Raw genomic sequence first — 57,671 nt, 5'->3', positions numbered from 1 at the left:
GCGGGGAAAGACCAAGTCGTTCCGGCTCGGCTTCGGATTCCTGCTGGAGGGACAGGCAGTGAAGCTCCTTCCGCCGGCGCCACGCGCAGCGGCCGCAAAGGGCGCGGCGCAAGCAGGCAGGACGGCATCGGGATCCGTCCGCGTGGCCCGTCAGCGCGCCCAAGTCGCGAAGGCGAGCCGGATCTGGGTGGAAGGCAAGCACGACGCAGAACTTGTGGAAAAGGTCTGGGGAGATGATCTCCGGGTGGAGGGCATCGTCGTCGAGCCCTTGCACGGCGTGGACGATCTCAAGGCTGCCATTGCCGCGTTCTCCCCCGGCCCGGGCCGCCGGCTCGGAATCCTCGTGGACCACTTGGTACCGGATTCGAAGGAGTCGCGGATTGCTGCCGACGCCATGACGCTGCAGGGTGCCGCGGGAAACGTCCTGATCGTAGGACATCCCTATGTGGACGTCTGGCAGGCAATCCGGCCCAAGGTGTTGGGGATCGAGCAATGGCCGACCATCGCGCGTGGCACGGATTGGAAGACCGGCATCCTGAGGTCGTTCGGCTGGCCGCATGAGACGGCCGAAGACGTCGGACTGGGTTGGCAAAAGCTTCTGGGCGCCGTCCACAGCTACGCCGATCTGGAGCCCTCGTTGCTGGGTCGCGTGGAAGAAGTGATCGATTTCCTGACCGTGCCCTGACTTGCGATCAAGGAGTTGGTCGGCTGATCGCGTGCCGAGCAAGTATTCTGGGACAGCAACACTGCACCGATAGACACTCGAAGGAAGAAACTGTGGCAGACAACGCTCCTGACGATCGGGACGGCACTTCGGGCCAGTCCCAGTACCACGGCGTTCCTGCCAACGCGCTGCCTTTGACCGCCTCGGAAGACCGGCAGTGGGCAACACTGGCGCACTTCGGCGGGATCCTTGGCTGCGTTCCTTCGCTCTTGATCTACCTGATCTTCCGCGAGCGTGGCCCCTTCACGGCACAGGAATCCAAGGAAGCGCTCAACTTCACCTTGCCTCCGACGATTGCCGCAGTGCTCGCCAACGTCCTTGTGTTGCTCCCGGTGGTGGGAAACCTGTTCGCTGTCCTTGCCACGGCAATCTGGGTCGCAGTGACCTGCTTCTCGGTGTCAGCCGGAATCCGCGTCAACCACGGACAGCCGCACCGCTACCGCCTCAACCTGCGCTGGATCAAGTAGCCGGTCTTCGCGGGTGCCTGTGCCGGTTCCCGCGCCGGGCGCCCGCGTCGGGCGCTAGTCCGGAAGGATCCGGCGGACCACGGCATCCGCGAGTAGCCGGCCTTTGAGTGTCAGGATCAACTGTCCTTGGAAGGCCGCTCCAGGCTCAACCAGGCCGTCGGCAATGAGGCCTGCGACGGCGTGGCGGCCCACCTTGTCGAGCGCGTCGACCTGAAGCCCGGTGCCGAGGCGCGCCTCCAGCATGATGCGTTCCACTTCCCGGGTTCCGGCGTCGAGCGTTTCACGGCCAGCGGCCGGCGACACCCCGCCACCGAGCCTGTTGGCATAGGCGGTGGGGTGTTTGACGTTCCACCAGCGGACGCCGCCCATGTGGGAATGCGCACCGGGTCCGATGCCCCACCAATCGTCCCCCCGCCAGTAGGCAAGGTTGTGTTTGCACGCCTGTTCGGGTGTGCGGGACCAATTGCTGACCTCGTACCAGTCCAGCCCGGCGGCGCTGATCAGCTGATCGGCGAGTTCGTATTTGGCGGCGTGGTCGTCGTCGTCGATCCCGGGAACTTCTCCGCGCCGGATCTGTGCCGCCAGCTTGGTGCCTTCTTCCACGATCAGCGCATAGGCGCTGATGTGGTCCGGACTATAGGACAAAGCAGTCTCCAGGGAGGTCTGCCAATCAGCCATGGACTCGCCGGGAGTGCCGTAGATGAGGTCGAGGCTCACGGCAAGTCCGGCGTCGCGCGCCCACTGGACCACCAAGGGGACCCGGCTGGGAGTGTGCGTACGGTCCAGGACCTTGAGCACGTGAGGGACCGCCGACTGCATGCCAAAGGAAATCCGCGTAAAGCCGGCGTCTGCGAGCAGCTGGAGGGACTCCGGCGTCACAGAGTCCGGGTTCGCTTCAGTGGTGACTTCGGCTCCCGCTTCCAGGCCCCAGTGCCCGACGGCGGCCGTCAGGATGCGTGCGAGATCTTCAGCAGGTAGCAGAGTCGGCGTGCCGCCGCCGAAGAACACCGTGCTGAGGGGCCGCTGCTGCAGCCCGGACGCTTCCATGGCCCGGACGGCGAACTCCACTTCCGAAATGGCAGTAGACGCGTAGGCGTCCTGGGAGGCGCCGCCGCCAAGCTCGGTGGCGGTGTAGGTGTTGAAATCGCAGTATCCGCAACGCACGGCACAGAAAGGTATGTGGACGTACAGTCCAAACTTGCGCGAATCGACGCCGTCGAGCACCTGCGGCGGCAAGAGGCCGTCCGCAGGTGCCGGATCCCCGAGGGGAAGAACGCTAGGCACGGATTTCCCCTCGTGCCTGTCCTGTGCGCACCGCAACGGCGCGCGCCTGTCCCGCAGTGTTCCGGGCGAACAGCGCCATTACTTCTTGGCCTTGTCCTTGGATTCGTCGGTGGTCAGGGCTGCGATGAACGCTTCCTGTGGAACTTCCACGCGGCCCACCATCTTCATGCGCTTCTTGCCTTCCTTCTGCTTCTCCAGAAGTTTGCGCTTACGGGTGATGTCACCGCCGTAGCACTTGGCAAGGACGTCCTTGCGGATGGCGCGGATGCTCTCCCGGGCAATGATCCGCGACCCGATGGCGGCCTGGATAGGCACCTCGAACTGCTGGCGGGGAATGAGTTCGCGCAGCTTGCCTGTCATCATGACGCCGTAGGCGTAGGCCTTGTCGCGGTGGGTGATGGCGCTGAAAGCGTCAACCTGCTCACCCTGGAGCATGATGTCCACCTTGACCAGGTCGGCAACCTGCTCGCCGTCGGCTTTCCAGTCCAGCGAACCGTAGCCGCGGGTCTTGGACTTGAGGATGTCGAAGAAGTCGAAGACGATCTCCGCCAGCGGCAGTCGATACCGGATTTCCACCCGGTCTTCGGAGAGGTAGTCCATGCCACCCATGACGCCGCGGCGGCTCTGGCACAGCTCCATGATGGCGCCCACGAACTCATTCGGCGCCAGGATGGTGGCGGACACCATCGGTTCGCGGACCTCAGCGATCTTGCCGGTGGGGTATTCGCTCGGGTTGGTGACGTGCAGGACCCGCTTGTCCTCCAGCGTGACTTCGTACTCAACGTTGGGGGCGGTGGAGATGAGGTCGAGGTTGTACTCGCGCTCAAGGCGCTCACGGGTGATTTCCAGGTGCAGCAGGCCAAGGAAGCCCACGCGGAAACCGAAGCCCAGGGCGGCAGACGTCTCAGGTTCGTAGACGAGCGCTGCATCGTTGAGCATGAGCTTCTCGAGGGCATCCCGGAGCACGGGATAGTCCGTGCCGTCCAAGGGATACAAGCCGGAGAAGACCATGGGCTTGGCATCTGCGTAACCGGCGAGGGATTGCGAAGCGGGCTTGGCCAGGTTGGTCACGGTGTCGCCGACCTTTGACTGGCGGACATCCTTCACGCCGGTGATCAAGTAGCCTACTTCGCCGACGCCCAGCCCCTTTGAGGGAGTAGGTTCCGGAGAGCTGACACCGATTTCCAGGAGCTCGTGGGTGGCACGGGTGGACATCATCTGGATCCGCTCGCGCGGGTGCAGCATGCCGTCCACGACGCGCACGTAGGTGACCACGCCGCGATATGTGTCATACACAGAGTCGAAGATCATGGCGCGGGCCGGCGCGTCGGGGTCGCCGACAGGGGCTGGAAGATCGCGGACGATCTTGTCCAGGAGGGCCTCCACGCCAACACCGGTCTTGCCGGAGACCCGCAGCACGTCCTCGGGGTCGCCGCCGATCAGGTTGGCGAGCTCGGCCGCGTACTTTTCGGGCTGGGCGGCCGGGAGGTCGATCTTGTTGAGCACCGGAATGATGGTCAAGTTGTTTTCCATCGCCAGGTAGAGGTTGGCCAGGGTCTGGGCCTCGATACCTTGCGCCGCGTCCACCAAAAGGACTGCACCTTCGCAGGCCGCGAGGGAACGGGAAACCTCATAGGTGAAGTCAACGTGGCCAGGGGTATCGATCATGTTCAGGGCGTAGCTGGTGCCGTCAAGTTCCCAGGGCATGCGGACAGCCTGGGACTTGATGGTGATGCCACGTTCGCGTTCGATATCCATGCGGTCCAGATACTGGGCCTTCATGTCGCGGGACTTAACGACGCCGGTGTACTGCAACATGCGATCGGCCAGGGTGGATTTACCGTGGTCGATGTGGGCGATGATGCAGAAGTTCCGGATGATGGCCGGATCTGTCGCGGCGGGCACCGGTGCGGTGCGGGCCATGGGAGACACGCAGGGTCCTTACTGTCGATACTCACACGGCCGGACTCCGGACTGGTCTGGACCATTCCGGCCGATGCCGCATATCTGAACTAATAGTCTCCCATGAACATGACGCCGGTTGTGCACCGTGATCGGGCGCCGTTGCAATGTGAGCGACGCGGCATGGCAAGGGAAAGTACGGTGGTTCCATGGCATCGGACACACATTTGCTTGGCAGACTCCTCAAAGGCTCCCTGGGCTACCTTCGACGGATCATCGGAGCCCCGGCCGGCACGCGCCCTGGCCAGCCCCGGAAAGGCGGGGCAGCGACGAAGGCGAGCCGGACCCGGAACGCAAGCACCGGCGTCGGGCAGCTTTCCCGCCCATATCCGGGCGACTTCCGGGGCGCGGTGTCTCCGCGGTACTCCCCCAATCCCGACGGCAAACCGGACCCCGGAGAGATCGTGTGGTCCTGGGTCCCCTACGAAGAGGACTATTCCCAGGGCAAGGATCGGCCAGTGCTTTTGATAGGGCACGACGGCGGGTGGCTGCTGGGGCTGATGCTCACCAGCAAAGACCACGACAACGGCCACCGTGCAGACGACTACCTCGACATCGGCACCGGCGCCTGGGACCCCCAAGGCCGGCCCAGTGAGGTCAGGGTAGACCGGGTGGTTCGCGTCCATCCGGCGGACGTCCGGCGCGAGGGTGCCGTCCTCGACAAGCGCACTTTCCAACTGGTGGCACGTCGGCTCAGCGGACAACACGACTCGGCGTAGACGCGAAATCCCCGGAAAAGCGCCGAGTCTGATAATATTTATGGCTGTGTGTCCGTGCAGGTCGACGGCCACTCATGGTTGGCTGCCATAGGCATCCCCACGCCGCTCAGTCGATGGCCAACCTGAAAACCCTCTAGACCATTTCCGCATTAAAAAGAGAGTTCACACACGTGGCTAATATCAAGTCCCAGAAGAAGCGCATCCTCACCAACGAGAAGGCTCGCCTGCGTAACAACGCTGTCAAGTCTGAGCTGAAGACGGCCATCCGCGCCGTTGCCACCGCCGTTGAGTCCACGGACAAGGATGCCGCTGCAAAGGCTCTTGTTGCTGCCAGCCGTAAGCTGGATAAGGCTGTCAGCAAGGGCGTTATTCACAGGAACAACGCTGCAAACCGCAAGTCGGCGATCTCCAAAAAGGTCAACGCACTCTAAGGTTTATCCAGTTCGACTGAGCTGAACGTGAGGCCGGCACCCCTGGGTGCCGGCCTCAGGTATTTAAGGCGGAGCTACCTGAGACGAGCAGGACCGAGTTTACGATGGCGACGATGACGAAGAGAATCGCAAGGCGCCCGTTCGGGGCAACAAACACCGTCTTGGCAGCCGCAATGTAGATGGCCCCTGCGATGGTGCCGAACAGAATACGCACCCAGGCTTGACCGAGGAGACCGAGCGCTTCGGGCTGCAAAAACAGTCCCATGACGAGGACGGTGGCCATGAACGGGATTTGACCTAGAAGAACCCAAAACCAGCTGGCTCCAAGGGTGGGGCCACGTCCTTTGACGATGCCCTTGTATATAAGCCTCAGTACGAGGGCCTGCAGAAACGATGCCAGAATACTCCAGATAATGACGCCTACGCGAAGGAAGGTGACGAGCACCTCTAGGCTCGAAAACTGGTTGTGTTCGGCATTTTCCGTGACCAGCCGTTCAATGCTCGATCCCACCGCGAATTGGGCAGCAGCAGTGTATGCGAGCAGGAGGCAGATGATCCAGACAGGGTTGATTTTCTTCGGGCTCTGCGGTGCGGGATGATCGGACGTTTTTGGGCTCGCGGAGGTCATGACTTACCTTTCAAGTAGTGCGTCTTCGGCCCACTCGGCAAGGGCCGCCAGGAGGTAGAAGGTGGCTGGGGTGATGAGGACTTCGCGCATCTTTTGAGCCATACGACGCCAAGTGTGTTCTCCTCTGATCACTCCGAGAAGTGTTGGCCAGAACAGGCGTGCCCCTTGGGTTGTGAGTGCCCACGCTACGATCTCGAGTGGAATGTGGACTGCGGTGAGCGCAACGGTCTGGTGGAGCCCAATAGCCGCGGTACTTGCGACCATGCCCATCCCTAGCCAAATGCCGTTGAGTATCATCATGACCATCGCACCGTAGTGGGTCAGAAATAGTGCGAGAACTGCCAAGGAAGCGTTGTGCAGAAGTATTCTTGGCGCGCTCATCGAGGTCACGTCAGTACTACTGCCCCACGTGAAGAGAGAAGCAAGACCAATCCCGCAGGCTATGGCGATCAGAATTTTCAAGAAATCGGTGCCCAGATATGGGAAGCGGGAACGCAAGGCTTTGAAAGGAGTGCGAACGCTATTGGTGAGACGACTGCTCATTTTCGCGCTCCTGTTGGGCGCAGTTCGATCGTATCCTTCTGGCGGACCGCGAGATCGTAGTCGGTCCAGTGGTCATCCTCGTGGGTAGCCACGAGGATCAGTCGGCTTCTTCCTACGGCGAGCATTGACTGGCGTGCAACTAAAGAGCCTTGCTGGTCCAATCCGTTAAGAGGCTCGTCGAGAAGTAGGACATCGACGTTCTTGAGTGCCAAAGCTACTGTCAGAACAAGTCGCTGGCGCTGTCCGAGGGATAGGTCTGCAACCTTGGTTGGCATCATCTGTTCCGTCAGAAGATGGTGCCCGTCCCCTTCCGGCATCTCCGACGGGCCAATCAGCGGCCTGACCATATCCAAGTGTTCTTCGACCGTGAGGTAGTCGAGGGTAAGAAAGTCCGTGTCTAGATAGACCGCCGTGAAGTCCTTTCTCCACCGCGCGATTTCAGTGCACGACGTCGAGATCATGCCACCGAGGAGCTTGAGTAGGGTCGTTTTGCCACATCCATTCGGCCCTCGAAGCGCAACAACGCCTCGGTCCGGAAGATCTACAGAGCCACGGTCAAAGATGACGTGGGATCCAAAGGCATGATCTACACGCGCTAGAGATTTCATGTGTCCTCCGTTCCGCTGGCTGAAAGTTCACGCAGCCACGCAGGTGCGTCGTTGAGAACAAGGACTGTCAAGAGAACAGCCACGAGAGCCAGTGCGCTAGACGTGACGCCAAGCCAGGGACTTTGTGTTGCTTGCGGTGCAGCGGTGCCGAGAATGCCTGAGAACACAACTGTGAGGCCAGCGCAAAGCGCCGCGCCTAAGCCTGCCTTGGATTTCTGCGCCAATTTCGAGATCTGCGAGCCTGGCATGACGGCTGTCCGACGCTGGACGATCAAGGCGTCGATGCTTATCTCGAGAGCGACAAGAGCAACAAGCAAAACCGCCGCTTGGGTGTACTTTCCTAAAATGAAGAATACACATAACACAAAGCTCAATGGCGCAGTCACTACGGTCGCAGTTACCAGGCTGCGGATAATGAGCGGCCTTACCCAGGATGGTCTAAGCCTTACTAGGAATAGGGCAAAGCCCAAGGTTTCAGGTGAAGAGATCCGTACGAAAGATGATCGATACAGAACTAAACCCGAGAAGAAGACAGCAAGAGCAATAAACGGCGCCGTCCACGGCCACGGTGTCATTTCCATGACGGACAAGGCCAGGCTTGACAAGAGCAAAATGCATGCTGCCTTATTTGATAAATCAATCATCAGCCCTCGGCTACGTCGGGCACGAGGATGAGCGGTGGCCCTGTAGAGGGCAGGGGTGGACGCGGCTGTAAGAACTGTACCAGCCAGGATCAACAACAACTTGTAAGCCGATTCGGAGCCGAAGCTTTCATCGATATCAAACGACGGTGCATTCGTAAAGAGAAGAATTAGGCTGCACGCAGACAAGGCAACAATCAAAACAACGAGCACCCGGATCCCCGCTCTCTTCAGCGGTGCCACGACAAGAAATGATGAGATTACGAGGGCCCCGGCAGCTAACAGGTTATTGACATTGTGCCACCGCAGGTTCTGAAGGATGAGCATGCCGGCGAGACCAAGATCCGTAAGGACCAAACCTGCACGCATCCCTACGTCTAGGGGTGCTGACACGGTGTTCCAGCAACGATGGGTTTTCCTGTAGCGGCGCCTGGTTTGTAAAAGTGCCATTGCCAACAGCACCGTCACGATGCTCACTACGTCAGGAGTGTTGAGCGGAATTCCCAATGTGGCTAACCCAGTCGGCTGAGGCGTCCACACTATTCCGACGCCGACGATTAGTAGTGTCAACAAATGCCCAAATATTAGTGCATTGTTAATTGCGGTGGTGTGCGATGAAAAGCCTAAACTCGTCAGAAGGTCCTGGAGTCGACGGGACCTTCGCCGAAAATCGTTAGTGAAGGTGGCCTTACACCCGGAGAGGACCACAGCGTATACACGAGGACGCCTATGGTTGACGTTCGGTGAGTTCATTGTGGCCCTCCCAGGGGTTAGCACGTAAGTGTCAGCGGTTTACCATGCAACGAACTGCTTCAGCGCCCACTTCTTGGCCAGACCAAAAACCAGCCCAGCCACTGCCGCTCCAATACCGAAAGACGCCACGACTGCTGCAGCGGCCGCTGCCCAAGAAAGAGCATTGAGTGCAAAGTAAATGTTCGTCGCAAGGGCGGACGAGATGCCGAGGGTAGCGGCGGCCTGAAAAGCTACCGACACTGTGACGAAGAGTGCAAAGCTGACGCCTCCAATTTTCGCCATCTTCCCTGGGAATGAGCCGTTGCTTCGGTTTCGAGTCTCAACGGGAGTTGACATGAATGTTCCTTTCATTCGGTGACTTTCGCAGTCACACATGGAAAGTGACTGCTGGCATGGCCGACGAAGATGGCTTGGTCGGCCACAGACTCGGCCTTGTCCCCAAAGCAAAGTCACACGTCCGGCATCTCAGAGGGCAGACACGTCGGGCGCGGCATCCGGAGGAAGGACTCCCCCACCGCGAAATCTACGGTCAAAAGGGCCGCCTGGGCGGCCGTTGGCTTGAATTTGAGTGGTCATTGCCCGAAATTGAGTGGTGATTGCCCCGAAATTGAGTACCAGCCGGCCGCCTCTTCGTGCACTGGTGACACGCAGAGCGCGTCGCGGCACGCCTGCTGACTTTCTTGTGGACTGGCGGGATGTACGTGGGATGAAACTCGCGGCGCCGGGCTGAGTTGGCCAGCGGCCGGGCACCAGCCCCCTCTAGCGGCCGCGGGCCGCGTTGGCAATGACCGTGACGGCGTGCTCTACCGCGTACACGGGATCCCGCGAGAGGCCCTTCACCTGGGCATCCGCTTCAGCCGTGACCTGGATGGAACGGACCAGGCCTTCGGGAGTCCAACGCCGTACGTCACGTTGGGCCTGTTCAACGAGCCAAGGCTGCATGCCAAGCTGCTTGGCAATCTGTGCCGACGATCCTTGGGCGCCGGCTACCTTGGCCAGGGTGCGCAGCTTTGCGGCAAGGGCGGCCACCAGCGGCACCGGGTCGACCCCGGTGGCGAGGGCGTGCCGGAGGCTGGACAGGGCTTGCGGCCCGTTGCCGGCCATGGCGGCGTCCGCAACCTTGAAAGCCGTGGCTTCCACGCGGCCGCCGTAGTAGCGGTCCACGGTGGCTGCGTCGACCGCGGTGGTGGCGTCTGCGATGAGCTGGTTGCATGCCGCAGCAAGCTCGGAGAGGCTGGCACCGACTGCATTGACGAGGGCCTGGACAGCTTCCGCTTCGATGCGGCGGCCGCCTGCCTTGAATTCCGAGACGACGAATGCTGTTTTCTCGGCGTCCTTTTTCAAGGGCTGGCAGTCCACCACTGGCCATCCGGACGACTTGATGGCGTCCAGGAGCTTCTTTCCGCGCACCCCGCCACCGTGGCGGAGGACCAACACGACGTCGTTCTCCGGTTGGGTGACGTATTTCAAGGCATCGGCAAGGAAGGCATCGTTCATCGATTCGAGGCCCTCGATCTCGATGAGTTTGGCCTCGTCGAACAACGACGGCGTGACCGCCATTGCGAGGGAACCGGACTCGTAGCTTCCGGCATTGAGCCTGCTGATTTCCACTTCGGGTGCCGCGGCGCGCACCTGCGAGCGGATCCGATCCATTGCCCGGATTCCGAGGTACTCCTCAGGGCCGGTGATGAGCACTACCGCGGACGGGGTAACGTCCCGCCAGCTGGCGGTGTTCGCCGCGGAGGTTTTGGCCTTGGAGACCTGGCCAGCAGCCAATGTTGCTTCCTTCCAGAAGGGTTTTGCTTTGGTCCCAGTCTCCCACGTGCAGCGTCCCGGACGGTGTTCCTCAAACCCGCGGTCCCCTACCGGGCGGCTGCGAGCCGGCGGAATGGCCATCGGTCCAGCGGCGACGGACAGCCGACTCCCCCGCGGCTATGAGGAACACCAAGCGGCGATGCAACGAGAGTAAGGCTGAGCCTACCCACGCTGGATGCAGGACCAGCCACACCAGCAGGATGGTGACAACGGACCAGAGAATCATGGTGGCGATTCCCGTGGCACCTTCCGGCCACGGCAGGGCCGCTCCCGGAAGTCCTGCGAAAAACCTGGCGATTCCCGCCACCATTGCCGAGCTGACCCCTGCAACGGCTATCGGAACAATTGCCAGCCACGGAAGTAACGGAACGAGGGGAACCGCAATGGTTCCCAAGATCGTCACGGGTGGGACAAACGGAGCAACTGCGATATTCGTCAGCAGTGAGTAGCTGGAGAACTGCGGTTGCAAGGCCATGATGACCGGGCTGCACAGAAGCTGAGCGGCCAAGGGGACGGCGACGGCGGACGCCAGCCAGGAAGGCACCCATGCTGGAGCCCAAGAGGCGATGGGCCGTGCCAACAGGACAATTCCCAGGGTAGCGAGGACAGACAAGAGAAACCCCACACTCGTACCAAGCGAGGGATCCAGGATGAGAAGGCCAGTCACGGCAAGGCAGAGAAAGCCCAGGCTCCTCCCCTGCCTCCCGGCACTCAGCGCGCTGAGGCCGATAGCACCCATGACCGCCGCCCTCAGGACGCTCGCGTCCGGCCCCACCAAGATGACAAAGCCCGCCAACCACCAAGGGCCGCTACTGCCGCGACTCCCCTGGCAAGCCGAAAGGTCCTGGCCAAAAGCACCAGGCCGCCGAGAATGAGGCTGCAGTTTGCGCCACTGACCGCAGTGAGGTGAGTGGTGCCGGTGGTCTTCATCGCCGCCTCCAGGCCTTCGTCCAAGCCGGTGGTGTCGCCCGTGACCATTCCGGGTAGGAGTCCGGCTGCGTCGCCCCGCAACCATTCGGCGGCGGAGCCGAATTGCTTTTTCAACTGCGCTGGACCCTGGGGAATGTTGCCAGGCGCTTCCGGCTTGTGCCGTGTGTCCGCCCGCATGGGTGGGGTCGCGGCGGCAAGAACACCGGCCTCGACTTGTCCTGGTTTTGCCGCCTTCAGTTTGCCGGCGGTTCTAACCTCCTGTCCCGTGACGACTTGGTTCCAGCCTTCGCCGCCGGTCAGCAGAATTCTTGTGCGGGAGCGGATGAGCATGCCGTCGGCCGCAATATCGATCACTTCGGCGGGTACGGCCCACCGTCCCGATCCACGTGAGTCCGTTCCTAGTTCGCGAGGATCACCCACGATCAACACGTGGATGACAACCGAGTCGCGCGCCGCCGCAGCGTCGGCAACCGGACCGTCCTGGCGCGGTCCGGCTTCCGCTGCGGCGTGGGCGGCCACGGCCGCTCCGAACAGGCAAGCGACTGTCAACGTGGCGGGAAACGTCCTCAGGCTTCGCGGGGCCACGGACCGAGCGGCGAAAAGAAGACACGCGGCGACGGCCAAAGCCGCGCACAAAATTCCAATCCACAGCGAAGGCAGATAGGCGGTCGCAACAGAAACAGCCCAGGTGAGAATGGCAGAGGGGGCCAGCCGAAGGTCCACGCGGCCCGGGCCGACCTTGACACCACGCACCCTAAACCGTCACCAACGGCAGAAGGGATTCCATCATCTTGGGACCTACTCCATCTACCGCATCGAGGTCCTCCACGGAAGCGAACGGGCCGTGTTGCTGCCGCCATTCGACGATTCGCTTGGCCAGGACGGGGCCGACCTTCGGCAAGGCATCGAGTTCCTCAGCGGTTGCGGTGTTGAGATTGACTTTGCTGCCGGCAGAAGTCCCGGATCCTGTGCCACCGGCTGTTGGAGCGCCGCCTACTGGCCCCACGGGCTGTGACGGAGCCGCCTCCCCCATCCGCGGAACGTGGATTTTCGCAGCGTCCTGCACCACCGCCGCAAGGTTCAGGCTGTCCAGCTGGGCTGCTGCATCCGCGCCACCAGCGGCCCAGATCGCGTCAACTACCCGAGCACCGGTGGGCACCCTCACAACCCCGGGATTCTTCACCGCACCCGCAACGTGGACGGTGAGCAGCTGGGCTCCATTCTGTGGTTCCGGAGCCTCGTTGACACCGCCTTTCCTACTTCCCGCATTCGCTCCTGGAGTTCCTCCCGCATGTGAACTTCGGACGAGCGGCTCAATCGTCGGCTGCCCGGACCAGGACTGCCAGAAGAACCAAACCACCAGCAACAAACAGGGCACGGCCAACAACACCGCTACGCGCCATGGTGTGCGCCAGCGAAGCCGCGATGGAGATCCTGCCGCTTCGGACACGTCTTCGATGCCTGACTGCTCCCGCGCATCGGCAATACCCGAGCCGGATGTCATCAAGGTGTGCAATGGAAGCAACGGTTCCGTTGTGCTGCCGTGGCTCGGCTGCGCGACTGCCTGATGGTCCGACGGTGGTGCAAGACGAACAGCGAATCGGAGCCGGGCGGCACTCGCAGCATCGTCCGCGGGTGAGGCTCGGTTCCTACGTGGCATATCCACGAGCCTAGAACGTCCGAACCCGCAGCAGCAGCCCGGACCGGCGCTATGTGGACAGGGGCGCCGCAGAGTGCCTGTGGAGGATCAATGGGTGCTCCCAGCAGTGGCGTAGCGCCACGCCGGGCGGCACCCGCCTCTGGCGTTGCGCACCCCCGGGATACGGGACGCGGCCAACTCCAAACTCATATTTGGAAGTAGTGGTTTTTTCGGGGTTTCCGGTGCGGGTCGGTGTGGGGTGGCGGGATGAACCAGGGGATGCCGTTGCGGACTTGGATGTGCCAGTCTTCCTTGTGGATCAGGTGGTGGTGATGGCTGCAAAGCAAGGTCCCGTTCGCGGTGCTGGTGGGTCCGCCCCGGGACCAGTACTCGATGTGGTGGGCCTCGCACCACGGGGCCGGCATGGTGCATCCGGGGAAAGCGCAGCCCTTGTCCCGGGCGGTGATGGCCTTGCGGATATGCGGCGGGAAGACCCGTGAGGCCCGTCCGAGGTCCAGGACCTGGCCCTCGCCGCCCAGGACCACGGGGATGATGTCCGCGTCGCAGGCGATCTTCCGCAACGTCGCCGCCGCCACGGGCCCGGTGAACGTGAAGGACCCGGTGCCGCTGAATGACCCGGTGCCGCTGCCCTGCCGGGGCCGGTTGAACAGGGCAGGCTGCCCGGGCCGTGAAACTTGACCGGACCGCGAGGCTTGACCGGACTGTGAGGCTTGACCGGAGGGCGAGGCTTGACCGGACTGCGAGGGTTGCCCGGAGGGCGAGGCTTGACCGGGCTGCGGGTCCTGGCTGTCGTGGGGGAAGAGTTCGCGGTGGTCGATGGTGGCCAGGATCTGCGGGCGGTGGCCGCCCGTGGCGGGCAGGGACCCTGCGGCCAGGGCGATCCGGCAGGCGCCGATCAACCCGTCCAGGAGCTTCTGCGCCCTCGAACGCCGGTCCAGCGCCCCGGCACTCTCCGACGCCCCGGCATCGTCCGACGCCCCGCCCGGGGAATCGGCGGACGCATCGCCGGACGGTTCCGCGGAGGCAGGTGCTGTGCCTTGGGGTGTGCGGGTGCGGGGGTTGGCGGCGGTGTTCATGACCGTGAGCAGGTGTTCGTATTGCTCGGTGGTGGCGAAGATCTCCACATGCGCCAGCCCGTGCTTGGGACGGCGCAGGAAGGCCCCTTGGTGGTGGCGGAGGGATTCTTCGGACGGTTCCGGGCCGTCCTGGTCGATTGCCTCGACCCAGCGCCGGGCAACCCTGGCCAGGAAGTCCTGGTCGTTTTCCTCCGCGGTGCGGGCCAGGGCGTGTTCCATTTCCGCGGCCTTCTCGGGGCTGCACAGCGGACGCACCTTCGCCACGGCCATCGTGATGATCCCGGCCGAACCGGACCCGATCACCCCGGAGGCCACCGCCGCGGCGGTTTCCCCGTGCCGGGCAGGGACGGTGTGTCCGGTGAGGCCGCGGCCCGGCAGCAGCTCCCGGGCCAGGGCGAGCCGGCGCCTGGCCTCGGCGGCACTGATCCGCAGCAACGACCGCAGATGCTCGGCCGTGGACCTGAACTCCCCGCCGCGGGCGCTCCCCGTCCCCATGGAAGAAGCCGCACCACCCTGCGCGTCCGCGTCGCCCGCCGTGGCCCCGGAGGCCCGGCCCGCGCCGGAGCCGGTATCCGCGTCAGCGGCCCAGCCTGTTGTCCAGCCTGTTGTCCAGCCAGGCCCGGTGGCGGGTTCATCATTCCGGGCCTTGTCCAGCCCCGACGCGGCGAGCAGTTGGAGATAATCCAGGGTGCGGGAGAGTTCCTCCACCCCGGACGCGAACGCGACAGCCTCCTGGAAACCCGTGACTCCGACGTCGTCGGCCGCCTTTTCGGCCAGCGACCTCACTGCGGCCACCGCCCGGTCCAGAGCGGCCAGCGGACCGCCCCGGTCGGGCGGATCCACCACCGTCAGCCCGCCCGGGACCCCGGCAAAGCGCGGACCACGGGCATGACGCGACACTCCGAAGAACCCGCGGGACACGGGGCCCTGCCGGGTGTCGAAGTATCCGATCGCTTCCATGGAAACACTCTGCCAGGAGGCTACGACAAAATAAGGCCGTCGCTCAGGGAGTGTGCCCGCGCACCTTGCCCGCGGCTACGGGTGGCTCCGCGCAGGGAGCGTCGTGGCGCCAGGGGTACTGCTTTCCCCGACAACGACGGCCAAAACGCCGAGCCCGGCGTGGGCCGCCAGCACGGCCGGCAGGGCGCTGATCTGGGCAGGCGGGCAACCGAGGCATTTCTCTCCAAGACGGGCCGCGAGCCGCTCTGCCTCTGCCAGGTTTCCAAAGTGATGCACGGCGAGCCGCGATTGCCCTACTGGCCGGGAATTGACGTCGGCAGCAACGATTTCTTCAAGCCGGGCGACGGCTCTGGCAGCCGAGCGCACCTTCTCGAGCGGTACGATCTTGCCGTCGTCGACCGCGAGGATCGGCTTGATGGACAGCATTGTCCCGAGCCACGACGCGGCAGTGCCGATTCGGCCACCGCGCCGCAGTTGCTCAAGGCTCGGCACATAGAAGTAGACCTTGGTGCGGGCCAATCGCTCCTCGGCAAAGTGACGGACTTCGGCTGCCGAACGGCCGTCTGCGGCGGCAACGAGCGCGCTTTGGACGCCCATGCCTTGCGCCATTCCCACGGTGCGGGAGTCGATGACTTCGACGGGGATCGAGACGCGTTGCGCAGCCAGCCTTGCGGCGTCCGCGGTCCCGGACAGCCCTGCGGAAATGTGGATGGAGACGACGGCTTCGAAACCGCGGTCCCGGGCGGCGAGATAGGCCTGTTCGAATTGCCCGGGTGAAGGACGTGAAGTCTTCACGGACGATCCCGCCGCCAGGGCCAGTGCGAGGGTCTGGGTGATGTCGTCTTCCCCCTCGCCGTAGATCTCTTCGCCCACCAGGACCGGCATTGGCACGACGGCGAGGCGGCCGTCGGCCACGAACGCCTTGACCCATTCGGCCGGGAGTGCGGCTGCCGAGTCGGTGACGACGGCGGTGCGCACGGCGACGGGCGCCGGCTCAGTTCCGGTGCGGCCCGGCGTCGTGGACTGGCGCAGGCGGGCCAAACGTTCCTTGAGCCACAACCAAGCGGGTGGTTCGCGGTCCGTCAAGGGAGCCTCCTGGAGCTGGTGGCCGGCCGCCGGCAAGCGCCGGCGGCCGTTTCCCGGCTATGCCGGGACGATGTTCACCAGTTTAGGCGCGCGCACGATCACCGTACGGATGCCGCGGCCATCGAGTGCCCGCTGCACGTTTTCGCTGGTCAGGGCAAGTTCGCGCAGGGCGTCCTCACTGATGTCCGGCGAGACGTCCAGACGGTCGCGGACCTTGCCCTGGACCTGCACGACGGCCGTCACGGTGTCCTGGACAAGAAGCGAGGCATCGTGGGAGGGCCAGCCAGCGTTCGCCACGGAGGCCGGGTGGCCCAACTGGTTCCACAGGTCCTCGGCTGTGTACGGCGCGAAGAGGCTCAGGATGACTGCCACGGCTTCAGCCGCTTCACGGACGGCGGGGTCTGCCCCACCGGCACCGGAGTCGATGGTTTTGCGGGTCGCGTTGACCAGCTCCATCAGCTTGGCGACCACGACGTTGAACTTGTTGTTGTCCAACAGCTCGGCGGCGTCGGCGATGGTCCTGTGGGTGACGGTGCGCAGCGCGCGGTCTCCAGTGGAGACATCGACGCCGGGGTCGCTTGCGACGTCCTGGCCAAGGCGCCAGGCGCGGGCAAGGAATTTTGCGGAGCCGGACGGCGAGACATCTGCCCAGTCGACATCGTCTTCGGGCGGGGAAGCAAAGACCATGGTCAAGCGGACGGCATCGACACCGAACTTGTCCAGTTGCTCGCCAAGGTCCACGCCGTTGCCGAGGGACTTGCTCATGGCCTTGCCGCCATTGAGGACCTGCCCCTGATTGAGCAGGGCGCTGAAGGGTTCGTCCGCGGCGAGCATGCCCATATCGTGGATGACCTTGGTGAAGAAGCGGGCGTAGAGCAAGTGCAGAATGGCGTGCTCGACGCCGCCCACGTACTGGCCGACCGGCATCCAGTCGTTGATCTTGGCCGGATCGAACGGACCCTCTGTGTAGTGCGGGGAAACGAAGCGCAGGAAGTACCAGGACGAGTCAACGAACGTGTCCATTGTGTCCGTGTCGCGCTGGGCGGCCCGTCCGCAGTTCGGGCACTCGACGTTGACCCAGTCCAGTGCCGCGGCGAGAGGAGACGTGCCCCTCGGCGACAGCGCCTCGCCACGCAGGTTTTCCGGCAGCCTGACAGGCAGTTGATCGTCCGGCACCGGCACCTCGCCGCATTCGGCGCAGTGGATGATGGGGATCGGGGTACCCCAGAAGCGCTGGCGGCTCAGGAGCCAGTCGCGCAGGCGGAAGTTGACGAACTTCTCCCCAGTGCCCAGCTTCTCCAGGATGTCGATGGCTGCGGGGATGGCCTCGGCCTTGGACAAACCGTCCAGTTCGCCGGAGTTCATCAGGGTGCCCTCGCCCGCAGTCGCGATACCGGTTTCCGCCGGGTCTTCCCCGCCGGTGTTCAGGACCGGACGCACCGGCAGGTCAAACGCGCGGGCGAAGTCGAGGTCGCGCTGGTCGTGTGCGGGTACCGCCATGATGGCGCCCGTGCCGTAGTCGGCGAGCACGTAGTCGGCTGCCCACACGGGCAGCTTTTCACCGTTGAGCGGGTTGACGGCGTAGCGGCCGGTGAACACGCCGGTCTTCTCGCGCTCAGTGGACTGGCGCTCGATGTCCGACAGGGCCTTGACCTTTTCGCGGTAGGCCATGAGGGAGTCGTGGTGTTCGGGCGTGACCAGGTCCAGCGCCAGGTGCGCGTCCGCGGCGACGACGAAGAATGTTGCGCCATACAGGGTGTCCGGGCGGGTGGTGAAGACGGTGACTTCGCGCTCGGCGCGGCCGTCCGTGGCTTCGATCGCGAACCGGACGTGTGCACCCTCGGAGCGGCCGATCCAGTTGCGCTGCATGGCGAGCACACGCTCTGGCCAGTGCCCCTGGAGCTCGGACATATCGTCCAGCAAACGGTCGGCATAGTCGGTGATCTTGAAGTACCACTGGTTCAGGGACTTCTTCGTGACAGGGGTCCCGCAGCGTTCGCACGCGCCGTTGACTACCTGTTCGTTCGCCAGGACGGTCAGGTCCTTCGGGCACCAGTTGACCGGGGAATCCTTACGGTAGGCCAGCCCGCGCTCGTAGAAGCGCTTGAACAGCCATTGCGTCCAGCGGTAGTACTCCGGGTCCGAAGTGTGCAGCCGGCGGGACCAATCGGCAGAGATGGCGTAACGCTTGAACGATGCGGCCTGCGTATCGATGTTGGCGTACGTCCACTCGCTGGGGTGTGCGTTGCGCTTGATGGCGGCATTCTCCGCCGGCAGGCCGAAGGAGTCCCAGCCGATGGGGTGCAGGACGTCGAAACCCTTCTGGCGAAGGTACCGCGCCACGACGTCGCCCATCGCGAAGGCCTCGGCGTGGCCCATGTGAAGGTCGCCAGATGGGTAGGGGAACATGTCCAGGACGTAGCGCCGCTCGCGGGAGCCGTCGTCAACAGGAGTGAAGACTTTGAGATCTTCCCAGACCTGCGGCCACTTGGCCTCCATTGAGGCGAAGCTGTAGACACCCTCCTCGGGCGTCTCGCCTGCCACTGTTGACTGTGCTCCGGTTTCTGTCTCCGGCTGAACGCTCACTGCTGCCCTCTTCTGTTCTTCCATGACGGTTTTGCCTCCTGCTCCGGGCCCCGGAAGGTCCCGGACACACAAAAGCCCCTCGGCAAGGAGGGGCGGCCGCTCGGTTCGCGATGGTTTAGATCGACGTATACCGGGCGGCTAGCTAAGCAGAAGGATCGCACGCATAAAGCCACCTTACCGCACCAAGCCCATGGCGTGGTTTCAAGGGACCGTGCAGTGCCGATTGAGGTTCCGGGGACTCCCCGCCATGGTGTGGTGGGCACCGCGAAGCGGGCGGGCGGGAGTCCCCGGAACCTCTCTCAAGGGTTGAACCTACTTAACGTCCTCGTCCACCCAATCCATGGACTTGGTCACTGCCTTCTTCCACAGGCGCATCTGCCGCTCCTGCTCTTCGGCCGGAAGCTGTGGCTCCCAGCGCTTGTCCTCGCCCCAGTTTGAGCTGAGTTCGCCGAGGTCCTTCCAGAAGCCGACGGCGAGGCCGGCCGCGTAGGCGGCACCCAGGGCCGTGGTTTCCACGACCTTCGGACGGACCACGGGCACACCCAGGATGTCGGCCTGGAACTGCATGAGCGCCTCATTGGCGACCATGCCGCCGTCGACCTTCAACTCGGTCAGCGGAACGCCCGAGTCCGCGTTGACGGCGTCGAGCACTTCGCGGGTCTGGAAGGCGGTGGCCTCCAGGGCCGCGCGGGCGATGTGGCCCTTGTTGGCAAAACGGGTCAGGCCAACGATGGCACCGCGGGCGTCTGCGCGCCAGTACGGGGCGAACAGGCCGGAGAATGCGGGCACGATGTAGACGCCGCCGTTGTCCTCGACGCCTGCCGCCAGCGTCTCCACTTCGGGAGCGGAGCTGATTATGCCGAGGTTGTCGCGGAGCCACTGGATCAGTGAGCCCGTGACAGCGATGGACCCTTCCAGTGCGTAGTGCGGCTTGGCGTCGCCCAGCTTGTAGCCGAGCGTGGTCAGCAGGCCGTTCTTCGAGTGGACGATTTCTTCGCCCGTGTTGAAGATCAGGAAGCAACCGGTGCCGTAGGTGTTCTTGGCCTCGCCGGCCTGGAACGCCGCCTGGCCGAAGGTTGCCGCCTGCTGGTCGCCCAGGATGCCTGCGACGGGCACTTCGCGCAGCAGCTGCGAGGTGTGGACCGTGCCGTAGACCTCGGAGGAGGACTTGATGGCGGGCATCATCGACGCCGGCACGCCGAACGCGTCCAGAATTTCCTGGTCCCATTGCAAGGTGTCGAGGTCCATGAACATGGTGCGCGAGGCGTTGGTCACGTCCGTGGCGTGTACGCCACCGTCCACGCCGCCTGTCAGGTTCCACAGGACCCAGCAGTCGGTGTTGCCGAAGATGAGGTCCCCGGCTTCAGCCTTGGCTCGCGCACCTTCGACGTTGTCCAGGATCCACTTGATCTTGGTGCCGGAGAAGTAGGTGGCCAAGGGCAGGCCGACCTTTTGCTTGAAACGCTCGGGGCCGCCGTCCTGGGCCAGTTCGTCCACGATGGATTGTGTGCGCGTGTCCTGCCAGACGATCGCGTTGTAGATCGGCTCGCCCGTGTTCTTGTCCCACACAACGGCGGTTTCGCGCTGGTTGGTGATGCCGACGGCAGCGATGTCGTGCCGGGTCAGGTTGGCCTTGGACAACGCAGAGCCGACGACCTCCCTGACGTTGTCCCAGATCTCCACCGGGTTGTGTTCCACCCATCCGGCCTGGGGGAAGATCTGCTCGTGTTCCATCTGGCCGGAGGAAACAATGTTTCCCGAGTGATCGAACACGATGGCACGCGAGCTGGTGGTTCCCTGGTCAATGGCGATGACGTATTGCGACATTTTGACGTCCTTGTCTGCTTGCTTTGGTGTGGATGCGGGATAGGTGCTGAGCGGTCTACTACTTGGCGACGGTGGCCATGATCGGTATTGAGTGGGCGACGAGTCCGGCGATGGTTCCACCCAGGAGCGGGCCGACTATCGGGACCCAGGAGTAGGCCCAGTCGCTGGAGCCCTTGCCCTTGATCGGCAGAATAGCGTGGGCGATACGCGGACCGAGGTCACGGGCGGGGTTGATCGCATAGCCCGTCGGGCCGCCAAGGGACGCGCCGATGCCGACGACGAGCAATGCCACCGCGAGCGGTCCCAGGCCGGAGGGAGTTCCGCCGAAGGTCAGGATCACGAACACCAGCACAAAGGTGCCGATGATTTCGGTGACAAGATTCCAGGGATATGAGCGGATAGCCGGACCGGTGGAGAACACCGCGAGTTTGCTGGCTGCCAGCGGCTCGGCGTCGAAGTGCTGCTTGTGGGCGAGCCACGCGAAGATGGCGCCGAGGAAGGCGCCGGTCAGTTCTCCACCGAAGTAGGTGAACGTGGATGCCGCGCTCACGGCGACCCCCGGGGCGAACTCGGCCTTGCCGTCAACCAAGAGGCCAAGCGTGACGGCCGGGTTCAGGTGCGCGCCGGACATAGCCGCCACGTATACGCCGGCAAACACAGCGATGCCCCAGCCAAAATTCACCATCAGGAACCCGCCGTTGTTACCCTTCGTGCCTTTCAGCGCGACGTTTGCCACAACGCCGCAACCAAGCAGGGTAAGCATTCCGGTTCCGAACACTTCGGAAAGGAAAACAATTCCGAGAGACATCTTTGACTCCTCATTTTCTTCTGTTGTCAGCCCTGCAGGTTTTGTGGGGGCCGTTGGGGCGGCGTCTGTTAGCGCCGTCCCGGTTGCGGTCCTCCCTTGCGGAGCGGAAGACCGCAACCCTTGTGTCCAGGCTTCTTGGCCGGAACAATCAAGCTGATGTGACGTACATTACGTTCATGCGACGAGGCTGTGAACAGTCACGCCATGAAAACGTAGAAGCACCTCCTGTGCATGTTGGATTTCCGCTTCACGCTTCGCTGAATCCCAGCCAAGCTGCGTGGCGAGGACTTCGGCAATTTCGTTCAGGAGCTCCCCGGTCACGAGGCCCCGGAAGGCCAGCGAGGTGCGGCGGATGAGGACGTCCACAAGGTGCCCGAGCTGTTCGTTGAGGGCCATGAACTCGAGCTCCCGGACGCTGAGCTCGTTCGTGGAGCGCAGCTTCCGGTCCTCGCCTGCCTTGAGGTAGGCGATGACGTCCCCGGCGCGCGTGCCGTAGCGGGTCAGCAGGCCGCTGACCCGGTCGGCACCGAGACCGGGGGCCATGTGCGTCTTGACCCAGTCCTGGACTCCGTCTTCGCTGTCCGGGAAACCCAGGCCGCCTCCGATGGCGAGCTTCGCCGTCGAGGTCTTCCGCTCCATGCCCAGCTCGCGGAGGACGTCGTTGCTCAGGTGTTCGGCGAGGGCCCGGAAAGTGGTCCACTTTCCGCCGATCAATGAAAGTACGACGGCGGCCTTGCCGCCTTGGGCGGCCGCCGTATCGGAGGCTTTCCGCTCGCTTCGCTCGATGCGGTAGTCGCGGGATACGAAGCCCGGCTGGGTGTCATCGTGGCGCGGAAGCGGCCGGACGCCGGCGAAGCTGTAGACGATATGGCTGCGCTCGACCTTGATGGAGGGGAAGACGTGGCCGACGAGGTCGAAGAAGTAGTCAATCTCGGCTTCGGTGCACACGGCATCCTGGGCCATGTCGGCCTCGACGTCGGTGGTGCCGACCAGGACACGGTCACCCATCGGGTAGATCAGCACGATCCGCCCGTCCGTGTGTTCGAAGAAAATCTCGCGGCCGCCGCACGCTGCGAGCAATTCCGGGTGGTCCAGGACAATGTGGGAGCCCTTGGTTCCGCCCATGAAACGGCTCGCGGCACCCATTGCCTCGTTGGTGAGGTCCACCCAGGCGCCGGTGGTGTTGACGATCACGTCGGCCTGGAAGCTGAATTCTTCGCCCGTGAGTTCATCGCGCAGCAAAACAGCGCCGGCTGAATCGGCGTCTGAAGCCTTTGAGACAAGCGAGACGTAGTTGCTGGCCCTGGCCCTGCCGCCCGGCAAGCCGGTTCCGATACCCGCCTTTTCGCCGTCCTGCAGCACATCGAGCGTCAAGCGCTCCGGGTTGTGCACGGAGGCGTCAAAGTAGGTGGCTGCGTATTTGATTCCGGGGTGCAATCGCGGCAACTCAGCCAAGGCTTTCTCTTTGCCACGGAACTGATGGCGGGGGACGCTGCCGCCGTCGCGGGAGAAGAAGTCGTACATGCTCAGTCCGAGCTTGATGAGGAAGGCGCCGCGTTCTTTTGGTTTGCCTTGCTTGTGCGTGAGGAAGCGTGTGGGGGCGGAAAGTATTCCGGAGAAGGTGCTGAAGATGGGGATGGTCGTCTGCAGGGGCTTGACGTAATGGGGAGCGATCTTCAAAAGCCGGTTGCGCTCGACCACCGATTCCTGAACGAGGCGGAATTCCCCGTTCTCGAGGTAGCGGATGCCGCCGTGGATCATGTGGGATGAGGCTCCGCTGGCGCCTTGGCAGTAATCGCCGCGTTCCACGAGGGCGACGTCCACTCCCTGCAGTGCCAAATCACGGAAGGTTCCGACGCCGTTGATGCCGCCACCGATGATCAGCACCTGGGCCTGCGGCCGTTCGCGAAGTGCCGAAACCGAGGTCCGACGGGGTGATCCTGCTGCGGAACCGGAATTGCTGGTGTATCCCAAAACTGCTCCCTTGGGCTTTGGTGTGTGCGCTGCATCACTTGACGTCGCACCTTGCACAACTATTCTTCGAAAGAATGGAAAATGAAATCAAGCTACTTGCACAAACGTGCAGAACGGAATTGAGATGCCACGATCACGACATTCTGAGGCCCTCCGGGCAGCACAGATGTACTACCTCCAGGACCTCACCATGGACGCCATAGCCCACGAGCTTCGGACCTCGCGTTCGACGGTCTCCCGGTTGCTGTCCTCGGCCCGCGAGTCGGGACTGGTCCAGATCCAGATCCGCAGTCCGCTGGATTCCGCCCCCGAACTGGAACGTATGATCCGCAACCACTACGGCGTCGACGTGCACGTGGTGCCCGTCCTGGACACCTTGAACGAGGCGGAAACCCTAGACCGGGTGGCGACCCAGGCCGCACGGACCATTGGTCCCTTGGTCGATTCCAACGCCATCATCGGAGTGGCCTGGGGTGCGACCATCAGCGCAGTCAGCAGACACCTGACGCGCAAGATCACGCACGGCAGCACCATCGTGCAGCTCAACGGTGCCGGCAACATGCAGACCACCGGCATCACCTACGCCAGCGACATCATGCGCCGTTTCGGCATGGCCTACGGTGCGCGGGTGGAACAGTTCCCGGTACCCGCCTTTTTCGACCACGCTTCCACCAAGATCGCCATGTGGAATGAGCGCAGCGTCCAGCGCGTGCTCGACCTCCAAGCCAGAATGAGCATCGCCATCTTCGGTGTCGGCTCGGTGCATTCGGACTATCCCAGCCATGTCTACGCAGGCGGCTACCTCGATGAAACAGACCTGAATCTGCTGGCCAGCTCGGACGTCGTGGGCGATGTTGCCACCGTCTTCTTCCGCGCCGACGGCTCTTCCGACGGCATCACCCTGAACGAGCGGTCCACCGGCCCAAGCCACGAGCAACTCAGGCAGGTCCGCCGCCGGATCTGCGTCGTCTCGGGTGCATCCAAGATCAACGGACTTCGCGGAGCACTCAAAGCGAGGCTGGCAACAGATCTGATCCTGGACGAGGCCACGGCGAAGCGCCTGGTCAGTTTCGGCAGCCCTTCCTGAATAATTGGAGGACCCAGAAACATTCCCGGCATCGAGGTAGGTAGAGTCTTGGCTATGAAACCCTCGCCTAGGCTCAGTCTGAACAACGGTGTCTTGATTGACCAGTTGGGGTTCGGGCTTTACAAGGTGCCGCCGGCGGACGCCACGTCTTTGGTCGCCACTGCGCTGGGCGCCGGCTACAGGCACTTCGATACAGCCGCCATGTATGGCAATGAGACCGGGGTCGGCCGCGGCCTCGGCAGTGCGGTCATACCCCCGCCCGGCGTGGACAGCAACACGGGAGGCTCCGGGGAGGGCACCCACGGTCTCTCCCGCGAAGACGTCTTTGTCACCACCAAGCTCTGGAACGACGACCAGGGCTACGACTCCACGCTCCGCGCCTTCGATACCTCCATGGCCAATCTCGGCCTCGACTACGTCGACCTGTACCTGATCCACTGGCCCTGCGCAGGGCGCGGCTTGTTCCAGGAAAGCTACCGGGCCATGGAAACCCTGTACCGCGAAGGCCGGGTCCGCGCGATCGGAGTCTCCAACTTCCAGCCTGCCCATCTCGAAGCACTCATGCAAAAAGCCGAAGTGGTCCCGGCGGTGAACCAGATTGAACTGCACCCATGGTTGCAGCAGACGCGGCTCCGGACCCTCCACGAGCAATTGCGCATCCGCACCGAGGCGTGGAGCCCGTTGGGCCGGGGCCAGGTCCTTCAGGATCCTGCCGTCCGGGCGCTCGCGGACAAATACCGAAAGACACCTGCGCAGATCATCATCCGCTGGCACCTCCAGCTCGGAAATATCGTCATCCCGAAAGCGAGCACCGCGGCACGCATCCAGGAGAACTTCAATGTCTTCGGCTTCGAGCTCGATGCCGACGACATGGATGGCCTGGCCGCCCTCGAACGCCACCACCGCACCGGGTCACACCCGGACAACGTCAACTAGGACCTGCCGAATGGAACAAGTGGACACCAACCACTCCCCCGAACCCGCACCAGCCTCCCCACGCGAGTTCTTCAGCAAGGCCTTGGCCTCCCGGACGAGTGCCTCGGACATCGACCTCGACGGCAGTAACGTCGCCTATTGGTGCTACGAACCGGTCAAGGTGACCGCGGATACCCGGACCATACTGGTCATTCACGGTTTCCGCGGCGACCACCACGGCCTGCTCCGCGTCGTAGACCACCTGCCGGAAATGCGGGTCATCATGCCCGACCTTCCCGGCTTTGGCAGCTCGGAACCTTTCGCCGGGGACCCCCACACCGTGGAACGCTATGGGAAGTTCATCACAAGTTTCATGGCGGCCCTGGGTCTCGGACCGGACACAGTTCTCTTGGGGCACTCCTTCGGATCCATTGTCGCCAGCCACTTCGCCGCCGCGAATCCGGGCGCCATCCGTCCGCTGATCCTGGTCAATCCCATCGCTGCTCCCGCGCTTGAAGGGCCCAAAGGCCTCATGACCAAGCTGGCAGTCCTGTACTACCAGGTCTCCGCCAAGCTCCCGCGCCGGCTGGGACTCGCCGTCCTGCGCAGCCGCCTCATCGTCCGCGTCATGAGCGCCGCGATGGCCAAGACCCGGGACAAGGAACTCCGGGCCTTTGTCCATGGCCAGCACGATGCGTACTTCTCGGCGTTCGCGGACCGGGCGAGCCTCCTGGAGTCCTTCCGGGCTTCGGTGTCCAGCCATGTCGCCGAGGTCGCCGGGCAGTTGGATCTTCCCGTGTTGTTGGTGGCCGGCGAGAAAGACGAGATCGCCCTGCTCCGCGACCAGCACAAGCTGTTGGAGATGCTCCCGGACGGCGCGCTGGAAGTGATTCCCGACGTCGGGCATTTGATCCACTACGAGACACCGGCGCCGGCCGCCGCCGCCATCCGCAGCTTCCTGGAGGAACACCCCGCGTGAAAATCGTCATAGATGCCCGCTTTACCCGCACGGACCATCATGACGGGATCAGCCGCTACGGATCGAGCCTCATTGCGGCGACGTCCAAGATCGCGGATGTCACGATGCTCATCAGCGACAAGCGTCAGTTGGCGCTCCTCCCTGATGTCCCCTACGTTCACATCAGCAGCCCGCTGTCCCCCCGCGAACTGTTCGTGGCGCGCGAAGTCAACAAGCTCGGGGCCGATGTCGTGGTTTGCCCGATGCAGACCATGGGCACCTGGGGCCGCAAGTACGGACTTGTCCTGACCTTGCACGACCTCATCTACTATGAGCACCCGGCACCTCCGGGCTTCCTGCCCGCACCGGTCCGGCTGCTCTGGCGGCTCTACCACAAGGCCTACTGGCCGCAGCGATTGCTTCTCAACCGGGCCGACGTCGTTGCCACCATCAGCCACACCACCGAGTCGCTCATGGCGAAGTTCAATTTGACCCGCCGCCCGGTCCGGATCGTGGGCAACGCGCCACAGCCGGGCCAGACTCCCCGCGATCCGGCGGCCGGCGCCGAGAAATCCCTGCTCTACATGGGCTCGTTCATGCCCTACAAAAATGTGGAAACAATGATCCAGGGAATGGCCGAATTGCCCGGATTCACGCTGCATCTGCTCAGCAGGATCACCCCCCAGCGCCGGGCCGAGCTGGAGCCCTTGGTGCCGCCGGGCGCGAACGTCGAGTTCCACAACGGCGTCACGGATGCCGAATACGACTCCCTCCTGGTCCGGGCCACCGCCCTCGTCAGCCTGTCCAAAGCGGAAGGCTATGGGCTGCCCCTGGTCGAGGCGATGGCTCTTGGCACTCCCGTGATCGCCAGTGACACTCCCATCTTCCGTGAGGTCGGCGGGGACGCCGTGAGCTATGTGCATTCCGAATCGCCGGGCGAATTTGCCGCGGCAGTGAAAGCCCTTGAAGATGCGGAATTGTGGCAGACGCGCTCACGCCGCTCCGTGGAACGCGCGGCTGAATTCAATTGGGACGAATCGGCCCGCCAACTGCTGGCCGTGGCCGAAGAGGTCGTTACGATGCGCAGCCGCAAGCGGCGCTAGAGGACGTCGACGCCGTCGAGCCGCAACTGCACGGGTCCCGAGGTGCGCTTCGCCGCACTGGCGGCTTTGACTGCCCGCATGGAACGGGTGGCAACAGCTGCTTGGGCATAAGGAATGAAGATCAGCGTCCGGACGTCCGGCTCGCGCTCCGGTTCTACTGCACGCTGCGCCGACAGAGTGAGAGAGACCGGCGCGGGGCCCGCGGTGCGGAGTTGGATGTTTTCGGCCAGGCTTTCGGTAAAGTGCACGACGTCGGCGCGCTTGCCCGTCACTGACGCGATCCGGACTGCGGGGGGCAACTGGAGTTCCTGCCGCAGTGCCAGCTCGCGGGAGGCGTATCCCGCAGGGTCCCAGCGCAACAGGGCACCCGTCGCGGTTGTGTCGTCGGCAGTGATGATAACGAGCCCGCCTTCATTCGCGGGCCGCACGAGGGCTGCAGCGTTGAACCATCGCCGCACTGTGTCCTCCCCGGCGCGCAGGTTCTCCCTGCGCAGGAGCGAATTGCCATCCAGGAGCAGCGCCGCCGCGTAGCCGCCGCTTGCAATCGGCTCAGCGCCCACGGTTGCCACCACGAGGGCACGGGCATCGGACACCGTGGCTTTGATCTGGTCCCCCGAAGACGTCACGACGGCCTTGCCTGGAAAAGCCCTGCCTAGTTCTTCCGCGGTCCGCAGCACACCGGCGGCCCCCCTGCGAAGACGGCCTCCGCCGCAATGGCGGCAACGCCACTCCGGGGCCGGGGTGGAGCACCAGCGGCACTGCGGCAGGGCCGATTGTCCGGCGATCGCGAGGGGGCCCTGGCAGTTGTTGCACCTGGCGGTTTCGCGGCAATCCTCGCAGACAAGGGATGGGGCGTAGCCGGCCCGGGCCACCTGTACCAGGACGGGTCCGCGTTCCAGTCCCTCTTTGGCGGCCCGCCAGGCGGCGCCGGGCAAGCGTGCGATCTTTGCCAGGGGGTCGCGTTCCTGCTCGAAGCTGTCAGCTGTATTGAGCACCCGGGGCGTGCTGGCTCGGACCAGCGGCCGGGGGGCTTCCACTGGCACGGCCCAGCCGCCCTCAACAAGCCGCTGAAGTTCGGTGCTGCGGGTATGCGCAGCCATGAGGCACGCCGCTGATTCCTGTTCCGAACGCAAGAGCAGGATTTCCCGGGTGTGGGCGTAGGGGGCGCGCTGGTCAATGTGGAGGTCGTCGCCGTCGTCCCAGCACACCACCAGCCCCAGGTCCTGCACCGGAGCGTAAGCTGCCGAGCGGGTGCCGACTGCCACTTTTGCCGCGCCGCTGAGGAGCCGAAGGTAGCTTCGGTACCGCGGTGTCGGGCCGTCGTCGGCCGTCAACCGCGCGACGTCCCCTGCCGGCAGGACAGCGCGCAGGGCCGCTTCCATGCGGTCGAGATCACGGTAGTCGGGAACGACGACGACGGCGCCCCGCCCTGAGGAGCGGACTGCCGCCACCGCAGACGCCACAAGCCCGGGCCAGCCGGCGGTTCCAAAACCCCGGGTTGCAGTCAAGACGGCACGGGGTGAGCCACCCCCGGCCAGGTGTTGCAGGTAGGGCGTCCCGTTTGTGTAGGAAGCCCACGCCGCTTGGGCCTGGGAAGCGGAACCCTGGGAAGCGGTGCCATGCCCGTCCGGGGTGTCCGGCTCGTCCGGTTCGTCCAGGCGGGAATCGCCGGACAGGAGCTGCTTCTCCAGGCGCGCGACGCGGGGCGGAATGGCAGTGCGGAGGACGTCGCTGAGCGTCCCGGCGTAGCGGGCCGCGACACTGGAGGCAAGCTCCAGCAACGCAGGAGTCAGCACCGGAACGGCTGAAACCACCTTGAGAAGCGGAGTCAGGCCATGCCCGGCTTCTGACGATTCAATGCGCCCCAGGACGTAGCCGTTGAGTTCCTGGCCGCTGAAGCGGACTTTGACCCGGACGCCGGCCAGGGCGCTCCCGTCCAACTCGGCCGGGACGCTGTAGTCGAAAGGCCTGTCGAGATGCGGCAAGGATGATTCGATCAGGACCCGTGCCACCGGATTGTTCGCCGCGAGCGGTGGCCCGGCGACGTCGCTCCCGCGCGAAGGGAAGCCTTGCAACAAGGACGGCTGATGGGACGGCGAAGGCAACGCCATGGCAAACGGAAGCAGCGAACCATCGCTCATGCTTGTCACCTCCCTGGAGTGCCGGATGCCTTGGGGCAATCCAAGCAGGCACCACCGACAATGCCGGCTCTGGCCGGAGCAGCCAAGTCAGGCGTTGAAGAATTCCTTCAGTTCGTCCACGCGGTCCAATCGTTCCCACGTGAAGTCCGGCTCGTCGCGGCCGAAATGGCCATGCGCCGCGGTCTTTGCGTAGATGGGGCGCTTGAGGTCGAGAGCGTCGATGATGGCGCGCGGACGGAGATCGAAGATCTCCGCAATCGCTTCGCTGATCTTGGCCGGGTCGACAGTCTCGGTACCGAAGGTTTCGACGTACGTGCCTACCGGACGCGCCTGGCCGATCGCGTAGGCGATCTGGATTTCGGCCCGCTTGGCCAAGCCTGCGGCTACGACGTTCTTCGCTACCCAGCGCATCGCGTAGGCCGCCGAGCGGTCCACCTTCGACGGATCCTTGCCGGAGAAGGCACCGCCGCCGTGGCGGGCCATGCCGCCGTACGTGTCAACGATGATCTTGCGGCCTGTCAGCCCGGCGTCGCCGACGGGACCGCCGATGACGAAGGCACCGGCCGGGTTCAGGATGTTCGCGACGTGGGAGATGTCCAGGTTGGACACAGCCAGGACGGGCTCGATCACGTGCGAGGCGAGATCGGCGCGCAGGCGATCGAGGTGGGTCCCTTCGGCGTGCTGGCTGGAGATGACCACCGTTTCAACGGAAACCGGACGGTCGCGGTCGTATCCGACCGTCACCTGGGTCTTGCCGTCAGGACGGAGGTAGGCCAGTTCGCCGCTCTTGCGGACTTCGGTGAGACGCTCGGACAGCCGATGGGCGAGCCAAATGGGCGTCGGCATGTAGGACGGGGTCTCGTCGCTCGCGTAGCCGAACATGATGCCCTGGTCACCGGCGCCCTGGAGGTCGTAGTCGTCCTCCTGGCGGCCTTCGCGGGCTTCGAGCGAATTGAAGACGCCACCGGCTATGTCGTTGGACTGCTGTCCGATGGAGACAGACACGCCGCAACGGGCGCCGTCGAAGCCGTTGGCCGACGAGTCGTAACCGATGCCGAGGATGGTCTCGCGGACGATCTGCGGGATTTCAACATACGCATCCGTCGTGACTTCACCGGCTACGTGCACCAAGCCTGTGGTGGCCATGGTTTCAACAGCCACGCGCGATTCAGGGTCTGCGGCCAGGAGCGCATCGAGGATGGCGTCGCTGATCTGGTCGCAGATTTTGTCCGGGTGCCCTTCCGTGACCGACTCTGAGGTGAAGAGCCGGAGCTTGGACGGGATGCCGTGGGATTCATGGTGCAGCGGTAAAGTCACTCGACTACCTTACTCGGTTGGGGGCGGCCGGCTTCCGCCGTATGTCCCTATGCTAAGGATGGACCAGCTAAGCAATGAGCCTCACCCGGCGCCTAGCTGGCCGGGTGTACCCGGCTCAGTTCAGTGCTGATGCGGTCAATAACAGCGGCGGCGACGTCGGATTTGGAACCTGCCGCCGACTGCGGCGCAGCGCCATGGCCGGAGAGAATGATCACAGAATTCTGGTCCTGGCCGAACACGCGCCCGACGCCGACCTGGTTGACCACTAAAAGGTCACAGCCTTTGCGTTTGAGCTTGGCGGTGGCGTGCTCCAGGACGTTGCCGTCCTCGTCCCCGGTTTCGGCCGCAAATCCGATGATCAACTGCGTGGATGCCTCAGCGTCGCGACGTAACACCAGCTCATGCAGGATGTCCGGGTTCTGCACGAGGCGCACCACGGGGGCGTCGTTGCCGTTGACCTTCTTGATTTTCGTGTCTGAAACTTCGGCGGGGCGGAAGTCCGCGACGGCTGCGGCCATGATCACGACATCGGAGCCGACGGCGGCTTCCAGTGCGGCGTCACGGAGCTCCAATGCGGATTCAACCTGGATCAGTTCGACGCCCGCAGGTGCCTGTACTTCCATGTGGGCAGCGAGGAACCTCACGTGAGCGCCTGCGTCAAGGGCCGCGGCGGCCAGCGCAACACCTTGTTTGCCGGAAGACCTGTTCCCAAGGAACCGGACTGGATCCAGGGACTCCCTGGTGCCGCCGGCGGAGATCGTGATGGTGCGCCCGGCCAGGGGTTTCGGGCCAGCAAGCCGGGTTGAGGGCGAGGAGGCGTCGACCAAAGCCATAGCGGCTGCGAAGATGGCTTCCGGCTCGGGGAGTCTGCCTGGCCCGGAGTCCGCGCCTGTGAGCCGGCCCACTGCGGGTTCCAGGACGGTGATGCCCCGGCTGCGCAGTGTTTCCACGTTCGCCTGGGTGGCTTGGTTGTGCCACATTTCGGTGTGCATTGCGGGAGCGAAAAGCACCGGGCCGTGGGCCATCAGGAGTGTATTGGTCAGCAGATCCCCCGCTTGGCCGGTTGCTGCCTTGGCCAGCAGGTCGGCAGTCGCCGGGGCGACCACGATGAGATCCGCCTCATGACCGAGACGGACGTGGTTGACCTTCTCCACGTCGTCAAAGACGCTGTTGCTCACCGGATTGCCCGAGAGGGCCTCCCATGTAGCCACGCCGACAAACCGGTTGGCGGCCTCCGTGGGAATGACCGTGACATTGTGTCCGGCCTCAGTAAAAAGCCGGAGGAGCGATGCAACCTTGTAGGCTGCGATCCCTCCCCCGACTCCGAGGACTATGCGCACGTGACCTCCGTCAACAGGCAGTCTGTTTTACTCTGCGGGCTCGATGGGAGTGGAAACCAGCAGGCCTTCGTTGATCTCGCGCAGGGCGATGGAAAGCGACTTCTCGTTCAGCTTCGTGTCGACCAGCGGGCCAACGTATTCGAAGAGGCCCTCGTGCAGCTGTGCGTAGTACGCGTTGATCTGGCGCGCGCGCTTGGCGCCGAAAATCACCAGGCCGTACTTTGAATCGGCAGCAGCAAGCAGCTCGTCGATCGGCGGGTTGATGATGCCTTCAAGGTTCGTGGACACGAATTCTCCAAATTCTAACGGGCTGACAAGTGCTAGCGCTTAGCGCTGGTGCGGGGTAAGCCCCATGAGTGAAACAAGCTCGTCCGCTGCCCGGCGTACGTCGTCATTGATGACGGTGTGGTCAAACTCCGGTTCAGCGGCAAGTTCCAGTTTAGCGGTTTCCAGCCGCCGCTGCTGTTCCTCCGGAGTTTCGGTGCCGCGTCCCACCAGGCGGCGGACCATTTCGTCCCAGCTGGGCGGAGCAAGGAAGACGAAGTTGGCGTCCGGAACTGCCGCCTTGACCTGGCGGGCGCCCTGCAAATCGATCTCCAGCAGCACGGACCTGCCTTCGGAGATGGCAGCGTCCACGGTGCTGCGCAGCGTGCCATAGCGGTTCTTTCCGTGGACGACGGCCCACTCAAGCAGCTGGCCGTCCTCAACGAGTGCGTCGAATTCCTCGGCGGACTTGAAGAAGTAGTGGACACCGTCCGTCTCCCCCGGCCGCGGAGCACGGGTGGTGGCTGAAACCGACAGCCAGACCTCGGGGTAATTGTCCCGGATATACGTGGATACTGTTCCCTTGCCAACGGCAGTGGGGCCTGCGAGGACGGTCAGTCCCGGATTCTTGCTCACATCGTCCTTCGTGGAGATCCTATATATGCTGCATATCTTCTTAAACGCTGCATTTGTTTAAACGCTGTATTTGTCTTCCATAAAATCTATCAGCGACCGGGACTGGTGAATTCCCAGGCCCCTGAGCCTGCGTGAAGGGGCGATTCCAATCTCCGCCATGATGGCCGCCGCCCGGACCGGGCCAATGCCTGGGACAGCCTCGATCAGCTCGGAAACACGCATGCGGGCGATAGCCTCGTCAGTCTGCGCCGACTTGATCAGCCGGGCAATGCTGAGTTCGCCCGACCTGAGCTGTTCCTTCGCGAGAGCCCGTCTTGCCCGGGCTCTCGCTGCCTTTTCCAAGGCATCGGAACGTTCCTCTGGTGACAGAGCCTTTAAGGTCACTGACACATCCCCCTTTGGCCGGCATCGAGTGCGTTGCGGATTGGACTGATCCCGAAGCTATCGCGTGGTCAGTGCGGAGCGCAATGCATTGGACCCACGAAGATCAGGCTCAGCCTTTCAGCAAGCCATCGCGGGTGGTCTCCGTGGCGGAACGCAGTCCGGCAATCGTTGGACCAGCCGCGAGGATTCCGCGGCTCGACGTCGCCAGGACCGCCGGGTACGCCGCGCCGAAAGTGGAACGCAGATCCGCGGGCGTGGCTCCTTGCGCGCCCAGTCCGGGCGCCAGGATGGGCCCGTGAACGGCGTCGAGGTCCAGCCCAAGTTCCACGAGCGCCGCGCCGATCGTGGCACCCACCACGAGACCGACCGAGCCCAGACCCGCAGGCCCCATGGCGCCCGCATAGCGGCGGTTTTCCTCGGCCGCGGCCTCGGCAATCCGCCGAGCGACCGATTCCGAACCGCCAACATGCTGCACGGACTTGCCCTCGGGGTTGGACGTCAGGGCGAGCACGAAAACACCGCGGCCGGACTCGGCCGCGAGGTCGAGCGCCGGGCGCAGCGACTCGAAGCCGAGGTACGGGCTCAGCGTGACCGAGTCTGCTGCCAAGGCGGAGCCATCCCGTAGCCAGGCGTCGGCGTAAGCAGCCATCGTGGAGCCGATGTCTCCGCGTTTGGCGTCGGCGATGCTCAAAACCCCGGCATCGGATGCGGCCGCAAGGGTCCGCTCCAAGACCGCCATGCCTGCGGAGCCGTGACGCTCATAGAGCGCCACCTGCGGCTTTACCGCGGCAGCGAGCATCGCCACGGCCTCCAGGACGGTGAGCGAAAAGCGCTCCAGGCCGGCGACGTCGTCGTTCAATCCCCAGTCCGCCAAGAGCCCCGGGTGCGGGTCAATGCCGACGCACAAGGGGCCGCGGGCGGCCATCGCGGCAGCCAGGCGGGACCCGAACGGCTGTCGGGGCCCCGAGCTAAGAACAGCCTGCGCAAGGGGACGCTGCCCGGCTGAGGCAGACTCAGGCATTGACGGCCTCGGCTGCCGCGGCCTTGGACGCTGACAGTGCCGCGGCGTGCTCCTGCAGGCTCGTCACCGACCACTCGTAGGTGCGCAGTGCCTCGATGGCCTGCACGGCGGCGTTGAACTCCGCAACGGTGGTGATGCAGGGGATGCCGATGGACGTAGCGGCCGCACGGAGTTCGTAGCCGTCGCTGCGGGCTTCGCCGCCGGAAGGCGTGTTGAAAACCATGTCGATTTCGCCGGCGATGATGAGGTCCGCGATGGTCCCTTCGCCTTCTGCGCTGCTGCCTTCTGCGACCTTGCGGACCGGGGTGGCCTGGATGCCGTTGCGGCGCAGGACATCCGCGGTGCCGCCCGTGGAGACAATCTCGAAACCGAGATCGGACAGGCGCTTGACGCCCATGATCACGGAACGCTTGTCGCGGTTGGCGACAGAAACGAAGATCTTGCCTTCGGTGGGCAGCGCGTTGTTGGCTGCGGCCTGGCTCTTGGCGAAAGCGGTGTCGAAGTGCTTGTCGATGCCCATGACCTCACCGGTGGAGCGCATTTCCGGGCCGAGCAGCGAGTCCACAACCTTGCCTTCCGGAGTCCGGAAGCGGCTGAACGGCAGCACGGCTTCCTTCACCGCGACAGGCGCGTCGAGCGGCAGGGTAGAACCGTCGCCCGTCTCCGGCAGCATCTTGTAGGCGCTGCGCAGCTGGTTGATGGTGACGCCCGTACCGATCAGGGCCGCAGCCTTGGCCATTTGCACGCCCGTTGCCTTGGAGACGAACGGAACCGTGCGGGAAGCACGCGGGTTGGCCTCCAGCACGTAGAGCACGTCGGAAGCCAGCGCGAACTGGATGTTGATGAGGCCACGGACGCCTACGCCTTCAGCGATGGCTCGGGTGGCCGTGCGGACGCGTTCAATCACGTTGCTGCCGAGGGTGATGGGAGGCAGGACGCATGCGGAGTCACCGGAGTGGATGCCGGCTTCCTCGATGTGCTCCATGATGCCGCCGAGGTACAAGTCCGTGCCGTCGAAGAGCGCGTCGACGTCGATTTCGACGGCGTCCTCGAGGAAGCGGTCGATCAGCACCGGGTGGTCCGGGGTGATTTCCGTGGCGTTGGCGATGTAGCGGGAGAGGTTGGCTTCGTCGTAGACGATTTCCATGCCTCGGCCGCCAAGCACGTAGGACGGACGGACGAGGACCGGGTAGCCGATTTCGTCGGCGATCTTCTTGGCGTCTTCGAAGGACACGGCGGTGCCGTTCTTCGGGGCGATCAGTCCGGCCCGGTCGAGCACGCGGGAGAACATGCCGCGGTGCTCGGCAAGGTCGATCGCTTCCGGGGAGGTACCCAGGATCGGCACACCGGCGTCTGCCAGCTGCTGTGCGAGCTTGAGCGGGGTCTGGCCGCCGAGCTGCACGAACACGCCCATGACGCCGCCGGTGCGCTCCTCTGCCGCGATGACTTCGAGGACGTCCTCCAGTGTCAACGGTTCGAAGTAGAGGCGCGTGGAGACGTCGTAGTCCGTGGAGACGGTTTCCGGGTTGCAGTTGACCATGACGGTTTCGTAGCCGGCCTTGCGCAACGCCATCGAGGCGTGGACGCACGAGTAGTCGAACTCGATGCCCTGGCCGATGCGGTTGGGGCCCGAACCCAGGATGATGACGGACGGCTTGGAGTGCAGGCCGACCTCGTCCTCTTCGTCATATGACGAGTAGTGGTACGGGGTGTACGCGGCGAATTCGGCGGCACAGGTGTCCACGGTCTTGTAGACCGGACGGATGCCCAGGGCCTGCCGGACGCCGCGGACAACCGCCTCTGGGTTGTGGGTCAAGGCGCCGATCTGCTCATCCGAGAAGCCGTGGCGCTTGGCGTTGCGGAGCATGTCTTCCGTGAGGGCGCCGGCTTTGCGGATCTCGTGGGAGGTCTCGTTGAGCAGCTGCAGCTGGTCCAGGAACCACGGATCGATCTTGGTGGCGGCGTAGAGGTCCTCAACCGAAGCACCGCCGAGCAGGGCGCGCTGGACCTGGTGGAGGCGGTCCGTCGTCGGGCGCTTGGACTTCTCGATGAGTTCCGGAACTTCCCATTCGGGCACGTGGCTGAAGTCCAGCTGCGAACCTTTCTGCTCAAGGGAGCGAAGGGCCTTCTGCAGGGCCTCAGTGAAGTTGCGGCCCATGGCCATGGCTTCACCGACGGACTTCATGGTGGTGGTCAACGTGTTGTCCGCGGCCGGGAACTTCTCAAACGCGAAGCGCGGAACCTTGACGACGACGTAGTCGAGCGTCGGCTCGAACGAAGCCGGCGTCTTCTGGGTGATGTCATTGGGGATCTCGTCCAGGGTGTAGCCCAGGGAGAGCTTGGTGGCGATCTTGGCGATCGCGAAGCCGGTGGCCTTGGAGGCAAGCGCCGAGGAACGCGAAACACGCGGGTTCATTTCGATGACGACGACGCGTCCCGTGTCCGGCTCGATGGCGAACTGGATGTTGCAGCCACCGGTGTCGACACCGACCTCGCGGATGACGGCGATGGAGATGTCGCGCAGCCGTTGGTACTCGCGGTCCGTCAGGGTCAGGGCCGGCGCAACGGTGATGGAGTCGCCCGTGTGGACGCCTACCGGATCGAAGTTCTCGATGGAACAGACAACAACGACGTTGTCGTTCTTGTCGCGCATCATCTCCAACTCGTACTCTTTCCAGCCGAGGATGCTTTCTTCCAGCAGGACCTCGGAGGTGGGGCTGTACTGCAGGCCCTGGCCCACGATGCGGCGCAGGTCCTCCTCGTTGTACGCCAGGCCCGAGCCCAGGCCGCCCATGGTGAAGGACGGACGGACCACCATAGGGTAGCCGAGGTCCTCCGCTGCAGTCAGTGCTTCATCCATGGTGTGGATGATGTGGCTGCGGGCCGACTCGGCGCCGCAGCGTTCCACGACGCCCTTGAACTTTTCGCGGTCCTCGCCGAGTTCGATCGCGGCAATGTTGGCACCGATGAGTTCGACGTTGTACTTCTCGAGCACGCCGTTCTTGTCCAGGGCGATGGCCGTGTTGAGGGCCGTCTGTCCACCCAGGGTGGGCAGGAGGGCGTCCGGGCGCTCTTTGGCGATGATCTTTTCGACCACCTCGGGCGTGATGGGCTCCACGTAGGTGGCATCGGCGAACTCGGGGTCCGTCATGATGGTGGCCGGGTTGGAGTTCACGAGGATGACGCGCAGGCCCTCCTCTTTGAGCACCCGCAGGGCCTGGGTTCCGGAGTAGTCGAATTCGGCTGCCTGGCCGATGACGATCGGGCCGGAACCGATAACGAGGACGCTCTTGAGATCTGTACGCTTTGGCATTACTTGGTGTCCTCGTTCTTCGCGGAATTCGATGTCTGAGTGTCGGCGGCCTGTGCGGCGTCCTGGCCGTTCTTCGTGCTCTCCATCAGGTCGATGAAGCGGTCGAAGAGGTAGGCGGCGTCGTGCGGTCCGGCCGCGGCTTCGGGGTGGTACTGGACCGAGAAGGCCGGGATGTCGAGGCAGGCGAGTCCTTCGACGACGTCGTCGTTGAGGCTCACGTGGCTGACCTCCACGCGGCCAAAGCGCTCTTCCGGAGCCATGGTGGCGCCGTCCATGGGAGCGTCGACGGCGAAGCCGTGGTTCTGCGAGGTGATTTCGACTTTGCCCGTGCGGCGGTCCATCACCGGCTGGTTGATCCCGCGGTGGCCGTATTTGAGCTTGTAAGTACCGAAGCCGAGGGCCCGGCCGAGGATCTGGTTGCCGAAGCAGATTCCGAAGTACGGCATCTTCTCGTCGAGCACGGAGCGGAGCAGCTTCACCTGGGCGTCTGCGGTGGCGGGGTCGCCAGGGCCATTGGACATGAAGAAGCCATCAGGGTTGACTGCCTTGACGTCTTCCAGCGTTGCGGTGGCCGGCAGGACGTGGACGCGTACGCCGCGTTCGGCGAAGCGGACCGGGGTCATGGCCTTGATGCCAAGGTCGATCGCGGCGATGCTGAATTTCGGCTCGCCGTCCCAGCCGTGGTCCGCGGGTTCGACGACGTATGCCTTCTCAATGCTCACTTCTTCGGCCAGGCGGGCGCCTTCCATGGGAGCGCTGGCCAGGACGGTGTCCAGGAGCTCCTTGTCGGTGGCCTTGGCTGCCTCGCCGGAGAAAATTCCTGCGCGCATGGTCTTGTGCTCGCGCAGGTGGCGGGTGATGGCGCGGGTGTCCACGGCCTGGATGCCGACGATGCCCTGTTCAACGAGCTCTGCGTCAAGGCTGCGCTCCGAGCGCCAGTTCGAAGGGCGTCGCGCGGCGTCGCGGACCACGTAGCCGGCCACCCAGATGCGGCGGGACTCGGCGTCTTCCTTGTTCACTCCGGTGTTCCCGATGTGAGGAGCCGTCTGGACCACCAGCTGGCGGGCGTAGGAGGGGTCCGTGATGGTTTCCTGGTAGCCGGTCATGCCGGTGGCGAAGACCGCCTCGCCGAGCGCCACGCCCGTGGCGCCGTAGCTGCGGCCACGGAACGTTCGGCCGTCTTCGAGGACCAGCACTGCCGCGGAGGACTCTGCTGGGTTGGTATTGCCTGTCACTGCGTTGGTGTCCGTCACTTTGTTACTTTCCACTATCGGCATCTGCCTGGGGGGCTGCAGAGATCAATTCTTGAAGTGCTTCGAGGAGCGGTTGCTTGTCGGCGGCGTGCCTGGTCCTGAATCCGGTATCGAGCTCATGTTCTCCGAGCATCCAGCTCAAGACCACGAGTCCATCCTTCTCTACAAACTTTCCTGCCATGCCGTTGGCGCTGCCGCAATCTGTCACGGCTTCCGCCGGAACGAATAATGGCGCGGTCCCCTTCCGGTCGAAGAGGACGCCTTCCGAATGCACGCTTATTTCCGCGTTCCCGCGGAAGCCAAGCCCGTGGACGGCGACCCGGTCAAGCCAGTCTCCCGCCGTCGTCGTCGCCACGTACTGGCCTTCAGTCACAACGCCCGCCGGGCTGAGCCTTTCAGGCACTTCGGGAAGCTGCCCGAGGCCGGCCTGGCGCTTGAGCCTGCCGCGCCAACCTATCGCAATGAGTCCGGCCGCGACCGCGGCAAGGACCACAACGAGGAGCAAGGAAGCAAGTTTGTCCATCAGTTGCTGCCAGCGCCGGCAGGATCCGCTGCGTGGCGGTACGGCGTGTTGAGCTTGCCGTCCAGTACGGTCGGGTGGCCCTTGAAGAAGGTGGCGACGACGGCGCCCGGCAGCTCTTTGCCCGCAAAGGGTGAGTTCCGGCCCATGGTCGCCATCTTATGCGGATCCACTGTCCACCGGGCAGCCGGGTCCACGAGGATCACGTTGGCGGGCTCGCCGGCCTCGAGCGGACGTCCCTGATCTGCCACGCGGCCAATGGCCGCGGGCACCGTGGACGTGACGCGGGCGAAGTCGGCCCACGTCATGAGCCCGGTTTCGATCATGGTTTCCTGGACTACCGAGAGGGCAGTCTCCAGCCCCGTCATGCCCATGGCCGCCTGGGCCCACTCGCACTCTTTGTGCTCGCTCGGATGCGGGGCATGGTCCGTGCCGACGACGTCGATGGTGCCGTCGGCGAGTCCGGCACGGAGCGCCTGGACATCGGCGTCGGTGCGCAGGGGCGGGTTGACTTTGTAGACGGGGTCGTAGCTGCGGACCAGTTCGTCGGTGAGCAACAAGTGGTGGGGCGTGACCTCGGCGGTGACGTTGATCCCCCGTTCCTTGGCCCAGCGGACGATTTCCACCGATCCGGCGGTGGATACGTGGCAGACGTGGAGGCGGGAGCCGACGTGCTGGGTCAGGAGGACGTCCCGGGCGATGATGCTCTCCTCGGCAACCGCGGGCCATCCGGCGAGGCCTAGAACCGCGGAGACCGCGCCTTCGTTCATCTGGGCACCCGCGGTGAGTCGGGGTTCCTGCGCGTGCTGGGCCACGACGCCGTCGAACGCCTTGACGTACTCGAGGGCGCGGCGCATCAGCACGGGATCGTGGACGCAGATTCCGTCGTCGGAGAAGACCCGGACCTGGGCGCGCGAGTCGGCCATGGCGCCGAGTTCGGCGAGCTGCTCGCCGGCGAGCCCGACCGTGACGGCACCCACCGGACGCACATCCACCCAACCGGAGGCGCGGCCCAGGCTGTGGACCTGCTCGACGACGCCGGCGGTGTCCGCCACCGGGTTGCTGTTGGCCATGGCGTGGACCGCGGTGTAGCCGCCAAGGGCTGCGGCGCGTGTACCTGTTTCAACGGTTTCCGCGTCTTCGCGGCCGGGTTCACGCAAGTGGGTGTGGATGTCGACCATACCGGGAAGTGCCACGAGGCCGGCGGCCTCGATGACGGTGGCACCTTCGGCGGAAAGGCCGATGCCGCGCTCAGCGATGATGCCGTCGCGGATCAGCAGGTCCTCGGCGTCGCCACCCAGGATGGCCGCGCCGCGGATCAAGTAGACAACGCTTGCTGTGCCTGTTGCGGTCTCGGTCATCAGTTGCTCTCCTTTTCGGAACGGGCGGTGCCCGCCATGGGTGCGGCTTCACGGGAGTCCCCCGAGAGCAGCAAGTACAGTGCAGCCATCCGGACCGACACGCCGTTCCGGACCTGGGCCAGGACGGTGGAGCGCGGCGAATCGGCGGCGGCGGAAGAGATCTCCAGTCCGCGGTTCATGGGGCCGGGGTGCATGATGATGGTGTCCTTGAGCCCGAGTTCGTCGAGGGCGCGGAGGCGGGCATCGTCAAAGCCCCAGCGCCGCGAATACTCGCGGGTGGAGGGGAAGAAGGAAGCGTTCATGCGCTCACCTTGGACCCGGAGCATCATCATGGCGTCCACTCCGGCCTCGAGGGTCTCGTCGAGGTTGTAGCTGACCTTGCAAGGCCACTGTTCGACGCCGATCGGCAGTAAAGTGGGCGGGGCCACGAGCGTTACTTCCGCGCCAAGGGTGCGCAGGAGCCACACGTTGGAACGGGCGACGCGGGAGTGCAGGACGTCGCCGGCGATGGCGACGCGCATGCCCGTGAGGTCTGCGCCCGTGGACGCCGAGCCGTGCAATTTGGACCAGTGTCGGCGCATCGTGAACGCGTCCAGGAGGGCCTGCGTGGGGTGTTCATGGGTGCCGTCCCCGGCGTTGATGACGGCCGCGTCGATCCAGTCGGTCGCGGCCAGGCGGTGCGGCGCCCCGGAAGCCCAGTGGCGGATGACTACAGCATCGGCCCCCATGGCTGCGAGGGTCTGCGCGGTGTCCTTGAGGGACTCGCCTTTGGAGACCGAGGAACCCTTGGCGGCGAAGTTGATGACGTCGGCGGAGAGCCGCTTCGCTGCTGCCTCGAAGGAAATGCGGGTGCGGGTGGAGTCCTCGAAGAAGAGGTTGACCACGGTGCGGCCGCGCAGGGCGGGCAGCTTCTTGACCTCCCGGTCCCCTACCGCCGCCATCTCTTCGGCGGTGTCCAGGATCCGGATGGCGTCCGCGGCACTCAGGTTCTCGGTGGAGAGCAGGTGTTTCATGCGCCTGCCTCGATCACTACTTCATTGATCGGCTGACCATCCACCGAATCGAATTCTTCAAGGTGGACCCGGACCTTTTCCGAGGAAGACGTCGGCAGGTTCTTGCCCACGTGGTCCGCGCGGATCGGCAGTTCGCGGTGCCCGCGGTCCACGAGGACGGCCAGGCGGACGATGCGCGGCCTGCCGAGGTCGATGATCGCGTCGAGGGCTGCCCGGATGGTGCGTCCCGAGTACAGGACGTCATCGATAAGGACAACAACCTTGTTGTCGATGCCGGACAGCGGCAGCTTGGTGGGGTAAGGAGGCCTGGCGGGCTGGTGGGAAAGATCGTCTCGGAACATGGTGACGTCCAGCTGACCGACAATTGCGGAGGCATTGACGGATGGATCCGCGGCGGCGATTTTTTCCGCCAGCCGCACCGCCAGCGGATAACCGCGGCGTGGGATGCCCAAAAGAACCAGATCCTGGGAACCCTTGTTGGCTTCGAGGATCTCGTGGGCGATACGAGTGAGCGCGCGGTCGATATCCGCGTGGTTGAGAACAACCCGGGACGGCACCGGCGCAGTGACTTCAGTCATCGCTCGTCTCCCCTTTCCCCGCCTCACGGGACGGAATTAAAAAAGGAACATTTGCTCTTCAAAATTACCACAGGGGCGACGCCCGCCAGACGCGCTCCCGGCCAGGGCAATGCGATTTAGCTCACACCCCGGAAATGCGAAGGGCCGGTGCCCACAGTTTCCTGTGGCACCGGCCCTTCGCGTGCTTCCCATGCCGCCTAAGCGAGCAGGGAAGGCTTCAGCGTTTGCAACCGTCCGAGGAGACCGTTGATGAACGCAGGAGATTCGTCGGTGGACATGACCTTGGCCAGTGCCACCGCTTCGCTGACGGCCACGCCGTCCGGGACGTCATCGTTGTAGAGGAGTTCCCAGGCGCCGATCCGGAGGATGATACGGTCGACCGCCGGCATCCGCTCCAGGGTCCAGCCCTGGGCGTAGGTCTGCAGGAACTCGTCGATGGTGGGCTGCATGGCAACCACGCCTTCCACGATGTCCATCGTGTACGGGTTGATTACGAGGTCGGTCATTTCCCGGCGGGCCTTCAAGACCTCGAAAGCGGAGGCGGAACGCTGCTCCGCCTCGAACAGTACCTCGAGGGCCCTGCTACGGGCCTTACCACGGGCGCTCACTAGTCGTTGACCCGGCCCAGGTAGCTGCCGTCGCGAGTGTCTACCTTGACCTTGGTGTTGTTCTCAACGAACAGGGGCACCTGGATCTCATAGCCGGTCTCAAGGGTAGCTGGCTTGGTTCCAGCGGAGGAGCGGTCGCCCTGCAGGCCCGGCTCGGTGTAGGTGATTTCAAGGACAACGCTCGGGGGCAGTTCGATGTAGAGCGGGGTGCCCTCGTGGATGGCAATGTTGACCATCTGGTTTTCCAGCATGAAGTTGGTGGCGTCGCCTACCGTGGCACCGGAAACCGTGATCTGGTCGAAGTCCTGGGTGTCCATGAACACGAAGTCCGCGCCGTCCTGGTACAGGTACTGGTAGTCGCGGCGGTCAACCGTGGCAGTTTCGATCTTGAGGCCGGCGTTGAAGGTCTTGTCGACCACCTTGCCCGACATGACGTTGCGCATCTTCGTGCGCACGAATGCGCCGCCCTTGCCCGGCTTGACGTGCTGGAACTCAATGATGTTCCAGAGCTGGCCCTCGAGCTTCAGCACGGTTCCGTTCTTGATGTCATTTGTGGTTGCCACTAGTATCCTCTGGTTTCTCTCACTGGTTCTAGCTACGCCTTCTGGCTCCAGCCGACTATGCCAAGCAGGCATGCCTTGACGGCAGCCAGCGCGTATTTATCAAAAATCCAAAGTCCATTCTACCGGCAAAATGCGGCGTGCCTGCCCGCGCCCCCTTTTCAGGAGGCGGGACTGTCAGGAGGCGAACTCGAGGACGTTCCGGGCGCGTTGCAGGGCCACAGCAGAGGAGTAAATCAGGGAAGCGTCGGCTGCCAAGGCAACACGCAGGTCCAAGGCCTTGGTAAACGACTCTGCTGCGGCGACGTGATTGCCGGCCACAAAATAGGCCCGCCCCAAATACTGGTGGACGATCGGTTCTTTGGCGGTCCCGTGGACTTCGCCCAGTAGCTGGCGGAAGAGCTCCACGGCACGGTCAAAGCGGTTGGTGGCGCGGTGCAGTTCGGCCTCGAAGATCCGCAATTTGAACGACTCGGGATCGTTGTAGCGCGCCTCGGCCAACAACTCGGCGGCTTCGCCCGGGTGGCCTTCGAGCATGAGCGCCATGATGCGGTCGGCAGGATCGCTGGACTCGGCCAGTGCGGACTGCATGACTTCCTCGTTGACGATGGCCGGCAGGAGCGTATCCGGATTGGTGCGCACCCCGGGGAATCCGCCCGTGGGCCAATCACTGATGCTGCTGAAGGTCTCGGTGGTCATGATGCGATCTCCTGGTAGGCAGCGAAGAGCAGCGAGGTGTCCGGTACGTCGAGGATTCCGGGCTTGGCCACGCCGTCGAGCACCACGAAACGCAAGAGGTCTCCCCTGGACTTCTTGTCACGGCGCATGCCGTCGAGCAGGCCCTGCCAGCGGTCCCGGCGGTAGGTGACCGGCAACCCGAGTCCCTCAAGGATGGTGCGGTGCCTGTCGGCGTCGACGTCGGAAAGCCGCCCGACGCTGCGGGCAAGCTCAGCGGCAAACATCATGCCGACCGAAACCGCTGCGCCATGCCGCCACGAGTAGCGTTCCACGAGTTCGATCGCGTGGCCGAGCGTGTGCCCGTAGTTGAGGATTTCACGAAGGCCGGATTCCTTGAGGTCCTCGGAAACCACCTTCGCTTTGACGGCAATGGCACGTTCGATGAGCTCGCGGAGCACGGCCGAGCCTGGATCGGTGACTTCCTCCGGCTTGTTTTCGACGAGTTCCAGGATGGCGGGATCGGCAATGAAGCCGCACTTGATGACCTCTGCCATTCCGGAGATCAGCTCGTTCCTGGGCAGCGTCTGGAGCGTGTCCAGATCCGCGAGGACAGCCGCGGGCGGGTGGAAGGAACCCACCAGGTTCTTGCCTTCCGCGGTATTGATGCCGGTCTTGCCGCCTACTGACGCGTCCACCATGCCAAGGAGGCTCGTGGGCATGTGGATGACCTTGACACCGCGCAGCCAGGTGGCAGCGACGAATCCGGCGAGGTCGGTGACCGCGCCGCCGCCGACCGCCACGATGGCGTCGGAGCGGGTGAAGTCGTTCTGGCCAAGCACTTGCCAGCAGAAGGCGGCAACCTGGATGTGCTTGCCTTCTTCGGCGTCAGGGATCTCAGCGGTGAGGGAGGTGAATCCGGCAGCCTCGAGTTCGGCACGGACCGTATCGCCCGTGAGGCGCAGGGCACGCGGGTGGATCACCAGGACCCGCCTGACGCGTTCCCCCAGCTTCGCGGGAAGGGTCTCCAAGAGGCCGCGCCCGACGACGACATCGTAGTTCTCGTTGGCGGACTGGCCGCTGACCTTGATGACAGTTGATTCGTTGCTCACTTTTGCACTTCCTCTTTCAAGGCCGCGTATTCACGCAGTCTTTCCTCCACGTGGAGGGCGATTTCTGCCACGGTCCCGGACCGGACATCGACGGTGACATCTGCCAAGCGTTCATAGACTGGACGCCTTGCAGCAAACAGGGCTTCCCAACGCGCCATGGCGTCGCCCGCCAGGAGCGGCCGGCCAGTGTTGCGGGCGATGCGTTCGGCTACCGTCTCCGCATCGCACTCGAGATAGACGACGGTGCAGTCACCCAGCAGCTGCTGCGTACCGGAATCGAGCACCGCACCCCCGCCAAGTGAAACAACCCCGCCGTTGACGTTCGCGGTTTCGACAGCACGCGCCACAGTCCGGGCCTCGATCTCCCGGAAAGCGTGCTCTCCGCGACCGGCGAAGATGTCCGCGATGGTTCCGTGGTGCTCAACAATGACGACGTCCGTGTCCACAAACGGCACGCCCAATTGCTGGGCGAGCTGGTGGCCAATGACTGACTTACCGACGGCCATCGGTCCCACCAAAGCTATCGCAGGCCCGTGACCGGCGCCCGAGGTACCGCGGACCACTAGTGGCCGACCGAGTCCAGGTTTGCCGGGATGCTGTCCAGGTAACCCCGAAGGTTTCGTGCGGTTTCAGCGACGGAGTCACCGCCGAACTTCTCAGCGACGGCTTCGGCCAGAACCAAGGCGACCATGGCCTCGGCAACGACACCTGCAGCCGGGACGGCACAGACGTCGGAGCGCTGGTGGTGCGCTTTGGAGGCTTCACCGGTGCTGACGTCGATGGTCCTCAATGCACGCGGGACGGTGGCGATGGGCTTCATGGCGGCGCGGACACGCAGGACTTCACCGATGCTCATGCCACCTTCAATGCCACCGGCACGGTTGGTCTTGCGGACGATCCGGCCGGTCTCGTCCTTGACGATTTCATCGTGCGCGGCGGAGCCTCGGCGTGCCGCGGTCAGGAAGCCATCGCCGACTTCGACGCCCTTGATCGCCTGGATGCCCATCAGGGCAGCAGCCAGGCGGGAGTCGAGGCGGCGGTCCCAGTGCACGTAGCTACCGAGTCCCGGCGGAAGGCCGTAGGCGAGGACTTCGACAACACCGCCGAGGGTCTCGCCTTCCTTGTGTGCTGCGTCAACCTCGGCCACCATGGCGTCGGAGGTCTCTCGATCGAAGCAACGCAAAGGATCGGCATCGAGGGCCAGAACGTCGGACGGCAGAGGCAGCGGACGGCCCTCGGGCACGGTCACGCTCGCGATGGATACGGTGTGGCTCACGAGCTCAATCCCAAGCTGCTTCAGGAATTGCGAGGCAACCGTACCCAAAGCGACACGCGTGGCCGTTTCCCGGGCGCTGGCGCGTTCCAGGACAGGGCGGGCCTCAGGGAATCCGTACTTCTGCATGCCAGTGAAATCTGCATGGCCGGGCCGCGGACGGGTCAAGGGCGCGTTCCGGGCTTGGTCTGCGAGAAGCGCGGGGTCCACCGGGTCGGCAGACATGATCTGCTCCCATTTGGGCCATTCGGTGTTGCCGATCTGGATCGCGACGGGGCCGCCCTGCGTCACGCCGTGCCTGACGCCGCCAAGGATGCTCACTTCGTCCTGCTCGAACTTCATCCGGGCGCCGCGGCCATAGCCGAGGCGGCGACGCGCCAGGGCGTCACGAATCTCCCCGCTGGTGAGTTCCACACCGGCGGGGACGCCTTCAACAATTCCGAGCAGTGCCGGGCCATGGGATTCACCGGCAGTCAACCAACGCAACATATATCCAATCCTGCCATGTAAGGCCCTTACTAGACCCGCCGGGGGAGCCCGACTGAGTCACACATCACATCTATGACATCGGCGGTGACGTCGGATCCGGAAAACAAACGGATTTGCTCCACGGCTTGATAGAGCAACATCTCGAGCCCTGGAACCACCACTCCGCCCCGCGAATGCCATGCTTCGGCAATGCGGCTGGGCCATGGATCGTAGGCGACATCGAGCAGGACACCCCAGACATCGTCGGGAAGCTGCTCGAGCCGCGCTGCGACGCCGTCCGCCGCCCGCGGCGGAAGTGTGGAGATCACCAGATCGGCTCCCGCCATGCCTTCAGCTGCTTCAGCCAGCGGCCGGAGGCGAATGGAAAGCCCGACGGCGGCTGCCGCGGCTTTCGCCTCGGCGGCCCGCCCGGCGTCGCGCACGAAGACGTCAACGTGTTTCGAACCGAGCTCCCGGAGCGCTGCGATAGCCGCCGCGGATGTCCCGCCGCCACCAAGGACCGCGGAGTGCGGCTGCTCCGTGACTCCTGCATTCCTCACGGCTTCCACGATGCCGGCCACATCCGTGTTGTGGCCGACCCGCCGCACGCCGTGCCCGGTGTCTTCAAAAGCAACCGTGTTGATGACACCCAAGAACGCGCCGGCCCCGCGGACCTCGTCGACTTCGTCCACCATGGCGGTCTTGAGGGGCATGGTGACGGACAAACCGCACCAGTCGTCGCCGGCTTCAAGGCCCGCCATGAAGGCCGGGAGCCGCTCAACGGTTACGTCGATCGCCGAGTATTCAATGTCGAGCCCGAGCTTCGCGTAGGCCGCGCGGTGGAGTGCTGGTGACTTCGAGTGGCTGATGGGGTGCCCCAGGACGGCAGCACGTCTACTCACACGCACCGTCCCGCGTTGGCCGCACACCACGCGTTGTACTGGTCAACGTACTTGAGGTGTTCCGCCAGCGTGCTGGAGAACTTGGTTTCCTTGGTGTCGAGGTTGATGGTTACCCAATAGAGGTAATTGTTGGCCGTCGGCTTCGCGGCAGCATCGATCGCCGTCTTGCCGGGTGAACCAATGGGGCCGACCGGAAGGCCTACGTTGGCGTAGGTGTTGTAGGGGTTGCTCTTGTCAGCCTTCTGGGCATCGGTCAGGTGGAAGGTCTTGGTACCCAGGCCGTAGGTAACGGTGGCATCCGACTGGATGAGCCCGTTCGTCTCCGTGTTGCCCGGCTTGAGCCTGTTGTAGATGGCGCCAGCTACGTTGCCGTAGTCGGCCTGGCCGCCTTCGGCCTGAACGATGCTGGCCACCGTGATGGTCTGGTACTGCTTGGCGGGATCCGTGACGCCCTGGGCCTTGAGCTCGTCGGTGGTGGCCGTGACGAGCTTTTGGAGTATGTCCTTGGCAGAGGTTCCAAGGGGGAAACGGTACTCCCCCGGCGCCAGGAAGCCTTCCAGGTTCTTTGCCGGGGCAGGGACGCCGAACTGGGCCGGTGAGTCGCTGAGCGCCTTCAAGTCGGACAAAGGTATGCCCGAACCCTTGGAGATCGCATCAAGGGATTCACCGATTCGCAATCCTGCACTCAGCGCGAAGTACATGACCTTGGAAGAATCCTTGCCGAGGAGCACATTCACCGCATCGGAGGTCTTCATTTGCGTTTTGAAGGTGAAATCACCGGGCGAGAGTTCACCCCCGGCAGCAGTGAAGGCCGCCACGAAAGTATCCGCGTCGGCAATGACGTGCTGGCTCTGAAGGTTGGTCGCGACCAGTTTGGGGCCGGAGCCCGGGGCCACAGTGATGGTGACCGAGCCGGTGCCCGGGCCAGGGTAGTCGCTGACCTTGTCCATCCCGAGCAATGGCTTCAGGAATTGCGCCCCAACGGCAACCGCTGCGACGAACACCGTGAGGGTGAGCAGGAGCGCGACAAGACGGCGGCGCCTGCGGACCTTCTTCGAGCGGGCCTTTGGCACAGGAGTCGCAGTTGCCATGAGGTCATGGGCGTCGTGCTCATCATGGACTTCGTAGTCGAACTGGGGATCGTGGTGCTCATAACCTTCGTCATGGGCCTGCAGTTCGTGGAACTCGTCACCGTGTGCGACATCGAAGCTGTGAACAGGGTCATGCTCCACGGCATCAGGGTGCAGAGCATCGTGCTCGACGCCGTCAGGCACGAGGCCGTCGGGGTGCGCCAGGTCGTAGTGCTCGACGTCTGGGTGCACCGTGTCAGGGTGCTGCACGTCCTCTTCGGGCTGTACCGTTTCGCCGCGCGAAGGCGCGGCTTGCGAAGGCGCCGCTTGCGACGGAGCGGTTTCGTTGTGCACACCGTAGTCGGGGACGTATGCCGGCTGCGGCTTCGGGACCGCGACAGGTTCGAAATGGACAGGCACAGGTGGTGGCAATACCTCCTGGTTCTGCGTCTCCAGGAAGCGTTCCCTGGCACGGATTTCACGACGAGTCAGGGGCTGGGTACGGCCTTCTGCTGCGTCGTCGGAGGGGTCGTTGTTGACCGGGCTCACAATTGTCTTCCCCTCGTTGGAGAGTGTGGATCAATGCCGGAGGCCGGCAGCGGCGCACTGGCACCGTCAATGTGTTGGGGTGGCATCGGCGCCTGCACGCGCCTGCCCACATCCGCACCTCTGGCTTTTTGCATGTCGATCGCGTGCTGCAGAATTCCGGCAGCGGCAACCTGATCCACCACTTTACGATGATCCTTGCTGCTCATGCCAGCTTCATGGAGATTGCGGTGGGCCGTCACGGTACTGAGCCGCTCGTCCACCATGTTGACTGGAACCTCGAGTCCGCGGCGCTGTAAGTGGGCCGCCAGCAACTCCGCGTAGTCGGTGGCCATGACGGCAGAAGTGTGTTCTTCACCCTTCATCGTGCGCGGCAGCCCGACGAAGATCTGGACTACGCCGAGCTCCGCGACGTGCCGGACAATGACCCCGATGTCGGAATTCTTCTTGGCGTCCCGGCTTACCGTCTTGAACGGCGTGGCCAGGATCCCGTCCGGATCGCAGATGGCTACTCCCACACGGACGGTGCCGACGTCCACCCCCAGTTTGATGCCCCGGGGGTAGTCGTCGTTGCTCGCAATGGCCTCCAAAATCAGCGCTTGGCGATCGCGTCCACAACGGCCGCGAGGGCCGGTGCGATCTTCGCGGCGTCAGTTCCGCCGCCTTGGGCGACATCGTCCTTGCCGCCGCCGCCACCACCGAGGATTCCTGCAGCCACGCGGACGAGGGCGCCGGCCTTGACGCCCGCTTCACGCGCGGCCTCGTTGGTGGCCACGATGATGACGGGACGGTCGTTGCTGACACCGGCCACGGCAACCGTGGAAGCGTCGGAGCCGAGCCGGTTGCGCAGGTCCATGGCGAGGCTGCGGAGGTCGTCCGCTCCCCCGACCTGGCCGGCGTCGTGCGCCACTACCCGGACGCCTGCGGCATCCCGGGCCGTGGCAACCAGGTTCGCAGCGGCTGCCGTCAGCTGTTCCTTGCGGAGGCGGTCGAGTTCCTTTTCCGTCGCCTTGAGCTTAGCCAAGGTGCTGGAGATCCGGTCTGCCAACTGGCCCGAGGGGACCTTGAGCATTTCCGTGAGCTCGGTGACCAAGGCGCGCTCGGCTGCGAGGTGCCGGAAGGCGTCGAGACCGACGAAGGCTTCCACGCGGCGGTTTCCCGAACCGACGGACTGTTCGCCGAGCAGCGACAGGCTCCCGATGAGGGAGGTGTTGGCCACATGGGTGCCACCGCAGAGTTCGCGGGACCACGCGCCGTCGATCTCCACAACGCGGACTTCGCTGCCGTAGTTCTCGCCGAAGAGGGCCATGGCGCCGAGCGCTTTCGCCTCAGCGAGGCCCATCACCTTGGTGTCCACCCGGAAGTTGTTGCGGATGGCGATGTTCGAGACCTCTTCGATCTCGGACTTCGTGGCCGCACTCAGTCCCTCGCCCCAGGCGAAGTCGAAGCGCAGGTAGCCGGCCTTGTTGAAGGAGCCACGCTGGGTGGCTTCCGGGCCGAGGATCTGGTGCAGAGCGGCGTGCACGATGTGTGTGCCCGTGTGGGCCTGCTCTGCGGCGTGGCGGCGTTCGCGGTCGACGGCGGCGCGCACCAAAGCGTCCGAGGCGATCTCGCCTTCGCGGACGATCGCCTTGTGGACGCTCAGGCCCTTCACGGGGCGCTGGACGTCGAGGACCTCGACGACGAAACCGTCACCGGTGATGAGGCCCTTGTCGGCCGACTGGCCACCGGCTTCGGCATAGAACGGTGTTTCGTTGAGCACGAGCTCGATTTCATCGCCCGTGGATGCATGGGCAACACGCCGGCCGGAGCTGACGATGCCGCGGACACGGGCCTCGCCTTCCAGCTCGGTGTAGCCCGTGAAGATGGTCTCGCCTTCAGCCAGGAGCTCCTGGAAGGCTGAGACATCGGCGTGTCCACCCTTCTTGGACTTGGCATCCGCCTGGGCGCGCTGACGCTGTTCGAGCATGAGGCTGCGGAACTCGGCTTCGTCAACCTTCAAACCGGCTTCCTCGGCCATTTCGAGGGTCAGATCGATCGGGAACCCGTAAGTGTCGTGCAGGGCGAACGCATCTTCGCCTGACAGCGGCTTGCCGGCCGCCTTGGAGAGCACCACGGCTTCTTCAAGGCGCGCAGTGCCGGAGGCGATGGTGCGCAGGAAGGCTCTTTCTTCGGCGTAGGCGATGCGGCTGATGCGGTCGAAGTCGGTCTCCACCACGGGGTAGACGCCCTTCATGGCGTCGCGGGAAGCCGGAAGCAACTGCGGGAGGCAAGCTTCTTCGACCCCGAGGAGGCGCATCGCACGGACGGCACGGCGGATGAGCCGACGCAGGACGTAGCCGCGGCCTTCGTTGGACGGGGACACGCCGTCGGAGATCAGCATGAGGGCCGAACGGATGTGGTCGGCAACGACGCGCATCCGGACATCGTCCGTGTGGTGCGGGTCGTCAGCTGACTCGGCAGAGGTGTACTCCTTGCCGGACAGGGCTGCGGCCTTGTCGATGACGGGACGGACCTGGTCCGTTTCGTACATGTTTTCAACGCCCTGCAGGATCATCGCAAGGCGCTCCATGCCGAGGCCGGTGTCGATGTTCTTCTTCGGCAGCTCGCCGGCGATGTCGAAGTCCACCTTCGAGCGGACATTCTCGATCTGGTACTGCATGAACACGAGGTTCCAGATTTCGACATAGCGGTTTTCGTCCGCGATGGGACCGCCTTCGGCGCCATAGGCCGGGCCGCGGTCGTAATAAATTTCCGAGCACGGGCCGGCAGGACCAGGCTGTCCGGTGGACCAGTAGTTGTCCGCCTTCCCCATCCTTTGGATGCGCGAGGCGGGGATGCCCGTGTTCTTGAGCCACAAATCCTGGGCTTCGTCGTCTTCTTCGTAGACGGTCACCCAGAGGCGCTCAACGCCCAGCCCATAGCCGCCGTCGTCGACGCTCTTGGAGAGCAGTTCGAAGGCGAACTTGATGGCGTCTTCCTTGAAGTAGTCCCCGAAAGAGAAGTTTCCGCACATCTGGAAGAACGTCCCGTGGCGGGCGGTCTTGCCCACTTCCTCGATGTCGCCGGTGCGGATGCACTTCTGGACGCTCGTGGCGCGGTCGAAGGGCGGTTCCTCGCGGGCGGTGAGGTAAGGAATGAAGGGAACCATGCCGGCCACAGTGAAGAGCAGGGAAGGGTCGCTGGATACGAGCGACGCTGAGGGGACGGCGGTATGGCCCTTGCTGACAAAAAAGTCCACCCAGCGTTTGGTGATCTCCTGCGACTTCATTAGCTGATTACTTACCCTTCTCAATTCACTGCACATGAGTTTGTGCGCGGTTCTGGCATGTGCCATTGCCGCAGCTTCTAATTCTGCCCTGTTGACGGCCGCTTGGGCGAACCGCGGCTCCTAACGGCTGCCGGCGTCGGACTCTGAGATGCCGAGCGCGGCCCTGAGGTCGACTTCGCGTTCGTTCATTCCGGCGCGCACGGCGTCGGCGAAGTCGTACACGCCGTCGGCCAGTCGCCCTACGGCGCGGTTCAGGCCTTCGGGGCCAACAGCGGCCTGTGCTTGGGTGATCTTGCGGAAGGCGATGACTCCGATTGCCACGCCGATCCCCATCCAGACAATTCTTTTCACGGTTTTCCTGACATACGACGATCGTGACTTACGAACGGATTCAGCGGCTGCGGCGGCCACTGCCCTGTTTGCGACGGGCGGCAAAAGCCGAGCGCACTCCATAGCTGAACGCTGCCACCTTGATGAGCGGCGAACCGACTGTTGCGGCCACCAGCGAGGACAAAGCAGAGATGTTGGCGGAGGCGTCGGAAACGTTGGAGGTGATGCCATCCACCTTTTTTAGCTGCTGGTTCGTGGTGGAAACCGTGGCAGTGACCTCGTCCATCAGGGGGGTCGCTCCGTCGCTCAAGGAGCGGATGGAGGTGCGGACTTCATCGAAGACGCGCCCGAGTTTGAGGATCGGCACGGCCAACAGCACCACAAGGAGCGCGAAAACTCCGGCCGCGATCAGGCCTGCAATATCGCCACCAGTCATGGACACTCATCTCCTAGCATTTGTTGCGTTGCCGCTGGTGCGCCATGTGGTTCTACACAGGCACCCCGGAGTGGCTTCCCCAAGTACCTTACATACAAAGAAGCCCGCGGCGCGTGCCACGGGCTTCTTTGTATGTGCTTGCTGGAAATCAGCGAGCGTAGAATTCGACCACGAGCTGCTCTTCGCAGGTCACGGGGACCTCGGAGCGCTTCGGGCGACGAACCAGGCGTGCCTGCAGGGCGTCGATCTTGACGTCCAGGTAAGCCGGAACGACGTTCAGAACGTGTGCGCCGGCAGCTGCAACCTGGAACGGAGCCATGACTTCGCTGCGGCTGTGAACGTGGATGAGCTGGCCTTCCGCAACGCGGAACGACGGGCGGTCCACGCGGATACCGTCAACGAGGATGTGGCGGTGCACAACCAGCTGGCGGGCCTGGGCGATCGTGCGGGCAAAGCCGGCACGCAGCACGAGGGCGTCGAGACGCATTTCGAGCAGTTCGATCAGGTTTTCACCGGTCAGGCCCTTGGTGCGCCGTGCTTCTTCGAAGGCACGGGTCATCTGGGCTTCGCGGATGCCGTACTGGGCGCGCAGACGCTGCTTTTCGCGCAGACGTACAGCGTAGTCAGAGTCCTGCTTCTTGCGGGCGCGGCCATGCTCACCGGGGCCGTACGGACGGCGCTCCATGTACTTGGCGGCCTTGGGAGTCAGAGCGATGCCGAGTGCACGCGAAAGGCGTGCGGTACGGCGAGCACGAGTGTTGTTAGCCACTTGTGTCCTTCCAATATCTGCGGTGTGTCAGTGTTACTGGCCTCCATGAGGGAGAGCATCGGCCAACCGCTGCCTTTTGCTACGGGGCGCAGGGCACAGCATCAAAACCTGGATTCTGATGGATTGTGCGCCAGGCCTTGCCAGACAAGCATCTAGCCTACCATGACGCCTACTTGCCCCGGATGATCCTGCGCAGCCGCTCGAGCCTGGGCGCAATATCCCGTTCAGCACCATTTGCGGTGGGCTCGTAGTAGTCCCTGCCGACCAGATCATCCGGAGCGTACTGCTGGGTGGCCACGCCGTGCGGGGCGTCGTGGGCGTACTTGTAGCCTTGGCCGTGGCCAAGGCCCTTCGCTCCTTGGTAGTGCGCGTCCCGCAAGTGCGCGGGAATCCCGACACCCATCCCCGCACGCACATCGGCGATGGCCTTGTTGATGCCCATATAGGCGGCATTGGACTTGGGCGCTGTCGCTAGATGCACCACGGCTTCGGCGAGGATGATCCGTCCCTCGGGCATGCCGATCAACTGCACTGCCTGGGCCGCGGCGACGGCGGTCTGCAGTGCCGTCGGATCCGCCATGCCGATGTCTTCGGCAGCCGAAATGACGATCCGGCGGGCCACGAAGCGCGGGTCTTCGCCGGCTTCGAGCATACGGGCCAGGTAGTGGAGGGCCGCATCGACGTCTGAGCCCCGGATCGACTTGATGAACGCACTGGCGACGTCGTAGTGCTGGTCGCCCGCGCGGTCGTATCGGACGGCGGCCACATCCAGGGCCCGCTCCGTATGCCGGAGTTCGACGACGACCGGAGCGTCCGGGGCGCCGTCACCCGCGAGCCCGGGCTCTTCGGAAGCGTCGCCGCCGTCGTTGTTCCGGTCTCCGTAAGCGACGCCGGCCGCGGCCTCAAGCGCGGTGAGCGCGCGGCGGGCGTCTCCGCCGGACAAGCGGACCAAGTGCTCGAGGGCTTCCGGGCTGAGCTCCACTCCCCCTGCCAGGCCGCGTGCATCGGCAACGGCCCGTTGCAGAAGCCCCTCGATGTCGCTGTCGGTGAGCGGTTTCAGGGTGAGCAGCAGTGATCGGGAGAGCAGCGGCGAGACGACGGAGAACGAAGGGTTTTCGGTGGTCGCGGCGACCAGGACCACCCATCGGTTCTCGACGCCGGGAAGCAGGGCGTCCTGCTGGGCTTTGTTGAAGCGGTGGATCTCGTCAAGGAACAGCACGGTCGTGGTCCGGTAGAGATCCCGGGCAGTCAAGGCGTTTTCCATGACCAGGCGGACATCCTTGACGCCTGCAGTAATAGCGGACAATTCAACGAACTTCCGGCCCGGTCCGCGGGCGATGACGTGCGCCAGCGTCGTCTTGCCTGTGCCCGGGGGTCCCCACAAGATGACCGAGCTCGGACCTGCAGGACCGACGGCGTCGGCCCCTGCGGCAAGCTGCCGCAAAGGAGACCCCTGGCCCAGCAAATGCTGCTGGCCCACGACGTCGTCGAGCGTCCGGGGCCTCATGCGGACCGCCAAAGGGCTCCGCGGCGACGCGGGACGTCCCGTGCCCGCACGTTCACCACCGGACCGGTCCGAATCCGCCGCCTGGCTGCCGGCGTCGTCGTCGTTGTCCGCGTCGGCACCAAAGAGATCTTCCACATGGATAGGCTACTCATGATTCCAGCTAAGGAGACATCGACGTGGAGACCCGGCCATCCGGCCCCAACGAAAAGCAGCAACCGCCCGGGGCGGGGCGCACCGCTTTCATCCCCGGTCCGCGGTTGCTCGGCTGGGTGGACCGCTTCGCCGCGAGCCATGGCGCCGTTCAGGAAGAGCCCAACGACGGCGGCACCCTCCTGCGGGCGGCTGACGGCACGCTTTTGCGGGCGGCGGACGGCGCCGTGGCGCTACTGAGAGCCCCGTGGCCCGTCGATGGAAGGCCCGGTAAGGGAACCACCACGGTTGAGCGTCTGGCGTCGCTTGCTTCACAGGAACGGCGGCTCGGAGTCATCCTGGTGCGCCGGGGCGGCTACGCGGTGGGGGTCGTAAGCGGCGGCAAAGTGTCCGCGTCCAAATCGGGCTCGCGTTATGTGCAGTCCCGTTCGGCGGCAGGTGGATCCTCGCAGCAGCGCTTTGCCCGTCGTCGCGAGAACCAGGCCAACGCGCTGACGGAAGCCGTGGCCGGATATGCCGCCGGGGTCTTCGCCGGACACAGTATTGAATATCTTGTTCTGGGCGGAGACGCCGCGCTGTCCGCAGCGGTCCTGGAAGAAAAGGCGTTGAAGGAGTACGCGTCGCGGACAAGGCTCGCGTTCCTGGCGGTTGCCGACCCCAACGCAACCGTGTTTCGCAGGGCTGCGGCAGATGCTTGTGCCGTGCGGATTCAGGTCACGGATCCGTTGTAGCGGCGCGCAGCGCCAACACCGCCAATGCAAGATCGGCGGGGTTCTGGAGGGCCACCTGCCGGTACACCGCGCCATCTTCCTCGCAGGCGATGACGTTTCCTGGACCGGAGGCTGGGCCGACGGAGCCGTGACCACGGGACTCAACGCCGTGTGGGGGGTCATGAACCAGCTGGGCGGGAAGACACCCGTGGACAACCCTGGGCCTGGCGACCGCTTCGAGGAACTCAAGCCCATCCGCCTCCCCTAGGCTGTCCTGGCGGGAACCGGACGGCCTGTCCCGAGTCTGCCGGAGTCTCGCACCAGCGAGGTATTAAATTGTCGGTGCCTCCTGCGATGCTGTGGGTATGGATGGAAGGACAGCATGGAGCGTGGAGAGCAGGGCGGCCGTGGAGGCCGTCGCCGCGTCCGTTGCCGTGCTGACCGCCTTCACCGGGGACGCTGATACCTCCGAAAACACCGACCCGCTGCGGCGTCTGGCGGACGATTGCCTGGACGGCCTGGCCGAAGTGGCCCGGCTGGAGGCCCGGACCGCCGCGCTGAAAGCGAAGCTGGCCGCGGACTACGTCCACGCAGCCCG

53 protein-coding genes and 2 pseudogenes (1 of these 55 running past the window's edge) are annotated in these 57,671 nt (G+C 64.2%); 11 read left to right on the top strand and 44 right to left on the bottom strand.

Annotation, left to right across the window (positions count from 1 at the left end; translation table 11 throughout):
* Positions 1-685 carry the 3' portion of a DUF3097 domain-containing protein gene (locus ABH924_RS02495; protein WP_404496643.1) on the top strand. Its footprint begins 173 nt before the window's first position, so 685 of the gene's 858 nt are visible here — the last part of the coding sequence; the start codon falls outside the window, past its left edge; the stop codon is at positions 683-685.
* Positions 686-777: 92 nt separating this feature from the next.
* A complete protein-coding gene (locus ABH924_RS02490) occupies positions 778-1,191 on the top strand; it encodes a DUF4870 domain-containing protein (protein ID WP_234749226.1) in 414 nt (137 codons plus the stop codon).
* Between the two features lie 54 nt (positions 1,192-1,245).
* Here ABH924_RS02490 and hemW read toward each other — a convergent pair whose 3' ends face one another.
* Both hemW and lepA read right to left on the bottom strand, forming a co-directional pair.
* On the bottom strand, positions 1,246-2,475 hold the full coding sequence (hemW, locus tag ABH924_RS02485) for a radical SAM family heme chaperone HemW (protein WP_404496641.1): 1,230 nt from the start codon (positions 2,473-2,475) through the stop codon (positions 1,246-1,248).
* Between the two features lie 78 nt (positions 2,476-2,553).
* The gene (lepA, locus tag ABH924_RS02480) at positions 2,554-4,407 is read right to left on the bottom strand and encodes a translation elongation factor 4 (RefSeq protein ID WP_234749224.1); all 1,854 of its coding nucleotides are present in this window, start codon (positions 4,405-4,407) and stop codon (positions 2,554-2,556) included.
* A gap of 179 nt (positions 4,408-4,586) precedes the next feature.
* On the opposite strand from lepA, the gene ABH924_RS02475 reads away from it, so the two are divergent.
* Together ABH924_RS02475 and rpsT are read left to right on the top strand one after the other, a co-directional pair.
* Positions 4,587-5,156 carry a type II toxin-antitoxin system PemK/MazF family toxin gene (locus ABH924_RS02475; protein WP_404496639.1) on the top strand — a complete coding sequence of 190 codons (570 nt, stop codon included), beginning with the start codon at positions 4,587-4,589 and terminating at the stop codon, positions 5,154-5,156.
* A 170-nt stretch (positions 5,157-5,326) separates the two neighbouring features.
* A complete protein-coding gene (gene rpsT / locus ABH924_RS02470; RefSeq protein WP_234749222.1) occupies positions 5,327-5,587 on the top strand; it encodes a 30S ribosomal protein S20 in 261 nt (86 codons plus the stop codon).
* Between the two features lie 55 nt (positions 5,588-5,642).
* On the opposite strand, the gene ABH924_RS02465 is transcribed toward rpsT, so the two are convergent.
* The 15 genes from ABH924_RS02465 to ABH924_RS02395 form a co-directional block, all read right to left on the bottom strand.
* On the bottom strand, positions 5,643-6,215 hold the full coding sequence (locus ABH924_RS02465; protein ID WP_404496637.1) for a hypothetical protein: 573 nt from the start codon (positions 6,213-6,215) through the stop codon (positions 5,643-5,645).
* A 3-nt stretch (positions 6,216-6,218) separates the two neighbouring features.
* Positions 6,219-6,758 (bottom strand): hypothetical protein, encoded by a 540-nt coding sequence (locus tag ABH924_RS02460; RefSeq protein ID WP_404496636.1) that lies wholly within the window; start codon positions 6,756-6,758, stop codon positions 6,219-6,221.
* Positions 6,755-7,366, bottom strand: coding sequence for an ATP-binding cassette domain-containing protein (locus ABH924_RS02455; protein WP_404496634.1), 612 nt, complete (start codon positions 7,364-7,366; stop codon positions 6,755-6,757). Before ABH924_RS02455 ends, ABH924_RS02460 begins: the two co-directional genes overlap by 4 nt.
* Positions 7,363-8,484, bottom strand: a complete 1,122-nt coding sequence (locus ABH924_RS02450) for a hypothetical protein (RefSeq protein ID WP_404496632.1) — start codon at positions 8,482-8,484, stop codon at positions 7,363-7,365. Before ABH924_RS02450 ends, ABH924_RS02455 begins: the two co-directional genes overlap by 4 nt.
* 315 nt (positions 8,485-8,799) lie before the next feature.
* The gene (locus ABH924_RS02445; RefSeq protein WP_404496631.1) at positions 8,800-9,096 is read right to left on the bottom strand and encodes a hypothetical protein; all 297 of its coding nucleotides are present in this window, start codon (positions 9,094-9,096) and stop codon (positions 8,800-8,802) included.
* Positions 9,097-9,519: 423 nt separating this feature from the next.
* Positions 9,520-10,536, bottom strand: a complete 1,017-nt coding sequence (gene holA / locus ABH924_RS02440) for a DNA polymerase III subunit delta (protein ID WP_404496629.1) — start codon at positions 10,534-10,536, stop codon at positions 9,520-9,522.
* Positions 10,537-10,606: 70 nt separating this feature from the next.
* Positions 10,607-11,314, bottom strand: coding sequence for a ComEC/Rec2 family competence protein (locus tag ABH924_RS02435; protein WP_404496627.1), 708 nt, complete (start codon positions 11,312-11,314; stop codon positions 10,607-10,609).
* An 11-nt stretch (positions 11,315-11,325) separates the two neighbouring features.
* Positions 11,326-12,024 (bottom strand): ComEC/Rec2 family competence protein, encoded by a 699-nt coding sequence (locus tag ABH924_RS02430; protein ID WP_404496626.1) that lies wholly within the window; start codon positions 12,022-12,024, stop codon positions 11,326-11,328.
* A gap of 235 nt (positions 12,025-12,259) precedes the next feature.
* On the bottom strand, positions 12,260-13,009 hold the full coding sequence (locus ABH924_RS02425; RefSeq protein ID WP_404496624.1) for a helix-hairpin-helix domain-containing protein: 750 nt from the start codon (positions 13,007-13,009) through the stop codon (positions 12,260-12,262).
* 341 nt (positions 13,010-13,350) lie between these two features.
* Entirely contained in the window at positions 13,351-15,201 is a 1,851-nt protein-coding gene (locus ABH924_RS02420) for a DUF222 domain-containing protein (protein WP_404496622.1), read from the bottom strand.
* Between the two features lie 75 nt (positions 15,202-15,276).
* Positions 15,277-16,287, bottom strand: coding sequence for a DegV family protein (locus tag ABH924_RS02415; protein ID WP_234754209.1), 1,011 nt, complete (start codon positions 16,285-16,287; stop codon positions 15,277-15,279).
* A gap of 57 nt (positions 16,288-16,344) precedes the next feature.
* Positions 16,345-18,873 (bottom strand): leucine--tRNA ligase, encoded by a 2,529-nt coding sequence (leuS, locus tag ABH924_RS02410; RefSeq protein WP_404496957.1) that lies wholly within the window; start codon positions 18,871-18,873, stop codon positions 16,345-16,347.
* A gap of 312 nt (positions 18,874-19,185) precedes the next feature.
* Entirely contained in the window at positions 19,186-20,700 is a 1,515-nt protein-coding gene (glpK, locus tag ABH924_RS02405; RefSeq protein WP_404496620.1) for a glycerol kinase GlpK, read from the bottom strand.
* A 58-nt stretch (positions 20,701-20,758) separates the two neighbouring features.
* Complete coding sequence (locus ABH924_RS02400; protein ID WP_234754211.1) at positions 20,759-21,508, bottom strand: MIP/aquaporin family protein; 750 nt, start codon at positions 21,506-21,508, stop codon at positions 20,759-20,761.
* 174 nt (positions 21,509-21,682) lie between these two features.
* Positions 21,683-23,482, bottom strand: coding sequence for a glycerol-3-phosphate dehydrogenase/oxidase (locus ABH924_RS02395; RefSeq protein ID WP_404496618.1), 1,800 nt, complete (start codon positions 23,480-23,482; stop codon positions 21,683-21,685).
* Positions 23,483-23,606: 124 nt separating this feature from the next.
* Here ABH924_RS02395 and ABH924_RS02390 point away from each other — a divergent pair, with 124 nt between their 5' ends.
* The 4 genes from ABH924_RS02390 to ABH924_RS02375 are packed head-to-tail and all read left to right on the top strand — an operon-like array spanning position 23,607 to position 27,545.
* Positions 23,607-24,569 (top strand): sugar-binding transcriptional regulator, encoded by a 963-nt coding sequence (locus tag ABH924_RS02390; RefSeq protein ID WP_404496616.1) that lies wholly within the window; start codon positions 23,607-23,609, stop codon positions 24,567-24,569.
* Positions 24,570-24,623: 54 nt separating this feature from the next.
* On the top strand, positions 24,624-25,505 hold the full coding sequence (locus ABH924_RS02385) for an aldo/keto reductase (protein ID WP_404496614.1): 882 nt from the start codon (positions 24,624-24,626) through the stop codon (positions 25,503-25,505).
* A 10-nt stretch (positions 25,506-25,515) separates the two neighbouring features.
* Complete coding sequence (locus ABH924_RS02380) at positions 25,516-26,463, top strand: alpha/beta fold hydrolase (protein WP_404496612.1); 948 nt, start codon at positions 25,516-25,518, stop codon at positions 26,461-26,463.
* The gene (locus tag ABH924_RS02375) at positions 26,460-27,545 is read left to right on the top strand and encodes a glycosyltransferase family 4 protein (RefSeq protein ID WP_404496610.1); all 1,086 of its coding nucleotides are present in this window, start codon (positions 26,460-26,462) and stop codon (positions 27,543-27,545) included. Before ABH924_RS02380 ends, ABH924_RS02375 begins: the two co-directional genes overlap by 4 nt.
* Here ABH924_RS02375 and ABH924_RS02370 read toward each other — a convergent pair.
* The 27 genes from ABH924_RS02370 to ABH924_RS02240 all read right to left on the bottom strand — a co-directional run bounded on the left by ABH924_RS02370 (position 27,542) and on the right by ABH924_RS02240 (position 56,348).
* Positions 27,542-29,686, bottom strand: coding sequence for a primosomal protein N' (locus ABH924_RS02370; RefSeq protein ID WP_404496609.1), 2,145 nt, complete (start codon positions 29,684-29,686; stop codon positions 27,542-27,544). The two genes, ABH924_RS02375 and ABH924_RS02370, sit on opposite strands and share 4 nt — an antisense overlap.
* An 87-nt stretch (positions 29,687-29,773) precedes the next feature.
* Positions 29,774-31,003, bottom strand: a complete 1,230-nt coding sequence (metK, locus tag ABH924_RS02365) for a methionine adenosyltransferase (RefSeq protein WP_234754218.1) — start codon at positions 31,001-31,003, stop codon at positions 29,774-29,776.
* 92 nt (positions 31,004-31,095) lie between these two features.
* Positions 31,096-32,343, bottom strand: coding sequence for a bifunctional phosphopantothenoylcysteine decarboxylase/phosphopantothenate--cysteine ligase CoaBC (coaBC, locus tag ABH924_RS02360; RefSeq protein ID WP_404496607.1), 1,248 nt, complete (start codon positions 32,341-32,343; stop codon positions 31,096-31,098).
* A 27-nt stretch (positions 32,344-32,370) separates the two neighbouring features.
* Positions 32,371-32,631, bottom strand: coding sequence for a DNA-directed RNA polymerase subunit omega (gene rpoZ / locus ABH924_RS02355; RefSeq protein ID WP_028267125.1), 261 nt, complete (start codon positions 32,629-32,631; stop codon positions 32,371-32,373).
* A 39-nt stretch (positions 32,632-32,670) separates the two neighbouring features.
* The gene (gene gmk, locus ABH924_RS02350; protein WP_234754220.1) at positions 32,671-33,243 is read right to left on the bottom strand and encodes a guanylate kinase; all 573 of its coding nucleotides are present in this window, start codon (positions 33,241-33,243) and stop codon (positions 32,671-32,673) included.
* 57 nt (positions 33,244-33,300) lie between these two features.
* Complete coding sequence (gene mihF / locus ABH924_RS02345; RefSeq protein ID WP_234754221.1) at positions 33,301-33,627, bottom strand: integration host factor, actinobacterial type; 327 nt, start codon at positions 33,625-33,627, stop codon at positions 33,301-33,303.
* 109 nt (positions 33,628-33,736) lie between these two features.
* Positions 33,737-34,648: an orotidine-5'-phosphate decarboxylase gene (gene pyrF, locus ABH924_RS02340; protein WP_404496604.1), complete on the bottom strand. Its 912-nt coding sequence runs from the start codon at positions 34,646-34,648 to the stop codon at positions 33,737-33,739.
* The gene (gene carB, locus ABH924_RS02335; protein ID WP_404496602.1) at positions 34,641-37,961 is read right to left on the bottom strand and encodes a carbamoyl-phosphate synthase large subunit; all 3,321 of its coding nucleotides are present in this window, start codon (positions 37,959-37,961) and stop codon (positions 34,641-34,643) included. The genes pyrF and carB overlap by 8 nt, the downstream gene beginning before the upstream one ends.
* Positions 37,961-39,238, bottom strand: coding sequence for a glutamine-hydrolyzing carbamoyl-phosphate synthase small subunit (carA, locus tag ABH924_RS02330; RefSeq protein WP_404496600.1), 1,278 nt, complete (start codon positions 39,236-39,238; stop codon positions 37,961-37,963). Before carA ends, carB begins: the two co-directional genes overlap by 1 nt.
* A complete protein-coding gene (locus ABH924_RS02325) occupies positions 39,219-39,737 on the bottom strand; it encodes a hypothetical protein (RefSeq protein ID WP_234754224.1) in 519 nt (172 codons plus the stop codon). Before ABH924_RS02325 ends, carA begins: the two co-directional genes overlap by 20 nt.
* A complete protein-coding gene (locus ABH924_RS02320) occupies positions 39,737-41,095 on the bottom strand; it encodes a dihydroorotase (RefSeq protein ID WP_404496598.1) in 1,359 nt (452 codons plus the stop codon). Before ABH924_RS02320 ends, ABH924_RS02325 begins: the two co-directional genes overlap by 1 nt.
* On the bottom strand, positions 41,095-42,108 hold the full coding sequence (locus tag ABH924_RS02315; protein ID WP_404496596.1) for an aspartate carbamoyltransferase catalytic subunit: 1,014 nt from the start codon (positions 42,106-42,108) through the stop codon (positions 41,095-41,097). Before ABH924_RS02315 ends, ABH924_RS02320 begins: the two co-directional genes overlap by 1 nt.
* Entirely contained in the window at positions 42,105-42,686 is a 582-nt protein-coding gene (pyrR, locus tag ABH924_RS02310; RefSeq protein ID WP_234754227.1) for a bifunctional pyr operon transcriptional regulator/uracil phosphoribosyltransferase PyrR, read from the bottom strand. Before pyrR ends, ABH924_RS02315 begins: the two co-directional genes overlap by 4 nt.
* Positions 42,687-42,883: 197 nt before the next feature.
* Positions 42,884-43,294, bottom strand: a complete 411-nt coding sequence (gene nusB, locus ABH924_RS02305; RefSeq protein ID WP_234754228.1) for a transcription antitermination factor NusB — start codon at positions 43,292-43,294, stop codon at positions 42,884-42,886.
* The gene (gene efp / locus ABH924_RS02300; RefSeq protein WP_028267136.1) at positions 43,294-43,857 is read right to left on the bottom strand and encodes an elongation factor P; all 564 of its coding nucleotides are present in this window, start codon (positions 43,855-43,857) and stop codon (positions 43,294-43,296) included. The genes nusB and efp overlap by 1 nt, the downstream gene beginning before the upstream one ends.
* Before the next feature lie 174 nt (positions 43,858-44,031).
* A complete protein-coding gene (locus tag ABH924_RS02295) occupies positions 44,032-44,553 on the bottom strand; it encodes a tetratricopeptide repeat protein (protein ID WP_404496594.1) in 522 nt (173 codons plus the stop codon).
* A complete protein-coding gene (gene aroB, locus ABH924_RS02290) occupies positions 44,550-45,641 on the bottom strand; it encodes a 3-dehydroquinate synthase (RefSeq protein ID WP_404496592.1) in 1,092 nt (363 codons plus the stop codon). The genes ABH924_RS02295 and aroB overlap by 4 nt, the downstream gene beginning before the upstream one ends.
* A complete protein-coding gene (locus tag ABH924_RS02285; RefSeq protein ID WP_344787815.1) occupies positions 45,638-46,204 on the bottom strand; it encodes a shikimate kinase in 567 nt (188 codons plus the stop codon). Before ABH924_RS02285 ends, aroB begins: the two co-directional genes overlap by 4 nt.
* Positions 46,204-47,403: a chorismate synthase gene (gene aroC, locus ABH924_RS02280; RefSeq protein ID WP_234754232.1), complete on the bottom strand. Its 1,200-nt coding sequence runs from the start codon at positions 47,401-47,403 to the stop codon at positions 46,204-46,206. Before aroC ends, ABH924_RS02285 begins: the two co-directional genes overlap by 1 nt.
* A 29-nt stretch (positions 47,404-47,432) precedes the next feature.
* Positions 47,433-48,284 (bottom strand): shikimate dehydrogenase, encoded by an 852-nt coding sequence (locus ABH924_RS02275; protein ID WP_404496589.1) that lies wholly within the window; start codon positions 48,282-48,284, stop codon positions 47,433-47,435.
* Positions 48,281-49,846: an endolytic transglycosylase MltG gene (mltG, locus tag ABH924_RS02270; RefSeq protein ID WP_404496955.1), complete on the bottom strand. Its 1,566-nt coding sequence runs from the start codon at positions 49,844-49,846 to the stop codon at positions 48,281-48,283. The genes ABH924_RS02275 and mltG overlap by 4 nt, the downstream gene beginning before the upstream one ends.
* 53 nt (positions 49,847-49,899) lie before the next feature.
* Positions 49,900-50,490, bottom strand: coding sequence for a Holliday junction resolvase RuvX (ruvX, locus tag ABH924_RS02265; RefSeq protein ID WP_234754235.1), 591 nt, complete (start codon positions 50,488-50,490; stop codon positions 49,900-49,902).
* A 2-nt stretch (positions 50,491-50,492) separates the two neighbouring features.
* Positions 50,493-53,171: an alanine--tRNA ligase gene (alaS, locus tag ABH924_RS02260; protein ID WP_404496587.1), complete on the bottom strand. Its 2,679-nt coding sequence runs from the start codon at positions 53,169-53,171 to the stop codon at positions 50,493-50,495.
* Between the two features lie 120 nt (positions 53,172-53,291).
* Positions 53,292-53,504 (bottom strand): hypothetical protein, encoded by a 213-nt coding sequence (locus ABH924_RS02255; RefSeq protein WP_404496953.1) that lies wholly within the window; start codon positions 53,502-53,504, stop codon positions 53,292-53,294.
* A 58-nt stretch (positions 53,505-53,562) separates the two neighbouring features.
* Positions 53,563-53,937, bottom strand: coding sequence for a DUF948 domain-containing protein (locus tag ABH924_RS02250; RefSeq protein ID WP_404496585.1), 375 nt, complete (start codon positions 53,935-53,937; stop codon positions 53,563-53,565).
* A gap of 148 nt (positions 53,938-54,085) precedes the next feature.
* Positions 54,086-54,706 (bottom strand): 30S ribosomal protein S4, encoded by a 621-nt coding sequence (gene rpsD, locus ABH924_RS02245; RefSeq protein ID WP_028267147.1) that lies wholly within the window; start codon positions 54,704-54,706, stop codon positions 54,086-54,088.
* 169 nt (positions 54,707-54,875) lie between these two features.
* Positions 54,876-56,348: a replication-associated recombination protein A gene (locus ABH924_RS02240; RefSeq protein ID WP_234754238.1), complete on the bottom strand. Its 1,473-nt coding sequence runs from the start codon at positions 56,346-56,348 to the stop codon at positions 54,876-54,878.
* 41 nt (positions 56,349-56,389) lie between these two features.
* Between ABH924_RS02240 and ABH924_RS02235 the strand changes: the two genes are divergently transcribed.
* The 3 genes and pseudogenes from ABH924_RS02235 to ABH924_RS02225 form a co-directional block, all read left to right on the top strand.
* The gene (locus tag ABH924_RS02235) at positions 56,390-57,094 is read left to right on the top strand and encodes an acVLRF1 family peptidyl-tRNA hydrolase (RefSeq protein WP_404496582.1); all 705 of its coding nucleotides are present in this window, start codon (positions 56,390-56,392) and stop codon (positions 57,092-57,094) included.
* A 67-nt stretch (positions 57,095-57,161) separates the two neighbouring features.
* Positions 57,162-57,341: pseudogene (locus ABH924_RS02230) on the top strand (amine oxidase); the annotation flags it as partial.
* Positions 57,342-57,462: 121 nt separating this feature from the next.
* Positions 57,463-57,671, top strand: a pseudogene (locus ABH924_RS02225) (endonuclease); the annotation flags it as partial.

It is taken from the genome of Arthrobacter sp. GAS37 (assembly GCF_044908325.1).
Taxonomy (GTDB): Bacteria; Actinomycetota; Actinomycetes; order Actinomycetales; family Micrococcaceae; genus Arthrobacter; species Arthrobacter ramosus.
This window is presented reverse-complemented; position numbering and strand designations above follow the sequence as displayed.

Coding starts and splice junctions, on each gene's coding strand:
- ABH924_RS02390 (WP_404496616.1), top strand. CDS start 23,607: ATGCCACGATCACGACATTCTGAGGCCCTCCGGGCAGCACAGATGTAC.
- ABH924_RS02385 (WP_404496614.1), top strand. CDS start 24,624: ATGAAACCCTCGCCTAGGCTCAGTCTGAACAACGGTGTCTTGATTGAC.
- ABH924_RS02320 (WP_404496598.1), bottom strand. CDS start 41,095: ATGACCGAGACCGCAACAGGCACAGCAAGCGTTGTCTACTTGATCCGC.
- ABH924_RS02295 (WP_404496594.1), bottom strand. CDS start 44,553: ATGACCACCGAGACCTTCAGCAGCATCAGTGATTGGCCCACGGGCGGA.
- ABH924_RS02255 (WP_404496953.1), bottom strand. CDS start 53,504: ATGGGGATCGGCGTGGCAATCGGAGTCATCGCCTTCCGCAAGATCACC.
- pyrR (WP_234754227.1), bottom strand. CDS start 42,686: ATGACTGAAGTCACTGCGCCGGTGCCGTCCCGGGTTGTTCTCAACCAC.
- ABH924_RS02250 (WP_404496585.1), bottom strand. CDS start 53,937: ATGACTGGTGGCGATATTGCAGGCCTGATCGCGGCCGGAGTTTTCGCG.
- ABH924_RS02380 (WP_404496612.1), top strand. CDS start 25,516: ATGGAACAAGTGGACACCAACCACTCCCCCGAACCCGCACCAGCCTCC.
- ABH924_RS02400 (WP_234754211.1), bottom strand. CDS start 21,508: ATGTCTCTCGGAATTGTTTTCCTTTCCGAAGTGTTCGGAACCGGAATG.
- aroC (WP_234754232.1), bottom strand. CDS start 47,403: ATGTTGCGTTGGTTGACTGCCGGTGAATCCCATGGCCCGGCACTGCTC.
- ABH924_RS02425 (WP_404496624.1), bottom strand. CDS start 13,009: ATGACATCCGGCTCGGGTATTGCCGATGCGCGGGAGCAGTCAGGCATC.
- ABH924_RS02435 (WP_404496627.1), bottom strand. CDS start 11,314: ATGGGTGCTATCGGCCTCAGCGCGCTGAGTGCCGGGAGGCAGGGGAGG.
- ABH924_RS02325 (WP_234754224.1), bottom strand. CDS start 39,737: ATGGACAAACTTGCTTCCTTGCTCCTCGTTGTGGTCCTTGCCGCGGTC.
- ABH924_RS02445 (WP_404496631.1), bottom strand. CDS start 9,096: ATGTCAACTCCCGTTGAGACTCGAAACCGAAGCAACGGCTCATTCCCA.
- ABH924_RS02475 (WP_404496639.1), top strand. CDS start 4,587: ATGGCATCGGACACACATTTGCTTGGCAGACTCCTCAAAGGCTCCCTG.
- ABH924_RS02420 (WP_404496622.1), bottom strand. CDS start 15,201: ATGGAAGCGATCGGATACTTCGACACCCGGCAGGGCCCCGTGTCCCGC.
- ABH924_RS02315 (WP_404496596.1), bottom strand. CDS start 42,108: ATGAAACACCTGCTCTCCACCGAGAACCTGAGTGCCGCGGACGCCATC.
- carB (WP_404496602.1), bottom strand. CDS start 37,961: ATGCCAAAGCGTACAGATCTCAAGAGCGTCCTCGTTATCGGTTCCGGC.
- glpK (WP_404496620.1), bottom strand. CDS start 20,700: ATGTCGCAATACGTCATCGCCATTGACCAGGGAACCACCAGCTCGCGT.
- alaS (WP_404496587.1), bottom strand. CDS start 53,171: ATGAAGTCGCAGGAGATCACCAAACGCTGGGTGGACTTTTTTGTCAGC.
- ABH924_RS02370 (WP_404496609.1), bottom strand. CDS start 29,686: ATGAGCGATGGTTCGCTGCTTCCGTTTGCCATGGCGTTGCCTTCGCCG.
- ABH924_RS02460 (WP_404496636.1), bottom strand. CDS start 6,758: ATGAGCAGTCGTCTCACCAATAGCGTTCGCACTCCTTTCAAAGCCTTG.
- pyrF (WP_404496604.1), bottom strand. CDS start 34,648: ATGCCTGAGTCTGCCTCAGCCGGGCAGCGTCCCCTTGCGCAGGCTGTT.
- ABH924_RS02465 (WP_404496637.1), bottom strand. CDS start 6,215: ATGACCTCCGCGAGCCCAAAAACGTCCGATCATCCCGCACCGCAGAGC.
- carA (WP_404496600.1), bottom strand. CDS start 39,238: ATGCCGATAGTGGAAAGTAACAAAGTGACGGACACCAACGCAGTGACA.
- ABH924_RS02455 (WP_404496634.1), bottom strand. CDS start 7,366: ATGAAATCTCTAGCGCGTGTAGATCATGCCTTTGGATCCCACGTCATC.